The sequence below is a fragment of the Pseudomonas sp. GW821-FHT12A04 genome, assembly GCF_058807755.1.
In genome coordinates this window covers 1-57,671 of record NZ_JBXAQZ010000021.1, presented here as the reverse complement: position 1 = coordinate 57,671, position 57,671 = coordinate 1, and the positions used below count along the sequence as shown (strand labels likewise).

Sequence of the window (57,671 nt, the reverse complement as noted above, 5' to 3'; positions counted from 1 at the left end):
GTCGCTGTGTGCCGATGCTGTCGTCGGGACGCAGGATGTCGTTGGTCGATATCCCGGCCGGTGACCAGGTGCTGGCGATGGTGACTGTGTCGCGACGGGACAGGCTTTCGTGGGCGCGACGCTGGCGATAGCGGCGCGCTTCCATGCTGCCATCCTCGTCATCGGCGGCCACCGGGTTCTGCTCCAGATCGATCACCCGGCGCAGTTCCTTGCGCGCCGAAGCGCTGTCTTCGACCTCGTCATAACGCCAGGCCAGGGTTTCGCCGAGGCGATAGTCTTCCGGGAAATCCTGGGTGGCGCGTTGCAGATACGGGATGGAACCGGCGCGTGCTGCCTTGGTCTCGGCACCGGCCAGGCGCACGCCGTAGTCGGCCCGATAACGGGGATTGTCCGGTTCGCGGCGCGCCGCTTCGGCAAGCCATTCGGTACTTTGTTGCAGGTCGCCGGCCTTTTGCGCCGTGACCGAGGCCGCATAGTAATGCTCGGCATCCGGTACTAGCTGCAGGGCGGAACGCTGGCGTTGCAGCGCGAGGGTGTGATCGCCCCAGGCATCGGCAATCGCCGCGCCCAACGTCCACTCATTGGCACCACGGGTGCGGCTTAGTTGCCAGTAGCGTTCAGCTGTTTGCGTGTCGCCGATATTCAGGGCGCCGCGGCTGGCGGTGAGGCGGGCATTGTCGCTGAGTTCGGCATCTGGAATGCTGCGCCAGATGGCCAGGGCACCGGCCGAGTCTCCGGCCGCCTCCAGGGCGTAGGCGAGTGGCAGGCGAGTGTTCTGGTCACCCATTTTTTCGGCGGTCTGGTAATACACCACTGCTTCGCCGGGGCGCTCGGGCATTGCACAACGGCCGAGGGCGCGGTAGTCGCCCGCAGCTTGCGGGAGATCACTGATGGCCTGTTGAACCGCGCCGCACTGGCCGTTTTCCGCCAGTTGCGCCAGCAGTTGCCCGCGAGTGGCGGGGTCGACGCGCTTGAGCAGCGAAACAATGCGTTGCTGTTGTGCCGCGGTCGGTGTCGACGCGGCATACAACCCCGCCAACCTTTGCAGCAGGGGCGTCGGCAGCTTGCCGCCGTGGCGGTCGAAGGCGCTCTCGAGCAACTGTTGCGCATGTTCACGATGGCCGGCATTCAGCGCCAGGTAGGTAGCCTGGTTGAGCGAATCGAGGTTGCCGGTCTGCTGGTAATGCCGCTCCCAGAATGCCGCCGCTTCGGTATCGTGATCCGATGCCTGGAGCAGTTCAGCGCGGCGTTTGACCACGTCGGCGGTCTGCGGCTGGCTGGCGAGGTAGGCCATGACTTTGTCGCTGCGGCCTTCCTCCTGCCAGACGTCGAGCAGGTGTTCGCGGCGTCGCGTGTCCCAAGGCTCCGGTAGACGGGTCGTTTGCAGCAGGTCGGTGGCTTGCAGGCGCTGGGCGAGGACCAGCCAGGCCTGCGGGTTTTCTTCGGGTTGGCAACTTTTCAATTGGCTCAGCGCAGCTTGCGGATCACGACGCGACAGCCAGTCGGCGGTCTCCAGGCATGGCCGCTGCAACTCACCACTCAAGCGTTGTACCGTGGCGCTGTCGCCGGTTTGCCGCGCCAGTTCCCACAGACGCTGGCGTTGCGCCGGGTCGGCAAGATCGGCAGGCGGCAGCGATTGCATCCAGCGCTGCGCCTGCTGGACCTGGCCCATGGCAATCGCCCGGTCGACCATGGCCAGCCGGGTCTTGCGCGCGGCTTCCGGGCTTGGCGCCGTTTGCAGCAGTTGCTGCAAGGATTGCTCGTCGAGGCGTTGCACGTAGGCGTTGGCCAGGCGTTGCCAGCTTTGGGCATCGAGTTGTTGGTTAGCGGCCAGTGGCGCCAGTTCCTTGATGGTGCCATCCCAATCGCGCAGTTGCTCGGACCAGTTGGCCCGGGCCTGTTGCAGCGCTTGCTCATCACCCTTGGGTGGCAGTTGCGCCAGCCAGTCATGGGCCGAGGCCGCGCCGCCGCGCTTGGCCAGGCTCGCGCTGTAGGCCTGCCACAGGCGCACGCGATGCTCCAGATTGCTGGAGGCTATCCATTGCTCCACCTGTTTTCTGTCCGGCGGATCCTGTTCGATCCAGGCCAGGCGCAAGTTGAGCAGGCTATCGCTGTTGGACGGGGTATCCGGCAGCGCTTGCAGGGCATCTTCGTAGCGTTGCTGCTTGACCAGCGATTGCACCAGTAATGCCCGTGCTTCATCGTTTTGCGGCACTTTGCTCAGCAGGTGGCGCATCAGCCGTTCGACTTCCTTCCAGTTGCCGTTTTTCGCTTCGCGGTAACTGCGGTCCATATAGGGGTAACTGCGGAACTGATCGAAATCGGTCAAGGGTTCGGCTTGCACCCACGCCGTCGTGTTCAGGCAGAGCAACAGGCTACCGGCCATCAAGGTCTGACGATGGACAGGCTTCATGCGGCCTCCCGGGCAATGCAGTACGCTGCGTGCTGCTCGCTCGTCTGATCGACCAGGGCCTGTTCGAGGATTTCCTGTGTGATCATGCCGCGTTCAATCAAGTGTTCACCGAGAGACATTTTTTCCGCATCGAAATCGATCAGCGCCTGATTGAACAGGGTTGGCGGCACCATGCCGCGTACTTGCAACAGATTGCCCAGCAACACTTGGTGATGGCTGACGCGCTCAATCAGGTCTTCGTCGTCCTGATTTTGCTCAAGCACCTCAAGCATCTGATGCACTTCCTCGCTTTGACGAGGGCTGGCGTACCAGTAGCGGATCCCCAGCGTCACCCGGCCTTGTGGTGCAAGGCGGCAACGCACCGGGCGTTTCAGTTGACGGCTGATGGCGCCCAGGGACACTTGGCTCACCGGACCTTCGGAGGCCAGCACCAGGGTTTCGTTCTCCTCGGCGACCGGCAACACGCCGTAGTGTGTAGCGATTTTGCGCGGCACGGCTTCGATCAGGCGTTTGTCGAGCTTGAACGGATTGAGTGGCGCCCATTCCAGGTCCAGTTGTTCGGCCAGGGCCTGCACCAGTTGCGTGGTGTCGATGTGCCCGCGCAGCAGCAGTTCCTGACCCAGGCGTCGGCGTACCGGGTTGGTGATCGCGGCTTCGAGTTGATCTTCAGACAGCAGGCCTTTTTCCACCAGACGATGGCCCAGCGGGGTGCGCTGGGCTTCAGCCAGGGCTGGAAACTCATGGGTGGTCTTGTCCCAGGCGACGCGACGGGAATCGCCCATTTCCATCACCTGGCGCAACGCCCGAACGTTGGCGAAAAAATTCACGAAATTGCTCCACACCATCCGGGGCGCCGACAGCAGTCCTTCGCCGAGTCCGTAAAAACGGGTGACAAACCAACCGCGCTGGAATAGCCGGTTGAGCAGCATGAAGCCATTGAGCCACAGCAGGCCCGCCAACAACGTGCTGTCAGAGAGGATCGACGGGAACCGCCAGGCGTTCGGCGCGATCACGGTGACCAGCCACATCGCCAGCAACACCACCAGCAGTATGTTCACCAGGAAGCTCAACAGGTACGCAATCAGGCCACGGCGGTCGCGCCACAGAAAATAATTGAGCAGGCCTTTGCTGCTCCAGCCCAGATTCTTGGTGCCCTGGAACACGATGCCGACGATCCAGCGCGACTTCTGCCGGATCGCGTACTGCAAGTCACGGGGAAAGTGCTCGCGCACACAGATCACCTGGGAAAAGGCGCGGTCCATGCCGAATACCCATGGTTGTTCCAGTGCCAGTTTCGGGTCGGTCACCGAATAGCGGGCAAAGATGCACTTCATGCCTTTTTGCTTGAGGCGGAAACCGATGTCGTAGTCTTCGGTGAGGCTCTGCACGTCGAAGGCGATACCGTCACCGTCTTCGAGCAGGGCACTGATGGCCTTACGGCTGAAACAGGTGCCGACCCCGGCGCTGGGCACTTGTCCGGTCAGTGCTTCACGCACGATGACGTCCTTGCCATGGTTCTCGGCGAACTCGTCGACGTAGTGCCCGGCAGTGAAGCCATGCCATTCCGGCGCGTAGGGATAGACCGGAATCTGGATCAGGTCCTTGGCCGGCAGCAGGTAGTTGAACAGGCGCAACTCCATGGGTGAAATCACGTCCTCGGCATCGTGCAGGATGAAGCCGGCGAACTGGATCTTTGCATCGTTTTCAAAGCGCAGGATGGCGTCGATCACGTTGTTCAGGCAGTCAGCCTTGCTGGTAGGACCGGGACGGGCGCACACCACTTTGTGCACGTTGGGATAATGCAGGCACACCGCATCGACGTCGGCCTGGGTCTCGGCGTCGTTGGGGTAGGTGCCGACGAAAATCTGATAGTTCTCGTAGTCGATGGTCGAGGCGGCCAGGCGCGCCATTTCACCGACCACGCCGACTTCGTTCCACGCCGGCACCATGATCGCCAGGGGTTTTTCGCCGATGGAATACAGCCGTTGCTCATCGGCTCGGTCGAATTTTTCATAGATCCGCCAGCGCCGGATCAGCTTGCGGGTCCAGTACACCAGGTCGATGAACAGGTCATCGAGGCCGAGTATGAACATCAGCAGGGCCAGGGTAATCGCGAGGTATTTGAGACCGAACAACACATAGGCAAAGAAGTCGACAAACACCAGGCTCATACGGCTTTACCCGCCGTGCGGTGTTTGAGCCAGATGCCGAGGCGATTGGCGATGCGTTCGCTGGCGTGTCCGTCGCCATAGGGGCTATGGACCCGGCTCATTCGCTGGAAGGTGGCTTCATCATCGAACAACAGGCTCGATTCCCTGACGATGCGGTCGGTGTCGGTGCCCACCAGCACCACGGTTCCGCCTTCGAGCGCCGATGGCCGCTCCGTGACATCGCGCAGCACCAGAAGCGGCTTGCCAATGGCCGGTGCTTCCTCCTGGATGCCACCGGAATCGGTGAGAATGAAATAGGCGCGGTCCATCAGCCAGACGAAATGCTGGTAATCCTGCGGTGCCACCAGATAGATATTGGGTTTGTCCGAGAGGACGCTGTAGACCGCCTTTTGCACCTGCGGATTGAGGTGCACCGGGTAGACGAATTGCGCATCGGGATAACGTTCGGCAAGGGTGGCCAGAGCCAGGCAGATGTTGCGAAAACCGCCGCCGAAATTCTCCCGGCGATGCCCGGTGATCAGCACCATGCGCCTGTTGTCGTCGAGCACCGCCAGCGGCGAGTCGGCGGCCGGGTGCCAGTGGATTTCCTGTTGGTGTTTGCGCATCCATACCAGCGCATCGATCACCGTGTTACCGGTGACCTCGATGTTGGCCTTGGACACACCTTCGCGCAGCAGGTTGTCCTGGCTGATGGTGGTCGGCGCGAAATGCAGGTCGGCGATGACACCGGTCAGGTGCCGGTTGGCTTCCTCAGGCCAGGGTGCACGCAAGTTACCGGTACGCAAACCTGCCTCGACGTGGCCGATGGGTATCTGGCGATTGAAGGCGGCGAGGGCGGCAATGAAGCTGGTGGTGGTGTCGCCGTGTACCAGCACGATATCCGGATGCACCCGCTCGTAGGCTTTGTCGAGATGCCCCAGCAATTGTTCGGAGAGACCGTTGAGGGTCTGGCCCTGGGTCATCACCTGCAAGTCTTCATCGACCGTCAGCTCGAACGAGTCGAGGACCTGCTTGAGCATTTCCCGGTGCTGGCCCGTGGAGCAGATGTTCAGGGTTATACCTGGCCAATTGCGCAGGACCCGTGCCAGAGGGGCCATCTTGATGGCCTCCGGACGCGTACCGAAAACCATCATGACTTTAAATGACATCAACCCTCCTGGGACCGCGCACGCCGAACACGTCGCGGCTGCTAAAACCGGTAATTTCCTGGACATAGAATAAAGCAGTCGGGTGGGCGGTTGTCCAATGAAGCTGCTCTGAGTCGCGGGTGTTGCTTCGAGTGGGGTCATGTGCACCCAATTGAGAACCAGATACCCGTCCCTCTGATTCAAAACAAATTTCAATCCCTCTCACATTCCCTCCACATCCTGTGGCACACTTTCTGCCGCTTATTCCGTTATTGCACAATTAATTCCGCTATAGCGGAACAATAACTTCCAGTCAGGAGAAACACCCATGAGCATTACTCGTTACGGCACTGGCAGCACCGCCGGCGGCGGTCAGCCTCGTCCATTCGCCCGCGCTGTCGAAGCCGATGGCTGGCTGCACGTGTCCGGCCAGGTGCCGGCGCTGGATGGCGAGATCATTGTCGGTGGTATCGTCGAGCAGACTCACCAGACCATGAAGAACCTGATCGCTATCCTTGAAGAGGCCGGTTATGGCCTCGAAGACGTGGTGCGCACTGGCGTGTGGCTGGAAGATCCGCGGGATTTCTGGAGCTTCAACAAGGTGTTCTCCGAGTACTTCAAGCCTGAACATGCCCCGGCGCGGGCCTGCGTGCAGGCGAACATGATGGTCGACTGCAAGGTCGAGATCGACTGCATTGCGTACAAGAAAAAGGCTTGAACCGAGTCGCGCCCATCGCGGGCAAGCCACGCTCCCACAGGTTTGTGTGCTGCCACAGATTGCAGACACACCACCATTCCCTGTGGGAGCGGGCTTGCCCGCGAAGGCGGCCTAACGGTCAGCGCGGCACACTGGGTAAACTCCAGGCGACCATGAATGGGAACCACTGAAATGACCGAAGACACCATCAAGCGCCGGGCACGCGGGCTGGACCGGGCGTTCGATATCCTCGATTTCCTCAAGGAGATCGGCCAGCCCCTGCGTCCGAACGACATCGCCAGCGGCATCGGCAGCCCCAAATCCACGGTCTACGAACTGGTGGCCTCGCTGCTGGAACGACGCATCCTGGAGCCGGTGGGCAAGGACGGTCATGTCTACCTCGGTCGCCAGTTGTACTTTCTCGGGCAGGCACACCTGCGACATTTCGACCTGACTCGCGAGGCCGATCACGCCTTGCAGGAAATCGTCAGTCAGACCCGTGAAACGGCGCAGATGTGCCTGCTCAACGGGCGCAAGTACACCGTTGCGCTGATGAAGGAGGGGGAGCGGCATTTCCGCATTTCCTCGGACATCGGTGAAAACGCGCCCATCCCCTGGACCGCATCCGGGCGCTTGCTGCTGGCGCACCTGAGCGACCAGGCAATCGTCGACCTGATCGACCACGACGACTTCATCCTGCCCAACGGCGAACGCTTGGAACTTGCGCAGTTTCTCAAGGAAATCCGTCAGGCCGGTATCGATGGTTTCTTTTCCTTCGATAGCGTCGCCGACACCTTTACCCATTGCTTCGCCGCACCGGTCAAAGACCCCAACGGCGTGGCCATCGCGACCCTGTGCATCGTCGCCCCCCGGGCCGATGCCAAGAACAACTACAACGACTACCGCCGGGTGCTGATCGAAAGCGCCAATAGCCTGGCCCGTCGCATCAACGAATAACAGCGGCTGCCTGCGGCCGCGTGAACGAGGAGTTCGACCATGTCTTCTGCCCCCAATACCGCCGCCGTGGAAAAAGGCACCGCACCCAAGGGCGCCAGCCTGGTGCGTGACGTCAGCCTGCCTGCGCTGGTACTGCACCGCGAGGCGCTGGAACACAACATTCGCTGGATGCAGGCGTTCGTCAGCGACAGCGGAGCGGAACTCGCGCCCCATGGCAAAACCAGCATGACCCCGGCGCTGTTCCGGCGCCAACTGGACGCCGGTGCCTGGGGCATCACCCTGGCCAGCGCCACCCAAACCCGTGCGGCCTACGCTCATGGTGTGCGCCGGGTGCTGATGGCCAACCAATTGGTCGGTACGCCGAACATGGCGCTGATTGCCGACCTGCTGGCCGACCCGACGTTCGACTTCTATTGCATGGTCGATCACCCGGACAACGTCGCCGACCTCGGCGCCTATTTCGCCTCCCGTGGCGTGCGTTTGAACGTCATGATCGAATACGGCGTTGTCGGTGGTCGCTGCGGTTGCCGCAGCGAGCAGCAAGTGCTCGACCTGGCCAAGGCCATCGCCGCGCAACCGGCGCTGGCCCTGACCGGGATCGAAGGCTACGAAGGGGTGATCCATGGCGATCACGCAGTGACCGGTATCCGCGATTTCGCCGCATCACTGGTGCGCCTGGCGGTGCAGTTGCAGGACAGCGGTGCCTTCGCCATTCCCAAACCGATCATCACCGCGTCGGGTTCGGCCTGGTATGACCTGATTGCCGAGTCGTTTGAAGCGCAGAACGCCGCCGGGCGTTTCCTCAGCGTTCTGCGTCCCGGCAGTTACGTGGCCCATGACCATGGCATCTACAAGGAAGCGCAGTGCTGCGTGCTCGACCGTCGCAGTGACCTGCACGAAGGCCTGCGTCCGGCGCTGGAGGTGTGGGCGCACGTGCAGTCGCTGCCGGAGCCGGGGTTTGCGGTGATTGCCCTGGGCAAGCGCGACGTGGCCTACGACGCCGGTTTACCGGTGCCATTGCTGCGTTACAAGGCGGGCGCCGTGCCGGCCAAAGGCGATGATGTGAGCGTCTGCAAGGTGACTGCAGTGATGGACCAGCATGCGTTCATGACCGTGGCACCGGGGGTTGATCTGCGGGTGGGCGACATCATTTCGTTTGGCACTTCGCACCCGTGCCTGACGTTCGACAAGTGGCGTGTCGGTTGCCTGGTGGATGAGCAACTGAACGTCATCGAGACGATGGAAACCTGTTTCTAAGGGTTTGAGATCGGGTTGCGGCCATCGCGAGCAAGCTCGCTCCCACATTGGATCTATGGCGTTTACAAAATCCCTGTGGGAGCGAGCTTGCTCGCGATGGCGGCCGACCAGACAACACCGAAACACCAGAGACCCCACAACAATGAACACCATCAACACCCTGGGCCCCAACACTCCACGCATCGCCCTGATCGGCGAGTGCATGATCGAGTTGCAGCATCGCGCCGACGGCAGCCTGCAACAGAGCTTCGGCGGCGACACATTGAACACGGCCGTGTACCTGTCCCGGGAACTGGGAGAGGACGGCTCCGTGGACTACGTCACCGCCCTGGGCGATGACAGTTTCAGCGACGCGATGTGCCAGAGTTGGACGGCGGAAAATATCGGGCTCGCCATGGTCCAGCGTCTGCCCGGACGCCTGCCGGGTTTGTATTGCATCCAGACTGACACCGCCGGTGAGCGACGCTTTCTGTACTGGCGCAACGAAGCGGCCGTCCGCGATTGCTTCACCACCCCGGCCGCCGCGCCGATTCTCACCGCGCTGCCGGATTATGATGTGCTGTACTTCAGCGGCATCACCCTGGCGGTACTCGGAGCGCAAGGTCGGGAAAAACTGCTGGAAACCCTGATCGAAGCCCGCCAGCGCGATGCGCGGATCGTGTTCGACAACAACTACCGGCCACGGCTGTGGGCATCGGTCGAAGACGCCCGGGCGGCATATCGCAGTGTGCTGGCGTATGTCGACCTGGCGTTGCTGACGGTGGATGACGAACAGGCGTTGTTTGGTTATGCCGATGCTGACGCGGTGTTTGCCGCGTATGAGCAGATCGGTACGCCGGAAGTGGTGCTCAAGCGCGGCGCACAAGCGTGCCTGATTCGTTGTGATGGAGAGTCGTTCGAAGTGCCCGCGCAGAAGGTCGAGCGGGTGGTGGACACCACGGCGGCGGGGGATTCGTTCAGCGCGGCGTATCTGGCTTCGCGGCTCAAGGGCGGCAGCCCTTCGCAAGCCGCCGAGGCCGGGCATCGGTTGGCGAGCCGGGTGATTCAGGTGCCGGGGGCGCTGATTCCCAGAGATTGAAATGCATTAACTGGGGCGAGGGGGGCTTTGTGGCGAGGGGGCTTGCCCCCGTTGGGCTGCGAAGCAGCCCCAAACCCTGTCTACCGGATTTATCTGACATGCCGAGTGCAGCGAACTCACGAGTGCTGCGCACTCGAACGGGGGCAAGCCCCCTCGCCACAGGGGCCTGACCAGCCACTCAATCCCGGTAAAACACCTGCACCAGGTGATACCCGAACTTGCTCTTGATCGGCCCATGCACCACCCGCAGCGGTTTCTTGAAGATCACCGCATCAATCACGCCGACCATCTGTCCCGGCCGCACTTCACCGAGATCGCCGCCGCGCTTGCCCGATGGGCAGGTCGAATACTTCTTGGCCAGCACGTCGAACGCTTCGCCCTTGGCGATGCGTTGTTTGAGCTGCTCGGCTTCTTCCGAGGTTTTCACCAGAATATGGCGGGCTTGAGCTTTCATGTGGCGGTACCTTGCAACGGTGGTGGCTATGTGGGTGGCAGCGGGGGGGGGGCGCGATTATGCCTCAACTCAGTCCGATTGACTGATCATCGTGCGAATCTTGTTCGCCAGCAGATCGATGGAAAACGGCTTGGCCACCATGTCCATGCCCTCTTCGAGAAAACCCTGGCGCTCGGCGGCGATCTCGGCGTAACCGGTCATGAACAGCACTTTCAGTTCGGGACGATGCTGACGGGCGATTTCCGCCAGTTGGCGGCCGTTCATGCCCGGCAACCCGACGTCCGTCACCAGCAGGTCCACCCGCAGGTCCGACTCCAGCAGCGGCAGGGCGCCCTTGGCATCTTCGGCTTCATGGGCGCGGTAACCGAGCTCATTGAGCAGGTCCAATACCAGCATGCGCACCGCCGCATCGTCCTCGACCAGCATCACGGTTTCGCCGGCAATGGCCGCCGGTGCCTCGCCGATGACGGGCGACAAAACTTTTTCCGGCTCGGTCGAATGCAGGCGCGGAAGGTACAAACGCACGCTGGTGCCCCGTCCCGGCAGGCTGAACAGAGTGACGTGGCCCCCCGATTGCTGGGCGAAACCGTAAATCATCGACAAGCCCAAACCGGTGCCCTGGCCGATGGGCTTGGTGGTGAAGAACGGATCGAATGCCTTGGCCAGCACCGAGGGCGTCATGCCGGTGCCGTTGTCGCTGACGGCAATCATCACGTAGTCACCGGCCTTGACCGGTTCCAGGGTCGTCATGTCACTGCCGTCGAGGTACACGTTGGCCGTTTCGATCTGCAGCTCGCCGCCATCGGGCATGGCGTCCCGGGCGTTGATCACCAGGTTGAGCAGGGCGTTTTCCAGTTGGCTGACATCGGTGTTGACCCGCCAGATGTCCTCGGCCAGTTGCAGGTCGAGCTCGATATGATCGCCCTTGGTACGCCTGAACAAGTCTTCCAGAGAGTGGATCAGCTCGTTAGGGTTGAGCGGCTTGCGATTGAGTGATTGGCGCCGGGAGAACGCCAGCAGGCGATGGGTGAGGGCGGCGGCGCGGTTGGCCGAGGACACGGCCGCTTCGGTGAATCGACCGATCTCGCTGGCGCGGCCGTCGGCAATGTAGCGTTGCATCAGGTCGAGGCTGCCGATGATGCCGGTGAGCATGTTGTTGAAGTCATGGGCGATGCCGCCGGTAAGCTGGCCGACCGCTTCCATTTTCTGCGCATGGCGCAAGGCGTCTTCGGCACGTTCGCGCTCGAACATCTCGTTCTGCAGACGCTCGTTGGCTTCGGCCAGTTGGCGGGTGCGGGCGGCAACCCGTTCTTCAAGGGTTTCGTTGAGGTTACGCAGGGCTTCTTCGGTCTTTTTGCGCTCGGTTTCGTCGATCACGAAGATGTAGAAACCGTTCACGGCGCCATCGGCGCCGTGGCGTGGCAGGTAATTCATCAAGGCCTGGCGGATGCTGCCGTCGCGGTGTGGCGTGCTGATGCTGAAACAGCACGGCCGGCCAGACAGCGCTTCCTTGATGTGCGGAGCGCGCAGCGCATAGGCTTCTTCGCCGAGCACTTCAAGAATGGTTCGCCCGTAAAGCTCTTGCGGCGTCAGCCCGTACCAGTCGAGGTACGCCGCATTGTTCAGGCGAAAGCGTTCTTCGCGGTCGACGTAGCTGATCAGGACCGGCATGGCGTTGATGATCAGTTGCAGCTCGGTCTGGCTCTGGCGCAGGGCCTGTTCGGTGTGTTTGCGCTCGGTCAGGTCCAGGGCGGCGCCGAGGAAGCGCACTGGCCGGCCATGGTGATCCTTGTAGCAGCGACCGCGGGCAAATACCCAGCGCATCTGGCCGTCGGTTTGCAGCAGGCGATACTCCTCGGCGTATTCCGTGCCATGGGTGATGCAATGCTTGATGCTGCGGGCGATCAGGGCGCGGTCTTCGGGGTGTACGCCGTGCAGGTATTCACTGATCGGCAATTGGCTGGCCATGGCCGGGTCGATGCCATGCAGTTGGGCAAAATGCGCATCGGCGATGAAGCGGTCCTCGCTGATGTCCCAGTCCCAGGTACCGACCGCATCGGTGGCGGCGAGGGCCAGTTGCAGGCGTTCCTCGGTTTCACGCTGGGCCTTGAGGCTGGCCGCCGAGCGCTGTTCGAGTTCGAGGGCGATGCGCCGGCGTTCGTTGGTTTCGATGGCGGTGACCAGGATCCCGGACACCTGGGCACCTTCGTCGCGGATCGGGCTGTAGGTCAGGTCGAGCCAGAAGTCAGACTCCCGGGCCCCGCGTTGCAGGGTAAAGCGCTGCTCGCTGTAGGTTCGCACCTGACCTTGCAGGACGGCGCTGTAGATCGGGTCGGTGAAGTCTTGCAACTCTGGCCAGATCAGGTGTGTCGGTTGTCCGAAAGCGTGCGGATGTTTGCTCCCGGCGAGCAGGGCGAAGCCGTCGTTGTAGATTTGCGTCAGTTGCGGGCCCCATAACAGCAGCATCGGCATCGGTGAATGAATGACGATGTCCACGGCGGTTCGCAGGCTTTGTGGCCAAGTGCTGGCAGCGCCCAGCGGGCTGCTTGCCCAGTCGATTCGGGCGATCAAGGCCTGGGCATCGCTGGCGGTTGGTATTGCGTTCATCAAGGAGTCCTGCACATGAGTCGCTTTGGCTGGGACTATTCTTGCACAGGTGATAGGTGCAGGTTGATTCGAAGGCTTGAGCGGTTACTGTGGGAGCGAGCTTGCTCGCGATGGCGTCGGGTCACGTTGCATTGATGTCAACTGACACTCCGCTATCGCGAGCAAGCTCGCTCCCACAGGTAATCCCATTTCAATCCATCAGTTCGGGCCGGTCACGAAATTGCTCCAGCGCCTCGGGATTGGCCAAGGCATCAGTGTTCTTCACTTTCTGCCCATGCACCACATTGCGCACCGCCAGCTCAACGACCTTGCCGCTGATGGTCCGGGGAATGTCCGTCACTGCCACAATCTTCGCCGGCACATGACGCGGCGTGGTATTGGCGCGAATCACTTGGCGGATCTGCTGTTGCAGGGCCTCGTCCAGTTCGAGCCCGTCGCGCAAGCGCACGAACAGCACCACCCGCACGTCGTCCTGCCACTGCTGACCGATCGCCACGCAGTCGAGCACCTGGGGAACTTTCTCCACCTGACGGTAGATTTCCGCCGTGCCGATGCGCACGCCGCCGGGGTTGAGCACGGCATCGGAGCGTCCGTGGATCATCATCCCGCCATGGGGCAGTTGTTCGGCGTAATCACCTTGGGCCCAGACGCCGGGGAACAGGCTGAAATAGGATTTGTGCAGTTTTTCGCCATCAGGATCGTTCCACAGGCCAATGGGCATCGCCGGGAAATGCCGGGTGCAGACCAGTTCGCCTTTTTCACCGATCACCGGGTGGCCTTCGTCGTTCCACACTTCAACGGCCATGCCCAGGCTCTTGCCCATGATTTCGCCGCGCCGCACGGGCGACATCGGGTTGCCGTTGACGAAGCACGAGACGATGTCGGTGCCGCCGGACATCGAAGCCAGGCACACGTCAGCCTTGAAATCGCGATAGACGAAGTCGTAACTGTGCGGCGACAGCGCCGAGCCGGTGCAAAGCAACGTCTTGAGGCTGCTCAGGTCATGACTTTCACGGGGCTTGATACCGCTGCTTTCCAGGGTAGCGAGGTATTTGGGACTGGTGCCGAAGACGCTGATGCGTTCGTCGTCGATCAGGTCGATCAAGCGTTGTGGATCGGGCTGGAACGGTGAGCCATCGTACAGCACCACGGAGCTGCCGGTGGCCAGTGCCGACACCAACCAGTTCCACATCATCCAGCCGCAGGTGGTGTAGTAGAACAGCCGTTCACCGGGGCCTAGATCGCCATGCAGGCCGTGTTCCTTGACGTGTTGCAGCAACACGCCGCCGGTGCTGTGGATGATGCATTTAGGCACGCCGGTGGTGCCGCTGGAGTAGAGGATGTACAGCGGATGGGCGAAGGGCACGGGGACGAAATCCGGCTCGCCGCCGGGTTCGTAGAAATCGTCCCACAGCGTCACGTTGGCCTGGGTGTGGAATTCTTCGATGTGCGCCTGTGGCCGGGCGTAAGGCACGACGATCAGCTGTTGCAGCGAAGGCAGACGCTGGAGGATCTCGTTGACCTTGGCGGTCTGGTCGATCTCCTTGCCGGCATAGCGGTAGCCGGCGCAGGTCACCAGTACTATCGGTTCGATCTGACCGAAACGGTCAACCACCCCTTGGGTGCCGAAGTCCGGTGAGGAGCAGGACCAGATAGCGCCAAGGCTGGTGGTGGCGAGCATGGCCACCAGTGTCTGCCAGGTGTTGGGCATGCACGCGGCGACCCGGTCACCCACACCGACGCCGGCGGCGATCAAGCCATTCTGAAAACCGGCGATCTGTTCGGCGAGTTCAGCCCAGGTCAAATGTTCACGCTGACCGTTTTCGCCGACGGCTATCACGGCGATCGCATCGTCGCGACGCTGTAGCAGGTGTTCGGCAAAGTTCAGCGTTGCACCGGGGAACCATTGGGCGCTGGGCATCCGGGGGCCTTCGAGCAGCACGGCGTCGGGCTGCTCGTGGAAGCGGATGTCGAAGAAGTCGACGATGGCCTGCCAGAAGTCCGGGCGCTGATCGATGGACCACTGGTGCAGGGCAGGGTAGTCGTCGATCTTGAGGTGGTGTCGCTGACTGATGAAGCGCCGAAAGGCTTCCATGCGGGTCTTGCCAATGCGTTTGGCGTCGGGTTGCCAGAGGATGTCGGACATGGTTTGCCTCTTCTTTTTTATGCCTTCACACAGGCTGATGTGGAGCCGGCTTTTGTGGCGAGGGAGCTTGTGTGGCGAGGGGGCTTGCCCCCGTTCGGCTGCGAAGCAGTCGTGAATCAGACAACCTGAATCGTCTGTGAGTGTTTGGGGCGGCTTCGCCACCCAACGGGGGCAAGCCCCCTCGCCACAAGGGTCTATCAGCCAGTCACTGCGCCAACCACCCACCATCAACATTCCACGCCGCGCCCCGCACCTGGCTGCCGGCTTCGCTGCACAGGAACAAAACCAGTTCCCCCAGTTGCGGCGGTGTCACGAATTCCAGCGATGGCTGCTTTTCAGCGAGCAAATCGTGCTGCGCCTGCTGCGGGTCAACTCCACTGGCGGCACGATCATCAATCTGCTTTTGCACCAGCGGCGTCAATACCCAGCCTGGGCAGATTGCGTTGCAGGTGACCTGGGTGGTTGCGGTTTCCAGCGCGACCACTTTGGTCAAGCCGATCACCCCATGCTTGGCGGCGACATAGGCTGACTTGCCCACCGAACCGACCAGACCATGCACTGACGCAATGTTGATCACCCGGCCCCAGCCCTTGGCGCGCATGCCCGGCAGGCTCAAGCGGGTGCTGTGGAACACCGACGACAGGTTGATGGCGATGATCGAATCCCAGCGCTCCACCGGAAACTCATCCACTGCTGCCACGTGTTGAATGCCAGCGTTGTTGACCAGGATGTCGACGCCGCCGAACTCGCGCTCGGCGTAGGCAATCATGTCGGCAATTTGTGCCGGATCGCTGACATCGGCCGGGTGATGGCCGACCTTGCCGCCAAACTGTTGCACCTGGGCGATCACTTGGGAGGCATCGCCAAAGCCGTTGAGGATCAGGTTGGCCCCGGCCTTGGCCAGGCTGAGGGCGATCCCCAGGCCGATGCCGCTGGTGGAGCCGGTGACCAGTGCGGTCTTGCCCGAAAGAGTCGTCATGAATACCTCACACAATGCCAGTGGCGTAGAAAGTGCCGATCACCACGAAAACCGCCAGGGTCTTGATCAGCGTAATACAGAAAATATCTTTGTAAGCCTCGCGGTGGGTCAGCCCGGTGACCGCCAGCAGGGTAATCACCGCGCCGTTGTGTGGCAGGGTGTCCATGCCGCCGCTGGCCATCGCGGCGACCCGGTGCAACACTTCCAGCGGAATGTTCGCCGCGTGGGCTGCGCTGATGAACTGCTCGGACATTGCCGCCAGAGCGATGCTCATGCCGCCCGAGGCGGAACCGGTGATGCCGGCCAGCAGAGTCACGGTAATCGCTTCGTTGACCAGTGGGTTGGGAATGCTCTTGAGCCAGTCGGCCAGTACCAGGAAACCCGGCAGGGACGCGATCACCGCGCCGAAACCGTATTCCGAGGCCGTATTCATCGCCGCCAGCAAGGCACCGCTGACCGCACTTTTACTGCCTTCGGCCAGCTTGCGGCTGATCGCCTTGTAGCCGAACACCAGCACCATGAGGATGCCGACCAGCAAGGCTGCCTGTACCGCCCAGATCGCCGTGAGCTTGGCGATTTCCGTGGTCACCGGCGTGGCCATGCCCGGCAGCGCGAGGCTGTGGGTCTTGCCGTACACCTGTGGAATCCAGTGGGTGAACAGCAGGTTCATGATGCCCACCGCCAGCAGTGGCGACAGCGCCAGCCACGGGTTGGGCAGCTTCAGGTCGGGGGCGGTTTCCGGCTCGTTGCGCAGGTCCGAACCATAGCCTTCACCGGTACGCTGGGCCTTGTTGCGCTGGCGCTGGAGAAACAGCATGCCGGCGCAGAACACGAAGATCGTGCCGATCACGCCCAGCCACGGCGCCGCCCAGGCGGTGGTGTTGAAGAAGGTGCTGGGGATGATGTTCTGGATCTGTGGCGTGCCGGGCAGGGCGTCCATGGTGAACGAGAAGGCGCCCAGCGCAATGGTCGCCGGGATCAGTCGCTTGGGGATGTTGCTCTGGCGGAACATTTCAGCGGCAAACGGATAGACCGCGAACACCACCACAAACAACGATACGCCGCCGTAGGTCAGCAAGGCGCAGACCAGCACGATCACCAGCATCGCCTGGCGGGTGCCGAGCAGGCGAATGGCTGCAGCGACGATGGAGCGCGAGAAACCGGACAGTTCGATCAGCTTGCCGAACACCGCGCCGAGCAGGAACACCGGGAAATACAGCTTGATGAAGCCGACCATTTTTTCCATGAACACCCCGGTGAAAGCGGGGGCGACGGCAGACGGGTCAGTCAGCAGGACAGCGCCGAGGGCGGCAATCGGGGCAAAAAGGATAACGCTGTAGCCACGGTAGGCAGCCAGCATCAGCAGCGCGAGGGCTGCCAAGGCAATGATCACACTCATGGTGTGTCTCCTGGGTTGTTATTTTTGTTGGGTGAAGCCTGGTGGGAGAGGCGTAGAGCGAGTTTTGTGCCATCTTGTTAAGTTGTTGAAATATAAGAATATATTTGATTTATGAGGGTTGAGTTCGAATGCTTTGTCTCTAATTAGAGACTTTTGGCGGTGGTGCTGGCCTCATCGCGAGCAAGCTCGCTCCCACAGGGGGACGGAGTAGTTCAGTAGAACGCGGTCTACTGTAGGAGCGAGCTTGCTCGCGATGGTTTGTCTAGCAATTGAGACTAATGTCTCTTTATTGAGACTCTGCAATCCCCAGTGCCGCCATTTTCTTGTACAGCGTCGACCGCCCAAGCCCCAGTCGTGCCGCTGCATCAGGCACCTTGCCCCCGCATTGCGCGAGGGTGGTTTCGATCAATTGCCGATCAAATCGCTCCCGCGCCACACTGAACGTCTCGTGGGCAAGTGGTTCGATGGTCAAGGGCGCCACGCGTTCCACCGGTATGAATGTACCGATCGCCCCGCGGATGTCCGCCACCGTCAGGCGCAAATCATCACTGAGCAGCGCGGCCCGCTCCAGCACATTGCGCAGCTCCCGGATGTTCCCCGGCCAGGCGTGTTGCCCCAGCAGTTCCAGGGCTTCGTGGTGCAATTCATGCTGGCTGCGCAGTTCTTCGAGAATGGCCTCACTGAGCGCCGGCACGTCATCGAGGCGGTCACGCAGGGGCGGAACCTGGATCGGCAGCACGTTGAGCCGGTAGTACAAGTCGGCGCGGAATTCGCCGCGCTTGATCGCGGCTTCCAGGTCCGTAGAGGTCGCGGCGATCACCCGCACATCGCTCTGGATCACTTCGTTGGAGCCCACCGGCTCGAATTCCTTTTCCTGCAGCACACGCAGCAGTTTGCTTTGCAGGGGCAGCGGCATGTCACCGATTTCGTCGAGGAACAACGTGCCGCCCTGAGCGATCTGCAATTTGCCGGCGCGGCCCTTGCGGTCGGCACCGGTAAACGCGCCTGGGGCGGTGCCGAAGAATTCGGCTTCCAGCAGCGATTCGGGAATCGCCGCACTGTTGATGCTCACGAACGCCTTGTGCGCGCGGGGCGAGGCGTTGTGGATGGCCTGGGCCAGCAACTCTTTGCCGGTACCGGTTTCTCCGAGCAGCAATACCGGCGATTCGGTGCTCGCACTGCGCCGGGCGCGGCGTTTGACTTCCAGGCTGGCGGCGCTGGTGCCGATGAAGTGGGCGAAGTTGTATCTGGTCTGCCGCGCCCGCAGTAGCGAGCGGGTGGAGGCCAGTTCTTCCTGCATGCTCATGTAGCGCTTGAGCATCGGCGACAGGCTGCGCAACTCGTCGAACAGGGCGAAACCGATGGCGCCAATGACTACGCCGGCATCGTCGTGAATCGGCAGGCGCATGACCACCAGCGGTTCTTTGGAGGTGTCTTGCATATCCAGCAGAATCGGCCGGCCGGTGCGCACCACCTCACGCAGCAGGCTGCCGGGGATCACGCTTTCGCAGGGCTTGCCGATCGCGACTTCGGCCGATGGCAGGCCGAAGCGCCGGGCATAGCGCTCATTCATCCAGACGATGTTGGCATCGCGGTCGACAATCACCGTGCCCTCGCTTGATTGTTCGATGATTTCGAACAGCGAACGGATCGCCAGCAAGCGAACGCGCTGGTAGTCCTTGAGGCTTTCGGTGGTGTTCATGGGGGGCTGATCCTGATTGTGTATTGCCTGTGGTGGCCTCATCGCGAGCAAGCTCGCTCCGGGCGGCGTTCCGACGATGGCCGCGATGCGGTTTAACGGCCAGATTATGCCTGCCCCAACATCGCCGCCGCCAATAGCTCCTTGGTGTACGGATGCTGCGGTGAGTCAAACACCTCATGGCTGGCGCCGCGTTCCACCACTTTTCCGTCCTTGATCACGATCATGTCGTGGGCCAGGGCGCGCACCACTGCCAGATCATGACTGATGAACAGATAGGTCAATCCGTACTTTTCCTGAAGCTGACGGAGCAGGGCGACCACTTGTTTTTGCACCGTGCGGTCCAGCGCCGAGGTTGGTTCGTCGAGCAGGATCAGTGCCGGTTTCAGCACCAGCGCCCGGGCGATGGCGATACGTTGACGCTGCCCGCCAGAGAACTCGTGGGGATAGCGATGGCGACTTTGGGGGTCAAGGCCGACTTCGTTCAGTGCCCGGATCACTTCGGCATTGCACTCTTCAGTGCTCAACTGGCTGTGCACTTCCAGGCCTTCGCTGATGATCTGCGCGACCGACATTCGCGGGCTGAGGCTGCCGAAAGGGTCCTGGAACACCACCTGCATCTTCTTGCGCCACGGCCGTAGCTGTTTTTGCGTCAGGCCGTCCAGCGCCTGGCCTTGAAAGCGAATACCGCCTTCGGAGTCGAGCAAACGCAGGATCGCCTGGCCAAGGGTGGACTTTCCCGAACCGGACTCGCCGACGATGCCCAGGGTCTTGCCGCGTTGGATATTCAGGCTGATGCCATCCACTGCACGCAGCCAGGTCTTGCGCTGAAACAGGCCACCACCGACGGGAAACCGCACCTGCAGGTTGTCCACCTCCAGTACGTTTTCGCGCTCGTCCCGGGGCAAGGCTTCGCCCTCGGGTTCGGCGTGCAGCAGTATGCAGCTATAGGGGTGCCTGGGTTCGGTGAACAGGGTTTCGCACGGCGCCTGCTCGACGATTTCCCCGGCCTTCATCACGCACACGCGCTGGGCGATGCTGCGCACCAGATTGAGGTCATGGCTGATCAGTAGCAGCGACATGCCCAGCCGCTGTTGCAGGGATTTGAGCAGCAGCAGGATTTTGCGCTGCACCGTCACATCCAGCGCGGTGGTCGGTTCGTCGGCAATCAGCAGTTCCGGTTCACACGCCAGGGCCATGGCGATCATCACCCGCTGGCGCTGTCCGCCAGACAATTGATGGGGATAGGCCTTGAGGCGCTCTTCGGGTTTCTGGATGCCTACCAGATGCAACAATTCGAGGATCCGCGCTTGCGCCGCCTTGCCCGCCAGGCCTTTGTGCACCAGCAAGGTTTCACCGATCTGTTTTTCGATGCTGTGCAGCGGGTTGAGGGAGGTCATCGGCTCCTGGAAGATCATCGCGATGCGATTGCCGCGCAGTTTGCGCAACTTGCCGGCATCGGCGCCCACCAGTTCCTGGCCGCGATAGCGGATGCTGCCTGTCGTCTCGGTATCGGTTTGCGGCAGCAGTTGCAGGATCGAGTGGGCCGTCACCGACTTGCCCGAGCCCGATTCGCCCACCAGCGCCAGGCATTCGCCGGGGCGGATGTCCAGGCACAGATTGCGCACCACGGTCTGGCCACTGAAGGCCACGCTGAGGTCACGGATTTCGATCAGGTTGGTCATATCAACTTCCGCATCAAGATCGAGGGTCAAGACCGAGGATCAAAAGCGTCGCGCAGTGCTTCGCCAATGAACACCAGTAAAGAAAGAATCAGCGCCAAGGTGAAGAACGCCGTCAGGCCCAGCCATGGCGCTTGCAGGTTCTGCTTGCCCTGGCCAATAAGTTCACCCAGGGAAGCGCTGCCCGCAGGCATGCCGAAGCCGAGGAAGTCCAGCGCCGTCAGGGTGGAAATCGCCCCGGTCAGAATGAACGGCAAGTAACTCAAGGTCGCGTTCATGGCGTTGGGCAGAATGTGCCGCACGATGACTTTGCGGTCGGTCAGGCCCAGCGCGCGCGCGGCCTTGACGTATTCCAGGTTGCGCCCGCGCAGGAACTCGGCGCGCACCACGTCCACCAGGGCCAGCCATGAAAACAGCGCCATGATTCCCAGCAGCCACCAGAAATTCGGTTCGACGAAGCCCGACAGGATGATCAGCAGGTACAGCACCGGCAACCCGGACCACACCTCCAGCAGACGCTGGCCGAGCAAATCCACCCAGCCGCCGTAATAGCCTTGCAGGGCTCCGGCCGCGATGCCGATCAGGGCACTGACAAAGGTCAGCATCAAGGCAAACAGGATCGACACCCGGGCACCGAAGATCACCCGGGCCAGAACGTCCCGTGCCTGGTCGTCGGTGCCCAGCCAATTGACGTTGGAGGGGGGGCTGGGGGCGGGCTTGTTCAGGTCGTAGTTGGGTGTGTCGTCACTGAACGGAATCGGTGGAAACAGCAACCAGCCGCCATCCTTCTTGATCAGTTTCTGCACGTAGTCGCTGCGGTAGTCGGCCTGGAACGGCAGTTGCCCGCCGAAGGCCTGTTCGGTGTAGCGCTTGAAGACCGGGAAGTACCACTGGCCTTGATAGCTGACCACTAACGGTTTGTCGTTGGCGATCAGTTCGCCGCCCAGGGTCATCAGGAACAGGCCGACAAACAACCAGAGCGACCACCAGCCCCGACGGTTTTTCTTGAAGCGCTCGAAGCGGCGACGCGCCAGCGGTGAAAGCTTGAGCATCAGGCGTTCCTCGCAGCGAAGTCGATACGCGGGTCGACCAGGGTGTAGCAGAGGTCGCCGACCAGTTTTATCAGAAGGCCAAACAGGGTGAAGATGAACAGCGAGCCGAACACCACCGGATAGTCCCGGGACACTGCCGCTTCGTAGCTCATGCGGCCGAGACCGTCGAGGGAGAAGATCACCTCGATCAGCAGGGAACCGGCAAAAAACACACTGATGAACGCCTGGGGAATGCCCGACACCACCAGTAGCATGGCGTTGCGGAACACGTGCCCGTAGAGCACCCGTCGTTCACTCAAGCCCTTGGCCCGGGCGGTGACTACGTATTGGCGGGTGATTTCATTGAGGAACGAGTTCTTGGTCAGGATGGTCAGCGTGGCGAATCCGCCGATCACCAGGGCGGTCACGGGCAACACCAGATGCCAGAAGTAGTCGGCCACCTTGCCAAGGGTCGACAGCGATTCGAAGTTGTCCGAGACCAGCCCGCGGACCGGAAACCAGTTCAGCGAAGTGCCACCGGCAAAGATCACGATCAGAAACATCGCAAACAGGAACGCCGGCATGGCATAGCCAATGATGATCGCGGTACTGCTCCAGATGTCGAATTGGCTGCCATGGTGCACGGCCTTGCGGATACCCAGGGGAATCGACACCAGGTAGGTGATCAGCGTCGCCCAGAGTCCGAGGGAAATGGTCACGGGCATTTTTTCGAGGATCAGGTCGGTGACGGTGGCACCGCGGAAGAAACTTTTGCCGAAGTCCAGGCGCGCGTAGCTGGTGAGCATTAGCCAGAGGCGTTCGTGGGCCGGTTTGTCGAAGCCGTACTGTTTTTCAATGTCCTTGATCAGCTGCGGGTCGAGCCCGCGACTGGCCCGGGACTTGCCGCTCACGGATTCGCCGGAACCGCCGCCAACCGCGGCGCCGCCAATGCCTTGCAGGTGCGCGATGGCCTGTTCGACCGGCCCGCCCGGCGCGGCCTGGACGATGACAAAGTTGACCAGGAGAATAATCACCAGCGTCGGAATGATCAGCAGCAGACGCCGCAATATGTAAGCCCACATCAGTGCGGCCCTCCGGGTTTGCCTCGGCTGATACGCTCGGCCGTCATCTGTTGGTTGGTCAATGGCGTGGTGCTCATCTCCCACCAACTCTCGATGGCTTCGTCATTACTCGCTTGCACGTTCGGGATGCCGAAGCGGTTCCACCACACCGTTGAGGTGCCCGGCGGGTAATAGTTGGGAATCCAGTAGTAATTCCATTGCAGCACCCGGTCCAGGGCATGGGCGTAATGCAACATGTCAGCCTGGGTATTGGCGCGGATCAGCCCGGTGATCAGGGTGTCCACCGCCGGGTTCTGCAACACCATGTAGTTGTTGGAGCCAGGGTCGGTGGCCGCCTCCGAACCGAAGTAATTGACCAGTTCGCCCCCCGGAGAGGTGGTGACCGGGTAGCCGGTGACGATCATGTCGTAGTCGCGGCTCATCAGGCGATTGACGTACTGGGACGAGTCGATGCGGCGGATGTTCAGGTCGATGCCGATCTGTTTCAGCGTGCGTTTATAGGGCAGCAGGAGGCGGTCCATGCCGTTTTGACTGACCAGGAACGTGAAGCTCAGCGGTTCGCCGTGGGCATTGACCAGTTGGTCGCCATCGGGTTTCCAGCCGGCCTGTTCGAGCAAGTCCAGGGCCTGCAACTGCTTGTCACGAATCACGCCGCTGCCATCGGTCTTCGGCGCCTCGAACACCTGGGTGAAGACCTCGTCGGGAATCTGCCCGCGCAGCGGTTCGAGAATCGCCCGCTCACCGGCATCCGGCAGTTGCCGGGCCGCGAGATCGGTATTGGAAAAAAAGCTCTGCTGGCGGATGTACATGTCGCGCATCATCTGCCGGTTGCTCCACTCGAAGTCCCACAGCATCACCAGCGCCTGGCGCACGCGACGGTCCTGGAACAGGGGCTTTTGCAGATTGAACACAAAACCCTGGGCCGGTTGCGGCGCCTCTGTGGCGAGGTGGGCTTTTTGCAGGCGACCATCGCTCAGGGCCGGGCTTTCGTAGCCGATGGAGTAAGCGGTGGCGGAAAATTCCCGGTTGTAGTCATAGGCGCCCCCGCGCAGGACCTGGCGCGCCACGTCGGTATCGCCGAAGTATTCGATGCTGAAATGATCGAAGTTGTACAGGCCACGGCTGACCGGCAGATCCTTGCCCCACCAGTCGGGATTGCGTTCGAACGTGATGCTGCGCCCCGAATCGATCTTGCCTACTTTGTAGGGGCCGCTGCCCAACGGCGCTTCATAGCCGCCGCCACCGGCGAAATCGCGGCTCTTCCACCAGTGTTCGGGAAACACCGGCAAGGTTGCGATATCGAGGGGCAGGGTGCGATTTTCGTTGTTCTTGAAATCAAAGCGGATGGTCAGTGGCGATTCCACTTCGACGCTTTTGACATCGGCGAATTGGGTTCGGTAGCGCAGGCTGCCCTGGGTCATCAGCAGGTCGAAGGTGTAGCGCACGTCTTGGGCGGTAATCGGTTTTCCATCGGCAAAACGCGCCTTGGGGTTGAGGTAAAAGCGCAGGGACAGTCCGTCCTCTGAACGCTCCATCTTCTCAGCCACCAGACCGTAAACGGTATAAGGCTCGTCCAGCGAGCGTTGGGCCAGTGGCGAGTAGATCAAGCCGTCAATCTGTGTAACGCCGATGCCTTTGTCGATGTAAGGCAAAACATGGTCGAACTGACCGATTTCAATCGCCGATCGCCGCATCGTGCCACCCTTGGGGGCCTGCGGGTTGGTGTAGGCGAAATGACTGAAGCCGGGAGGGTATTTCGCCGGTTCGCCGTACACGGTCATTGCCGGTTGCGGTGCCGCATGCACGCCCCAGGCACCCATCAGCAGGGCCACGGCCGTGAACAGCAAAGTAGGGAAAGCCAGTCGCATTGTCAGCCTTAGAGCCGGAGGTCGTTAACGACAATTTGTACGCTAGCGGCGCGTCCCTCGCCAGCCGTATTGCACGTTGAAAACACAACGGCCCACCAATAGGCGGGCCGTTGTGTGAATAGCTCAGGCGTCGATCAGTCCTGACGGCTGGTCACTTCCAGCAGGTGGAAACCGAACTGGGTCTTGACCGGGCCCTGGACCACGTTGAGCGGTGCGCTGAAGACCACGGTGTCGAATTCCTTGACCATCTGGCCCGGACCGAACGAACCCAGGTCACCGCCCTGGCGGCTGGAAGGGCAGGTGGAGTTTGCCTTGGCAACTTCGGCGAAATCGGCGCCAGCCTCGATTTGGGCCTTGAGTTCGTTGCACTTGGCTTCGGAGGCAACAAGGATGTGACGGGCAGTGGCTTTAGCCATGGGAAAATACTCCTTTCAATACTCGATAAAGTGCTGAGCCTACCGGATTCAGTGAGCTATTTCTCCTCAAAGTTCCGTTCCACGCAGGATCCGCGGCAGTCGCACCTCAAAGGCCGGCGTCCCTCAAGCGCCTGGCGTGCTGGACATACAGTTCAATCGGGTTGACACCTTTACGCAGTTGACCGGCCGGCTGGCCAATGGTGTCCAGATGATCCAGTGAATAGTCGGACCGGATAACCGTTCCCAGATGGGAGCTGAAACGACCGACCAAACCGTCGTTCTGCTCGCTTTCCGTGACGAAATAACCGGAAAGGGCTCGACAGAAGACGTTGAACGGATCGAGCGCATAAAGCCCTTCTTGGAGCGCATTCGGCGGCAGCACGCCGCTCCACGAGTAGTAATGAACACCGTTGACCCGTTCGCACCCCTTGCCACCCCAGGTGGCAGGCAGTCCTTGTGGGTATTTGTCGTTGAATGCGCCTACGCCTTCGGTGGTCAGCGCGTTGAGGGCGGCAATGGCGTTCCGCGGTAGATACTGATTGTCGCTTAATGCCGCGAGGAAGTCGGCGAACAGGGTCACCACTGTCTCAGCCACATGTTCCGGCAGGCAGCCCGGTGTCAATGCCTTGCGCAGGAAGTCGGCCAGTTCCGAACCATGGTTCGGCCCGCTGACAGAGGTGACCGATGCCACGCTGTGTGGCGCAATCGCCGCGGCATAACGTGCGGTCAGTGCGCCCTGGCTATGACCTATGAGGTTGACTTTGTGTGCACCGGTTCCTTCCAGTACCCGCTCGATCTGTGCGAGCAATTGGTCTCCGCGTACCTCGTTGTCATGGATGGCCGACAAGTGGGGAACGAACACCCTGGCTCCGGCGTTCCTCAGCGCCTGCCTGATGTCGTGAAAGAGCTCGAACTTGCCGATTCTTTCGAAGCCGAAAAGGCCGTGGACCAGCAGTATTGGGTAACAAGTGCTTGCATTCCTTTGCATGTTCATACCTTTACGCAGAAGTTCATTGGGGCTGCATGGCGCTTCACTCTAAAACACTCGAGGTTGGCGCGATGTATGAAAAGTCCGGCGAAACTCGCGGAAAACGGAATAGAACAAGTGCGAATACCCACGAGTGGCTGAAGCCTTGGTCGGAATCGTTTGAGGACTTTTCGCGGCAATCAGCTTGCTGCTGATCAAAGACCTACTTTGCGTGTATCGACTTTCCGAGCGGGTCAGCGTTTGAGGCCGACATCGCGGTTGTTTGCCATGGGGTTAAATAGCCGTCCAGAGCCGGCCACCTGTCCGGTGTCTATTCCAGGGAATGGAGCGAATGAATGACTGCTTATGAACCCGATACCTTGAATCTCGTGCAGCAACCATTACCACCTCCCATGCTGGAGCAGGCGCAAAACGGTGTTCTGAATCCTTCTGACAAAAAAGCCGTCATCAGGGTCCAGCCGTATCCAGGCATGACCTGCGGCGACAAATTACTATTGAGTTGGGCGGGGCTGGATGCCGATGGCCTCGCCTGCAAGCATCAGGTGGTGCGTTTTGTCAGTGAGGAAAGGGTCGGCGAGGACATCATCTTTGCCGTAGGTAGTGCACATATCGCGGCGCTTGAGGGTGGCTCACTGGAAATCGGTTACTCACTCACGAGCACTCGATTTTCCGAGCCCGTGCATTCCCATCGTCTGCAGCTGAGTGTCGGTGACGTGCAATGCAACCTGTTGCCCGCGACGGTGAACGATGCGGTGGGTAGAACGCTTGATCCGGATAGGGTGAAAGAAGGGGCGATCGTTACGATCAAACCCTATGCGCGCATGGCGGCGGGCGATTGGGTGTTACTGACCTGGGCGGGCGTTTCGGTCGACTCAAGTTTCAGTGATGCACTCAAGGTCGAGTCCTTCGCTGTGGGGGACGAACTGTCGTTTTGGGTCAGTCCGGAGTGCATTACGCTGAATCTGGGCTCCTCAGTGTCCGTCGATTATTGCGTCAAGCAAGTAGGGCAGGGGCCTCGTTATTCTGAAGTAACGGCACTGATGATTGGCATCCTGGAGCGCCGACCACTGCAAGCACCCACTGTGCTGGAAGCCGACGAAGGTTGGGTGGACCTGCAGGATGCGCAGGATGGCGTGACCGTCGTCATCGAGAGCGCCAGCGCTGAAAAAGGAGAACGGATTTACCTGGAGTGCGACGGGGAGAAACTCAATCACCATGACGACCGCGAAATAACCAGGGATACCGCTGGCGAGCCGTTGGTGTTCATCATTCCCTACCCGTTCTGGAGGGAACATCGAGATTCGGCGATCCGTGTTTCCTATTCAGTCGAGCGCCTTGACGGCACCCGACAGCAATCGGGGGTGACGCTGGTTCAAGTGCAGTCCCTGATGGGACATTGATTGCCATTTGCCCTCCAGTCTTTCCATGAAGACCGGAGGGCAGACGGATGATGTCGATTATCAGGCGTTGTTTGACGCTCGCAGCCGATCTGCCGCATCAAGCAACAGTTGTTCTGTCCCGACCCAACCGAGGCAACCATCGGTCACCGACACACCGTATTTCAATGACGAACTCAATGGCTGGCAGCCTTCGAACAAATGGCTCTCGATCATCATGCCGATCAGCGAACGATCGCCTTGCAGGCGTTGTTCAAGTACATCGTTGAAAACGGCTGGCTGGCGCAACGGGTCTTTGCCGCTGTTGGCATGACTGCAATCGACCATGATTCGAGCCGGAATCCTGAGCCTGGTCAGGTCACTGTTCACCTGGGCGATGCTGGCGCTGTCGTAGTTCGGGCCGCGATGGCCGCCGCGCAGTACCAGGTGCGTGTCTGCATTACCCGGGGTTTGAATGATCGCCGGATGTCCCTGGCTATCGACACCGAAATGGCGATGGGGATGGGCGGCGGAGCGCATGGCATCGCTGGCGACGCCAACACCGCCGTCCGTCCCGTTCTTGAACCCTACAGGCATGCCCAGGCCGCTGGCCATTTCCCGATGGATCTGCGACTCCGTGGTCCGGGCGCCAATTGCGACCCAGCTCAACAGATCATCGAAGTAGCCGGCCGCCATCGGTTGCAGCAGTTCAGTGGCAACGGGCAGGCCCAGGCGGAGCATTTCGCGCATCAACTCGCGGGACAGCGTCAGGCCGGCGGCCATGTCATCGCTGCCATCTAGGTGCGGGTCGTAGGTCAGGCCTTTCCAGCCAACCGTGGTACGGGGTTTTTCGACGTAGGCACGCATCACCAGCAGCATTTCGTCGCTGACTTCGGCGGCGAGGCGGGCAAGGTTGCCAGCGTATTCGAGGGCTGATTCGGGATCGTGTATCGAGCAGGGGCCGACGATGACCAGCAGGCGGGAATCTTCACCGTTGAGGATCGCGCGAACCGCCTGGCGGTGGGCGGTGACTTGCCGGGTCAGGGCGTTGCCGAGGGGCAATTGCTGTTTGAGTTGCATTGAGCTGGGCAGGCGCAGGGTCAGCGCTTCATTGGCAGGGCTCAAGGTGGACAGCGGCAGTGCAGAGACGGACGAGTTCATATTCAAGGCTTCCTGGGCTGGTGGCGGGTTCGTGCCCGCGCGCTCGGCCCTACTGGGGTGTTCGACAATTGGCCGGATTGGCTGCGTGTGTGTGCTTGCCACCTGTGGGTGACCGATCGGAGGCGGCAGGCTGTCCCGAGCGGAGGGTGGTAAATCGCCAGGCGGTAAAACTGTCGTAACGGTAATAAGTGGCGTAGTTCATGTTCTTAATCCTCTGAATGTCTGGTGTGTCGCTAAAAGTGTTGGGGCTGAAAAAACAAAACCCCCGGTCGGGAGGCCGACCGGGGGTTGAGAATTCTCTGGTGGCGACCCGTTTAAAGTGGGCGCCGTGTGGGTATCAGGCGCGCCAGTGGCTAAACCAATACCCAAAATAAAAGCTGACCGGAGCACAACCGTCGTTCACCCGGGCAGCAGCAACCGAGCGAGGGGCGCTGGCGGTACCAAGCTGTAAGAGGGCGTTGAACATGGTCTGTCTCCGATGGATGGGTCGAGCTTACTAGAGGCCGGTACGCAGATTCAATCAGAATATGCTATCGGCCAACGTCGTCCCTTTCTATCGCTTGAGTGCCCCGAAGGTTGTGACACACTCTGTGCTTCAATAAAAAACAAATCGTCACAAGGACGCACCTGTCCCTCGCCGTGGAGCTGGAATGATGGAACGCCAATGGCGTCCGGCAACACCGGATGACCTGGAATTTGCCCGAGAACTGACCTGTAGAGGCATGCTGCGTTACTACATTGAGCATGACCTGTTGTGGCTGGACGAAGCGTTTGACGTGGCCTGGGCCGGGCGGGACAACCGCTTGATTGCATGGGGCGACAAAGTGCTGGGTTATGTCAGCCTGAGCCGTGACGCCAGGGCCTTGTATATCCGCGAATTGCATATCGTCGAAGCGTTTCGTGGGCGGGGCGCTGGATCCTGGGCGATCGATCAGGTGCTGGTTCTGGCGCGCCAGGAACGGCGCCCGGCGTTGCGCCTGACGGTTTTCGAAAACAACCCGGCGCAAGCGTTGTACGAGCGTAAGGGATTGAGGGTGGTGGGCAAGGACGAATGTTTCCTGAGGATGCAGCTGGATATCCCCGGCCTGGATCGCTGCAACACGCTTGCGACAAGCCTTTTAAGATGAATTGAAACTTTTAATCTGACGCTTTCCGCTAGGTCTGCCAGATGCTTTTTGCTAAGGTGTCTGACAACCCAATAAGACCAAATCGCGAGGTGTCTGCTTGATTAGGGTGCTAGTAGTCGATGACCATGATCTCGTTCGTACAGGCATTACACGAATGCTGGCTGACATCGATGGCCTGCAAGTAGTCGGCCAGGCCGAGTCGGGTGAGGAATCCCTGATCAAGGCGCGCGAGCTGAAACCCGATGTGGTGTTGATGGACGTCAAGATGCCGGGTATCGGCGGTCTTGAAGCCACTCGAAAATTATTGCGCAGTCATCCGGATATCAAGGTCGTCGCGGTGACCGTGTGTGAAGAGGACCCGTTTCCTACGCGGCTGTTGCAGGCCGGTGCGGCAGGTTACCTGACCAAGGGGGCAGGTTTGCCGGAAATGGTCCAGGCCATTCGCCTGGTGTTTGCCGGGCAACGCTACATCAGTCCGCAAATTGCCCAGCAATTGGCGATCAAGTCCTTCCAGCCGACCAACGATTCGCCTTTCGATGCCTTGTCGGAGCGGGAAATCCAGATCGCGCTGATGATCGTCGGCTGCCAGAAAGTACAGATCATTTCCGATAAACTGTGCCTGTCCCCGAAAACCGTGAACACCTACCGTTACCGCATCTTCGAAAAGCTTTCGATCAGCAGTGATGTCGAGTTGACGCTGTTGGCGGTTCGTCATGGCATGGTCGACGCCAGCCTCTGAAAATGAACGACACCTTTGATCCGAGCGCCTTTCTGTCGACCGTTAGCGGGCGCCCCGGTGTGTACCGCATGTTCGACAGCGAAGCGCGGTTGCTCTACGTCGGCAAGGCGAAGAACCTCAAGAATCGCCTGTCGAGCTACTTTCGCAAGACCGGGCTTGCCCCCAAGACCGCCGCGCTGGTGGCGCGTATCGCCCAGGTCGAGACGACGATCACCGCCAACGAAACCGAAGCCTTGCTGCTTGAGCAGACGCTGATCAAGGAATGGCGCCCGCCCTATAACATCCTGCTGCGCGACGATAAATCCTACCCCTACGTCTTTCTCTCCGACGGAGAGTTTCCGCGCCTGAGCATTCATCGCGGCGCGAAAAAGGCCAAGGGCAAGTATTTCGGGCCTTATCCGAGTGCCGGCGCGATCCGCGAAAGCCTGAGCCTGCTGCAAAAGACGTTTTTCGTTCGGCAATGCGAAGACAGTTATTACAAGAACCGCACGCGCCCTTGCCTGCAATACCAGATCAAACGCTGCAAGGCGCCCTGTGTCGGGCTGGTGGAGCCGCAGGTGTACGCCGAGGATGTCCGCCATTCGGTGATGTTTCTTGAAGGGCGCAGCAATGCACTGACTGACGAGTTGTCCGCCGGGATGGAAGAGGCGGCGATCAATCTCGAATTCGAACGAGCAGCCGAGTTGCGGGACCAGATTGCGTTACTGCGCCGGGTCCAGGATCAACAGAGCATGGAGGGCGGGACCGGGGACGTCGATGTGATTGCCGCCTTCGTCAACCCGGGCGGCGCCTGTGTTCACTTGATCAGCGTGCGGGGCGGGCGGGTACTGGGAAGCAAGAACTTTTTCCCTCAAGTCGGTATTGAAGAAGACGTTTCCGAAGTCATGGCCGCATTTCTAGGCCAGTACTTCATCAGCAGTCCTGAACGCGACTTGCCAAGCGAACTGATCGTCAATGTGGTCCACGATGACTTTCCCACGTTGATCGCCGCCATCGACGAGTTGCGCGGTCGTGAACTGACCATCAGCCATCGCGTGCGGGGCACGCGGGCGCGCTGGCAGCAATTGGCGGTGACCAATGCCGAGCAGGCACTGAGTGCGCGCCTGGCGAATCGTCAGCACATCACGGCGCGCTTCGATGCACTGGCCGAGGTGCTGAAGCTGGATGAACCTCCACAGCGCCTTGAGTGCTACGACATCAGTCACTCCAGCGGCGAGGCGACGGTGGCGTCCTGCGTGGTCTTCGGTCCCGAAGGTCCGATCAAGGCCGATTACCGCCGGTACAACATTGAGGGCGTTACGGCCGGCGATGATTACGCGGCGATGCATCAGGCGCTGACCCGACGCTTCAGCAAACTGAAGGACGGGGAGGGCAAGCTGCCGGATATCCTGCTGGTGGACGGCGGTAAAGGTCAGTTGTCCATGGCCCGTGACGTGCTCGATGAACTGGCCGTGCCTGACCTGATTCTGCTCGGCGTGGCAAAAGGTGCGACGCGCAAGGCCGGTTTCGAAACCCTGTACCTGAACGACGCTGCACATGAGTTCACCTTGCGCGGGGATTCGCCCGCGCTGCACCTGATCCAGCAGATTCGCGACGAAGCCCACCGGTTTGCCATTACCGGGCACCGCGCCCGACGTGGAAAAACCCGTCGGACGTCTACACTGGAAGGCGTCGCCGGCGTCGGACCCACACGTCGGCGTGATTTGTTGAAACATTTTGGTGGATTGCAGGAGCTGTCTCGTGCAAGCATCGAAGAAATTGCCAAAGCCCCCGGGATCAGTAAAAAGCTCGCAGAGTTGATTTATGCAAATCTGCACAGCGAGTAGAATGCCCCCTCACCTCGCAGCCAGTTGTGCCGATGAATATCCCTAATCTGATTACCGTTCTACGCGTTCTGCTCATACCGATCTTCATTTTGCTGTTCTACCTGCCTTACCAGTGGAGCTACATGGCCTCCGCTTCGGTCTTCGCATTCGCTGCCGCGACCGACTGGCTGGACGGGTACCTGGCCCGCCGGCTGGAACAAAGCACACCGTTCGGGGCTTTCCTCGATCCGGTTGCCGACAAGCTGATGGTTGCGGTTGCATTGGTCTTGTTGGTGCAGGAACACGGAAACCTGTGGCTCACGCTGCCGGCTGCCGTGATCATCGGTCGCGAGATTGTCGTCTCGGCACTGCGCGAGTGGATGGCCGAACTGGGCGCTCGTGCCCACGTCGCCGTATCGAACCTGGGCAAATGGAAAACCGCCGCGCAAATGTTGGCGCTGGTGATCCTGCTGGCCAATTCCAAGGATTTCAGTTTCTGGGTCTTGCTGGGCTACACCTTGCTGATGGTGTCGGCTGGCCTGACTTTGTGGTCGATGGTCCAGTACCTGCGGGCTGCCTGGCCACATCTGAAGACCGACGTTGAAAAGAAATAAAACTTTTTTGAATCAAAGGGTTGACGGGGCTTCTGGATTCTATAGAATGCGCCACACCAAGACGCGGGAATAGCTCAGTTGGTAGAGCACGACCTTGCCAAGGTCGGGGTCGCGAGTTCGAGTCTCGTTTCCCGCTCCAAGTTTGTACGCATTTGATGTCGCGCTACTGACAGCAAATGTTTTGAGGCCGAGTAGCAAAATGGTTATGCAGCGGATTGCAAATCCGCCTACGCCGGTTCGATTCCGACCTCGGCCTCCACTAATAAACAAGCTCCGTAGATCTATGATTTACGGAGCTTTTTTATTTGCAGTAGCCTGCAAGATTTAGTCTTGAAAAGGGTATTTGCGAACTTGCTTCACCGGGGCGGGATGTATATATTTCCACCTCTGCTGCACAAGCGTCAGAACTGCCAGAGCGTTATCTGGCAAAAGCTTGACGCTTCACCGCGCTACCGCCCGAATGGCGAAACTGGTAGACGCATGGGACTTAAAATCCCCCGCTCGTAAGGGCGTGCCGGTTCGATTCCGGCTTCGGGCACCAATAGTATGATTTCAGATGTTCCCGTAAACACCTGAAACCTAGAGAAACCGGCCTTATAGCCGGTTTTTTTGTGTCTGAATATCCCCGTATGTTCCTGTACAGCCCCCAGATTTAGGTATACGTTTAGGTATATATCGGTTCGATATCGAGGCGTATACCTATGGCGCGCACCGTAACCCCCCTTACTGACCCCAAATGCGAGGCCGCCAAACCCCGCGCAAAGGACTACACCCTGTTCGACGGGCAAGGGCTTTTTTTGCTTGTAAAGGCTACCGGCACCAAGGTCTGGCGCTTCAAGTATAAAAAGCCAAGCGGTAAGCCCGGTCTGGCTACGTTCGGCAACTACCCGGCCCTCACTCTGAAAGCCGCCCGCGTACGTCGAGCCGAGGCACTCGAGTTGCTGGCGCATGGCCAAGACCCCATCGAGAGCGCTAAGCAAGCAAAGATCGAGGCGGCCAATGAGGCGGGGAACACCTTTGAGGCGCTGGCCCTGGATTGGCACACCAGCATGGCCGGAAAATGGTCGAAGGATCACGCGGTCAGGGTGCTGAAAGAGATTGAGGTCGATCTTTTCCCCATGCTGGGCAAACGCCCCGTATCCGACCTGAAAACCCGCGACCTGCTGGCCTGTCTGAAGGCGGTAGAGAAGCGCGGCGCGCTTGATTTGGTTGGGCGACTGCGCCAGCGCATCGCCGGAATCATGCGAATCGCCGTTCAGCGCAATTTCATCGAATACAACCCGGCGCTTGATCTGGTGGGGGGGACTGCCACCCGCAAGACCAAACACCGCCCGGCCTTGCCCCTTGAGCGGTTGCCGGAGTTGTTGCGACGCTGCGAGGCTGACACCGGACGACCGCTTACCTGTCTTGCTGTAAGCCTCGCTTTACTGGTGTTCATTCGTTCTAGTGAGCTGCGCTTTGCTCGCTGGTCTGAGTTCGACTTTACCCGGAGCATGTGGACGATTCCCGGTGAACGGGCACCAATCGAGGGTGTCAAGAGGTCGCACCGAGGAGCCAAGATGGGGACTCCGCACCTTGTCCCGTTGTCACACCAGACGCTGGAAGTGCTAGAGCAGATACGCCGGCTTAGCGGGCGTTTTGAGCTGGTGCTGCCAGGAGATCACCACCACTGGCGGCCAATGTCGGAGAACACCGTAAACAAGTCACTGCGCCGCATGGGGTACGACACCAAGATAGAGGTTTGCGGGCACGGTTTCCGCACTATGGCCTGTTCCGCGTTGGTCGAGTCCGGCCTGTGGTCGCGTGACGCGGTTGAACGGCAAATGAGCCACCAAGAGCGCAACGGCGTTCGCGCGGCCTATATCCACAAGGCTGAGCACCTGGAAGAGCGTCGACTGATGATGACGTGGTGGGCTGACTACCTGGACTCCAACCGGGAAAAGCACATCACGCCCTATGATTTTGCACGCCGGAACACCGATATTGTGAGCGTGATACGGGGGATACAAGTATGACGAAACGAGGCAAGCGATCAAAAGCACTTCCAGTATTCGACAATCAACTCGAGTGGGGTATGGGTGATTTGGTCGATGAAAGCCTGTCTGACTCTGCTCAGACAATTATTGCTGACCTGGCCGGACATCACGACGGCGATCTTCAGGAGTGGTTCAAGCAAAGGCTTGGGTCCTACAGAGCGGTCATCCGCGAAACGGAACAAGGACCCGCGCGCCACGAAGAAATTCGACATGTGCGGCAGTTGCGACTTCATCTTCAAGAAATGTCACGAGGGATAAACAATCTCCCTCCTTTCGCCGAGGGTTACATCAACGGCGCTTGTTTTCGGAAATATGGGCACTTTTTCAACGGCAGCTTTCTTTCTGGCTTTACGGCGAGTACCGCTGAGCTTATCGATTTGCTGGACATTGTTGAGCAGGACCTGGAGCAGGCTCCAACTATTCGTGGCGTGAAGCCGAAGTATCCGCGAGATGATTTGTTGGCTGATACCGCGGACAAGCTGCGGCAGTCGTCCTTAGTGAAGATGACCAAACGCAGAGCTGCTGGGCTCGCCCGAGTGCTTCTCGTTGCCGCAGGAGTAGAGGTGCCAGAGGATATTGTCGAAATCGAAAAACTGATCAGACGTGCAAAAAAAGGGGGAAAAAAAGCCTCTAACTAATCTCTTTTGAGCACTGCGACAGCAATCGGGGGTTCAACAAAAATGGCTCCGTACCGATACGGAGGCGCTCAAATGCAACCAGTAACAATTCCCCCGAAAGCTCTCATCCGTCAGCCAGCGCTCTGTCAATGGCTGGACCTGTCCCGCTCCGGCCTAGACAAGCTCCGCAAGAAAGACCCGACCTTCCCGAAGCCGATCAAAGACGGCGACACCCGCCAGGCTGCTGCGTATTACGTCGTGGCTGAGGTGGATGCATGGCTGTGCGCCAAGATCGAAGCGAGGGATGCAGTATGAGCCATTCATCATCGCTTACAGCGTCCTGGAAGTTTCGCGTAATGGCCGCCCTGCACGCGGATTCCTCCCAGTCTTCTTCTCTCTGGTCCTGTCGCAAAGCCAAGCAGCTCGGGGTGTAACCCATGAAAAGTCAAAACGGCGCCAATGCGCCGACGGGATCGGCTTGGCTGAAATCCATGATTGGGCCAGTAGCGCTCTACCTTCTTGGCGAGCCAAATGCCGCAAAAAGCAAGCCGACCGAGCTTCGATTCGGAGCGCACGGCTCCCTCTCTGTTGACCTGGAAAAGGGGGTATGGCATTCGCACGAAGACGAAAGCGGTGGCGGCGTATTGGATTTGATTGCCTGGAAAACCGGCATCACAAGTCGAGCTGAGCAAAAGCGTTGGCTGGAGCAGCACGGCTTCAAAGAACATCATCCGGAACCATGTCCTGAAAGTCCTATTGTCCTACCGGCCAGTCGCCGCATGTCGGCTTGGTATGACTACACCGACGAGGGCGGCAACGTTCTGTATCAGGTTGTCCGCTTCGAGCCAAAGGACTTTCGCCAGCGCCGCCCGGACGGAAAAGGCGGCTGGGTGTGGTCGGTGAAGGGCGTGCGTCAGGTTCCCTACCGTCTGCCGCAGTTGCTGCACGCACCCTTGGGTACGCCAGTGTTTGTCGTGGAAGGCGAGAAGGACGTACTGCGCCTGGAGTCGCTGGGGCTGGTCGCAACCTGCAACGCCGGCGGCGCTGGCAAGTGGCCTGATGCGCTCAACAAACCTTTCGCGCGCCGCCACGTAGTGATTCTGGCGGATAACGATGAGCCGGGACATCAGCACGCCGACAAGGTTTGTCGGGCGCTGAGTTTGGCAGAGGCCGAAGTTCGCGTGCTCCGCCTTCCAGGGCTGCTACCCAAGGGTGACGTGTCCGACTGGCTGGACGCGGGCGGTACCGTAGAGCAACTGCTGAAAATGGTGGACGCTCCCGGCAACCACCAGTTCCAAGACGACGATCAGCAGCCAATCGAGGAACACCTCGAGCCCGGTGATGATGCCGACGAAAAGCTGAGCCAAGCTTCTCTGCTGGTCAAGTTCGTGGAGCAACGCTTCGAGCTGTTCCACGATGAAAACAAGGACGTCTTCGCTCGGGATCGCACGACGGGCGAAGTGCGTAATCTAGCCGCGCGCCAGTTCCGAGATGCACTGGTCGCCGGCTTTTACTCCGACAGCGGAAAGGCGCCCCGAGATCAATCGGTCCGGGAGGCGCTGGGCACCCTGACCGGCCTCGGCCGATTCCATGGAGACTGTCAGGAGGTACACCTGCGCACTGCTGGTGCCGCTGGTGATTACTTTCTCGACTTGGCTGTACAAGGCAGTAGCCGAGCGGTTCGCATCCGGCCGGGTAAGTGGGAGATCGCCGAGTCACCCGAAGCCATGTTCGTTCGACCTGAATCCATGCAGCCGATTCCGGCTCCAGTTCCAGGTGGATCGATCGAGCAACTTTGGCACGTGGCGAACATCCCGCGCGGCTCCCGTCTGCTGGCCCTGGCTTGGCTGATCGAATGCCTGCGTCCTGATACGCCTTATCCAGTGCTGGAGCTGCTGGGCGAGCAGGGTAGTGCGAAGAGCACGACACAAACAGCACTGCGCCAGCTCATTGATCCGAATTCCTGCCCTTTGCGCAGTGCGCCGAAGTCGTCGGAGGACCTATTCGTTTCTGCTGGTGTGTGTGCGGTAGTGAGCCTGGAGAACGTCTCGCACTTGCCCGCAGCAACTCAGGATGCCATGTGCGTATTGGCAACCGGAGGCGGGTTTGCCAAGCGCAAGCTGTACTCGGATGCCGACGAAAGTGTTATCAGCGTGAAGCGCCCAGTCGTGCTGAATGGCATATCTGCGGCAGTCACGGCGCAAGATCTGGTAGACAGAACGATCACCATCGAGACGCCGGTTATCAGCGAGCGGCTTGAAGTGACAGACCTTTGGCGGAAGTACGAAGCCGAGCGTCCATGTTTGCTGGGGGCGCTGCTGGATATTTTCGCCAAGGCGCTGGAGTTATTGCCGCAGATGCACATCCCCGCCGACGAGCGTCCGCGTCTGCTTGAGTTCGCCCGCCTCGGTATGGCTGTCGCAGCCGCAGCAGGACATACGCCCGAAGATTTCCTGCGGGAATTCAACGCCAGTCGGCAGGAAAGTTTGGCACGCACCATTGACTCTAGCCCGGTGGCTGCTGCCGTAGTGGACCTAGTCGAGGCTCGCCCGCACGGAGTGACGGCCCCGACAAAGGAGATTCTGCTCATCCTGGAGCAGTATCGTCCCACCGGCTGCGATTCGTGGCCCCGCTCCGCGAAGGGGCTAGGGGATGCCTTGCGACGTGCCGCTCCAGCTCTTCGGCAGATAGGCATCGAGTGCAAGTCCCTGAAAAAAGTCGGGGGTACAGTGAAGTGGGCCATCGGAGGGAAGTTATCGAAGCAATGTCCTGCAAGTCCTGACGTCCTGCTAGACGATCACCCCGAGCAGGACATCAGGACATTCAGGACTTCGAGTTGGCAACTATCCCCCGGCACCGCCAGTACTTCGTCGGACATGGTCTTCGATGAATCCGACGCGGAGGCCTTCTGATGAGAGCTATCGACTATCTCCATGATCGAGGGCTCACTGCCAAGGTGGTGGGCAACCGCCTAATCGTCTCGCCATCTAGCAAGCTGACACAGGAGGAGCGGCGCTATATAAAATTGCACCGTTTGGAGCTGATGGTCGAAGTTGCGGCCAACGATGGTGAAGCTCACCGCAGTCACTGGATAGTGCTCGTAACAGGGTACAGCCCCTTCACAATGATCGGTGAGCCGATGACTCATACCGAAGCCTTGGTTGAAGCCCGAATGCGATGGCCTGACGCGAAGGTCGAGTGACGCTCAGCCCGGATAACTACCGGGCTTTATGCTTTTACACAGTTGATTAGCGATGATTTCGCCTACATGGGTGTCCAGAATCAGTCGAACACTACAAGGTGCCGATTTGAAGGAAGGTGTTGCTGGGGGGCTGATTCATAGATTTGACAGGCTGATCGACTGAATCAGTTCGGGCGAGTCGTGCTTCACATTAATCAACTGTCTTGGTGACCGGGTACCACGTGAAGGTTGCAGCGGGCGTCCTTGGGTCTGCGCCAGATTTTCGGTCCGGGTGGAGGTCAGCTCCGGGTTTATCCAACGGCAGGTGGCAGCACAGCCGGCTGCCAGTCATGGATGGTCAGCATGTCGCCGTCGCTCGGCTGGGTATTGATCACCAGGCCGTCGCCTTCTCGTTCCTCGCCATCGTCTACCGAGTACTGCCCCAGTGCGGCGCCCAGCCCCACCTGGCTGCGCGTGGATGCCCCGGGTCTCGTCATGGAGCATGTGCACCGTAGTACTCGGCGCCACGTTGTAGCGGGCAATGGGCACGCTGTCGTACCCGCTGATCACGTCCTGCTCTGTGTTCACTCGGCCAGGTAATCTGCGAGACCTGGTACTGGGTGAAGCGTCCACACATGGTTGCCTCCTTGCTGCCACTTGCACGTTGCTTTTGTTTCGGCGTAGATTCGTTCTTGCCGTTCCCCTTAGGGGGCGATGTTGGGCCAGTTTGAGTGACTCGATTGGCACCGTTTCCTGCCTTTAGGCATAGCGGACTTCCTTATTCACATAGGAGGCCGCTATGGCCAATAAATCTGTCATCAAACATCGCTTCTCTGCCTTCGATCGCCAAGGTGGCCGCTGCTATTACTGCGGCTTTCAGATGTGGCGTAATTCCCCTGAAGCCTTCGCCCAACTCCATGGCCTTTCCCTTCGCCATACCAGGCACTTCCAGTGCACAACTGAGCATCTGGTCGCTAGGCAGGATGGCGGTAGAGATAGCCAGTCCAACATTGCTGCCGCCTGCCTGCTGTGCAATCAGCGCCGTCATAAGCGCAAGGACGCGCCTGAGCCGCAGGAGTACAAGGATCTAGTGCAGAAGCGGCTGAGCAAAGGTGGCTGGCACTCGCTCCCAGCAGGTACCCATTTGTCACCCTGATCACCAAGGCGGCCCTGGCTGGCCTGGAACGCGTCTATCGGGAAGGATTCACCTACAGCAAGGCCGAGGTAATACTGCTCGGCCTATGCCAGCGCAACGAATGCACCGGCGATCTCTTCGTCCCAGTGCAACCGACGAGGCCGGTCGGATGATGGGCGTACTCGATCAGATCAAAAACAAGTGGGTGGGGGAACAATCCGTCCAGGCCGGGTACAGCTGGCGCTGGACTGGGGGATGCGGCGGGAATTGATGAGCCAGAGCTATACGACGAGGATGGATCAACTGTGGCGGGTCGGGGCGTGCTAAGTAGTCGGTTCCGACCGGGTGATAAGCAGAGAGCGGCCAGAAGCGGACGACGGGCAAACGGTGGCCAAATATTAGCTATGCTTTGTCTACTGTCAGAAGTTGATGAGCACCATTGGCTTGCCGTCCATATGCTCTTTCTCTTTAGATAGTGTGCATTAGCCTAAGTGCGCTCTTTAGGAATTTAGTACTTAGGATGTGGCAAGAGGTCGTTGCGCTAGGCTATTCCGTATAGAGAGGACGCAACAATTGGAACTACAAAACTACCCCTTAGAGTTTGTCGAGCGCACTGTCTCATTAATTGAATCACTTTCAGCTGATGCTGAATACAGAGGTCTTGATGTTACTTTTCTGCTTAATTGCTTACTCGGGCTAATTGTAGCTACATCTGAAAACATAGCAATACACGAAATAAAGACGCTTGATAAAAAAATATTCGAATTAGACAGCAAATGTTTGCTTCCTCAAAAAATCGCATATATTGACCTAGAAAGTGCGCTCAAGGTTTACAAAAAGCAAATAAATGGTAAATCCTTAATCAATCAAGGTGATAAAAATATTTCATTTGAATCAAAAATTAATGTCAATGGATATAGGCAGGCGCGCAACATGAAGTTGAAGGAGTTGCTTAAAAAAATAAGAAACGGTGTTGCTCATCAAAATTTGGCACCACTGAATGATGGCGGAAAGTGGAGAGGGGTTAAGATATGGAATCACGGCAAAGAGGGCATAAAAGACTTTGAAATTGAGTTTGAGGTTTCCGAATTAAAAGCCTTTTCCATATTTCTAGCAAGAATTTATATTGATGAGCTAAAGGCTAACTTGAAAGGATAGTGAAGTTGGCGAAAATTTGCTTCTAAGTATTTCGCCACTTTAAAGCAAGCTGCTTATACAGGTTAAAAAATAAAATGACCACTCCTTACAACTACAAAAACTGTCAATCCCTGTTCGGCTACGCATTTGACGTGCATGTTCGTTCTAGCGGCACCTGCCAACTATGCGGGTGTGGTGGCTCCGAACTGACTTTCGACTTGTGGCGCCAGATGACTGTTGAGCACATTATCGGCAAAAGTCAGGGAGGGGGTTTCAAAGATATTTGCTTGGCTGTTACTGAGCGATTTCCGGAGTTGTCTCTTGAAGAATGTGAAATTTTGTCCAAGGAAATTGATGCTGTCAATAAGGTTACTGCCTGTAGCTTCTGCAACTCAACTACAAGCAGAAACCATTGTCACATAAGCATGACTAACATTATTCAGACATCATCCTGCGAGCCTTTGGAGGTCGTCACACAGATCACCGCAGTGTTACAACCTATCCTAGAGCAAAAGCGTGCTGACGTTCAGTGGAAGCTTGAATCGGTGCGTCAAGAATATGAATCACGCTTTTTGAGCCTCCGGACTGCGCCACCGAGTGTTGTCAGATGACAGCCGTATGTGGACTCCTCCCAGAAATACCCAATGGCGATAGCTCGTGGGGCGAGGTGCTCCAAAAGCGCTTCGGTGTTTAGCTCCCCCCTTTGGACTGGAGATACTGCGCCACCCGCCGGTTTCCCATCACCATCGCGGCGCGGTATGGCGTGTCCCCATCTTTGTTTTGCAGCTTCAGGCTGGCTCCATGGTCAATCAAGAGTTGGACGATCTCCATGTATCCGTTATAGGCGGCCATGATCAACGCTGTGTCTCCGCCAGCTTCGGTCCTCACATCCACACGGACCTTCTTGGCCAGGAGCGATTTCACGCAAGCGGTGGCCCCGGCTTGGGCCGCGTGGCTGAGTGGAGTGAACCCAAACTTCACACCTTTGGGATCGGGGTTGGCACCTGACTTCAGTAGAAAATCCAGCGCTTCACATTTGCCTGAGGCTGCGGCAGCATAAATTGCCGATGAGCCTTCGAAAACCCCCGGTACACCCTTGTCCTTTGCATTCACGTCGCCACCTTGAGAGAGGTACAACTTGAGCGTGTCTAGGTCGCCCTGGTCCGCCGCCTTTGTGAATTGGTCGACCGTCACCCGCCCGCTCGGATTGGCTTGGGGCGCAGGTGCCTGCGCAGAGACTGGGGAGGCCTTTACCGCTTTGGATGGGTCGCAAATGGCGATCCCCTCCTGCAATAGACTGAGCATCTCAGTAGGTTCGTACCGTTCACTGCCGTCGCGCCAGCCCTGAGATTTAGCCATCGACCTCGCGGTACCATTGACGGCATATGTCGCCCCCTGCGCCTGCGTGGTGATGATCTGCTTGTCACCCTCCATCCGGCAGCTGACCTGGTCAGCTGCCATAACTCCAGCTGGTAGCGTCAAGGCCAGTGCTGCCCAGATGAACAAGTAGCTAAGACTGCAGCGCATATAGATCTCCATCTTGTTGATTCTCCCTATGGCCAGCACTTGACTTGCGTGAGCTTCTGGCAGCGGTTCCGGTATACCTCGCTCAGCATAGGACACAATTTAGTGGCCAATAGCTTTGATCGGAGTCCTCGGGTTCAGGTTATCGTCTGTGACGCTGGAGCGCCAAGGCAGGGGGCAGTCATTGAGCACTTGCGGCTCGCGAACGTTAAATTCGGGTTCGGGTGGGAAGTGGGTTGTTACGACAGGCGGCTATCGGCAGATTCTGTTGAAAAAGTCGGCCATGGTTTGCGCATCAGAAAAGTACGCGCCCGAGATTGAAATCTTTACTTTTGGCAGAGGCTTCCGGACTCGGATTTCACGTAGCAGCGTGCAAAAAAGGCGTTTTCACCGCTCAATGCATGGGTAGCCAGGTCGGGTCGACTTTTTCAACAGAATCGGCCAAAAGCTGCCGTTGAAAAACGGCCGAAATCGGCTAGAAGTAGTCACTCGCTCTCGATAAAACCAGGAGCGACTCACTGCCTCTTTATACTTGATTGATCTTTGACACCGTTCGTATTGGAAGACGACCCTTTTCGGGCAACAACTCAAACGACCACTCGGTGTTGGCCGAAACTGGTTTTGTAACCACCGGAACAAAATTCATCCGATTTTGAAAGAGCCATGAGAAGAACGCTTTGCCAATGATTCGCCCCAAAGCTTTCACAATGGCTGCTATGGGCTTTAGCTAGATAGGCTTTCAAAACTGGCGCGCCGAAAGCACCGCACTCTTCAACGCTAGTGCGAAGCCCACCTAGGAAAATATTAATTTGTGGTCCATATCTATCATTCAGTTGAAGCGTCTCAAATTGAAACTTTAGCCTTTCGTACTCATCGACACTGAGGCTCGCCACATGTTCAACACTGTACACCACACCGATCCCCTTCTGCAAAATCGTAATAGATGCAAACAGAAACTGCTCCGTCGGGTAAGCACCTAAATATACATGGGAGAATTGAGCACTGGCAGACTCACCAGCTTTTGCTCTTTTTAGATTATTGCAAGGATGACAACTAGGGATAAGGTTTTTGGCATATAGTGCATGAGCCCTGTATTTGGAGCGAGGCAGATGATGATCTAAATCCGTGACCGAACCATATCCGCAATACGGGCATAATTCCGCCAATAATTTCAATTGATTCCTATAACTCGCAAGTCGCCCACCGATCTGAACCTGACTGTAAGCATTATGAAGCGCCTGCCGCAACCCCTCGCTCAACTGATCTCCTTCTAAGTTAGCGACAGGTTGCCCCAAGTTATTATCATAGGCCGCATAGAGGTCGAGAATTGCAGAGTGGTCTATCTCGCTCAAGAGATAAACTACCGTACCGTCGACAAAGGTTAATGCAGATAGCAGATTTTCTCTTGCGTTTTCAAAATCAGGAACTGCTAAGCGCCACATTAAATTAGCCCTCTCTTCGCAAGCTCGGCAATGACATATGCACGCGCCTGCATGCTGAGCCCATGAGGCTGAAAGAAGTATTCTATAACATCAAGATTTTGGTGTTTTTCGATGAGATCATTTAATACTCTGTGGTAGTCGGTTTCGCGCGTACTGAGACCGAAAATGTCACCAGTCAACGTCCCGACATTCTCTCCAAATGTCTCCTTTGATGGGCTCTTCGTAACTGTTATATTACCTTCGCGCCTAACAATTAAGGTATGCTTAGCAATCGTTTCCTGTAGTACTACAGGTGAGTGCGTAGCAACGATTGCAAACGCTTTTTTTACATTTAATATATTTCTAATGGCGTGCATTAATGCAGCTAATAGAGGTGGATGCAAATGTGTTTCAGGTTCATCTATTAATATCAGGGACGACTGAGTGGTGTGGGCCGCGAGCTTGCAAATGATATGCATCACGATTTTATGCCCGGTACTCCATTGCAAAAATATCTCGCGCGGCCCATTACGAAGAAGGAAATCACTGGTGAGGGATTTTGAGTCGGTAGAGAAAGATGAATCTGTCGAAAGATAGGCTAATGACTGATCCAGTAAATCTTGCGCTTCTGTTTCTCGGACCAGTTGTAATGTCTCCTCAAACTCCATCGCCAGCTGCTCAATGGGCTTAAGCAATGTTTTTCCTACTTTATCGGACTGAGCAGCGAATGGCCCAAAGAGGCCCTCATCTTCAATATCAGCATCTAACTCTGCCGCAACGTCACGCAGGCCGCAAAATACAAACCGTCCGACACCCATTCGAATATCTTTAACTACTTGCACACGCTCATCCGCTTCACCCTCTGCGGTTGGTCTAAGCGCGGGCAAGCGAAAGCTGTCGAACGCACTATAAGACACCGTAATTATTCGAGGAAAGCTAACCTCCTCGGGCAAGATTTTCCCCAACGATGATAGGCTTTCATCGTGACGATCCTTTAGGCTGCCGTAAGCCACACGAGCAATGCGTGCTAAAAGGGTACTTTTGCCCGAACCATTTCTCCCAATGACCGAAAATATCCGACTTGGAAGCGGAGCTTCTCTCTTGCCGACTATTTCAGCGTATTCCGGAAGAGAGTAATCGAACGTGACTATTTTTTGCCAGCCAGGTACGGCGAAAGAAAACTTTAAATCCTGAGCTAGTAGGCTGTCAAAATTTTTATCGAGCAAAGACCTAGCCGTTTGAAGAAAAGCGTCATTTTCGCCAAAATATCTAAATAACGATGTACTCCAACCCTCTTCAAGTCGAAACGATTCCGCTCGTTCAGGGCTATATATAAAATCTTTAAGCGCTATTAGTAGCTTTTTTCTTAGATTGTCTTCTAAGGCGGATAGGCGCTGATAATAGTCCAGCGACTGACCTACAGAAATAAACTCCTCCCCCAGCACATCAAAATCGGTAACAATCTGCAACCCATCGACAGCAAGCTGCCCTCGCTTTAAGATTTTAACAGTGCCGATCAAGTTATGTGAGCGCTGCTCCTTGGGCCCCAAATAAACCAAACTATATTGGGTTTCGAAGCTGTAGTCATTCCAACTGTGTTGAATCAACGCAAACAGCGCAGTGGAATCGTAATTGGGCGAGGTTCTAGGCGGCAATACCTGAAAATCCATTTTCAACAATCCTTTTCATCGTTGTTTGGCGGAAATAACAAGGTAAATCTATAAGGCAGCATCATAACGCTCACGCCAAAAGAAAAATAGCTATAGGCTACCATCATCCTTAAGCTAGTTACTCGTTGGATTGCGCACTGTCATTTGACTCGAAGTGGCCGATTTCTGACGCTGCTGACCGTCTGCTTTGGGGTCGATTGCGGCCTCTCGCGACAGGCAGCAATCGGCCAATAGCTGCGTGTCGATTTCACCTAGAGCTATGCGAGACAGCACTTCTTGAACTTCTTGCCACTGCCACATGGGCAGCGGTCATTCCGACCGACCTTTGGCCCCTTCATACCGGGCATTTTGATTAAGTCGGTAATCTTGGCCGGTTTGCCCATGCTCTTCGTCAGCTCATCCATTGCATCGCTCTGTTCCCATTCGAAATCTAGATTGATCCCGAATCGCACTGACTGATCTCCGGGCTTTACGCATACGCCGAACCAGGTTTTGGCGTGTTCGGTGTACTTCCGGGCGTGACAGAGTTTCTGCAGACGCGGGCCGGCGACATCAATCGGGTCGTCGTTGCAATGGATAGTGAGCCCGGTTCTTCCTTGAGCGATGCACACCGTGAAGTCGTGACTATTCCCGTCGGCGACGGCCAGCTTGGCGATGTGATCGATGCCGGCGCTGATGGTAACGACAGCATCTTCGCCAAGCGTCAGCAGGGTAAAACCAAGATCGATGGTCGCGGGATCGGGCCTGGTCTCAATGGACTTGACCATCCGTCCCAAGGCTGTGGCCTCAAACCGATTTAAGATGCCGTCCGGTGTGCCCCTACCGGGAATGCCCTCACGCCGGACAAGCATTGCCAAGTCCAGGTCTGTAGATATGTCGTCTTCGAGGACGACCATATCGTGCTCGTCATTCACCCAGAGGTTCTGCTTGAGGTGATATGACAGGATGGTAAGCTCATGCGACGCCATCAGTTTGTCCGAGTAGCCGGTGCGGCGATCGATGTAGCTCAGCAGAAGGAGCGGCGACTTCAGCATTTCGGTCATCGCATCGAGCGCGAAAACGTCCATGACGAAGGGCGAAGAAATCGTCGTCGTCGGCACACATTTCAAGAATTGCCGTGCTTGGAAGCTGAGTGCCGGATAGTGGTCAGAGATCAGGCACAGGACGTAAATCCGCTTCAGCTTGGCTGGGAGCGTCACGACATTGCCGGCCGCATCCTTAAAGGAACACTTGCCCTCTTCTATAAGCGCGGCGCAGCGATAGGCCTGATCGCTCGAGTCCTGAATGCTCTTCTTGAAATCGTCCTTTATCTGCAAGTCATTACCGCGCCGGGCCTCGAGCGTCAAGCGTTTGGACTTTGCCTGCAGCACGAGCGCATGGGTGCCGAACAGCACCAGGACATCGACTTCAGCGAGCTTGTTGCCCTTCGATTCGTAGATGTCGATGTTAGAGAATACGTTGCCCGCCCCAAAGACCTGCGACAACCGCTCGACGGCAAACTGCTCGGTAAACAGGCCTCGGTTTTGCATCGCGGTGCTGACATAGGCCTTATCAGCGCCCATCCAATAAAACGGCGACTCATACAGGGCCTCAACGAGACTGTAGATGTTGAACAGCAGGTAGTTGCCCTCTGGGGTACGGATGAGCGGGCTGGCGTTGGCAATGTTGAAGTCGTGCAGTGCCGTGAACTGTTCATTGCGCGCGTCCGGCGGAACCGAGAAGGCTGCCAAAATCCTCTGCACGAGGGCAGGGTCCATGTGCGCCTGATTCGCGACATCCTGAACCGAGAACGTATTGCCGGGCAGAACCGTCCACGTGTCAGGGGCGACTTTCCGCATTGCCCGTAACGTCGTGACTGCCTTCTCGTCCTGCAACTGCGAAATCGCGTAGACAACGTTACGGGCGTCACGGATAGAGAACCCCTTATTCGCTATCAGCCACGGATCGTCATGCCCATACTTGGTTGGCGAAAAGTCGCGGTATTGGAAGCTGTATGCGGATTCGCCGCCATAAAAGATGGGCTCCCGAAAAGCGGCTCCGCTGTTGAAGGGGTTGAAATCCTTATTCGATATTTTGGCGGGATTAAAACCCTCCCAAATCGACGCTGACATCGCATGGTGAATTCCTTCGAGCAGCGCTTCAGTGGTCTCAACGTATTTTTCCAGGACCTGCGGCGCGGGCAGGTTGTAATCGATGTCGTGCTTGAGCATCAGTCCGATGAGGGTCGATATCTCGGTGCGGATGAGGCGGCTCCTCGAAAAGAGATGCTGCATATCCGCAGCCCTCATCTCACCGGAATACCGAATCATGTTGTCTCGAAAGCAGAAGTAGGCAATTGCGTGCACATAACCCGGCGACGCACAGAGACTTTCCAGCTCAACGAAGATCGTTTGTTCTTTCCGCATCAATCACACCTGGTCCGTTTCAGTCCACACGCAAGTCCCAGACTAGGACATTTTCGGGCTCCAGTGTTCGGAGAGACTAGAGCCGTTTGTGCAGGTCACCTGTTACCGGCCCGCCATACCAGACACAGCTTGTAGTTCGATTCGACGGCCTTCCGCACACTAGGCCGATAGGTAGGATGAGCGCTTTGGGTCGATAGTCTCCCTTCACCACTGGCGGGTACCGGCCGATTCTGTTGAAAAAGTCGCCTATGGTTACGGCGGCCGAAAAATGTCCACCTGAGATTGAAATCCGGACGTTGAGCAGGCGCTAATCTGACCAGACTTTGTGTGGCTGCGTGCAAAGTTGATGTTTTCCATGTTCAATGCGGGTTGAGTTTGCCCGCTCGGACTTTTTCAACAGAATTGGCCAGAAGCAGGCGATCGAGATGACCGGAAGACCGTGCACTTTACGTTGCTACGTTGGGCAATAGTGGGCGCCGACACTATTACGTAGTTCTACAGCGGCACGCTAAACTTCTAGCTCAGCGAAAAAATGCAGTCTAAACTTACGAGCCTTTTGAATAATATGATCACCCCCTCTCACCTCTATAAATACCAAAAGAAAACAGAGTATTCGTTGGCATCTTTAAAGAGCGAGACTGTTTGGCTATCCACACCTGCCTCTTTTAATGATCCGTTCGACTGCGCCATTAATCTTGATCGGAGAAAGCTGAAAGAGTCTGTATCACATGCAGTTGAGCAAATAGCCAAAACTAATAACATTCCAGTAGAGATTGCCCTAAATCTTAAACAAGTGACAGCAGAGGATGAGGCTGCCTATGAACAGCTACGAAAGTCACTGAAAGAAGAAATGCAGACAATTGGCGTTCTTTGCCTCAGTGAAACTCCGAGTGAAATCCTTATGTGGTCTCATTATGCTGATCACCATAGAGGCTTCTGTGTTGAATATGAACTTGAGGAAGGTTCACTTTTAAGGAGCCTTGCTCAACCAGTTAATTACACTGAGTTGTTTCCCTCGCTTTCTCTGGAAGACCTTCCTAAAAAAGCGAAGGGTAGCTTTCTTGATATTTGTATTTATACAAAGGCAATACAATGGAGTTATGAAAAGGAGTGGCGCGTGATAATGTATGAAGGTGAAAAGCTTTTTCGGGCACCTGCTCCCGTTTCCTCCATCATTTTTGGAGCCCGAATGCCACAACAAGATAAGTTAGAAGTATATGAAATTCTTCGACATAAAGTGGGAGTCATATTCAAAGAGGCTTATTTGCTTGAGGGGCTCTTTGGCATTGGGTTTCGACCGTTTTCTGCTTGATGCGATTGTCCGCTGTGGGGCGACTGTTGCCGGTCGTGACGGGCCGGGGTCGACCCAAAGCTGCCATTTCACGGATAAAATTTGCTGAAGTCCTTGCAAGTATTGGGGCTGGGTGAACGGATTCAAACCCTCGTTATCAGCTTGGGAAACTGTGGCCACACCACATTGGCCCACCCGTATTAGATCAGAGGTTTGCTGTGGCAAAACAATGACGCCCCTCTAAACTAAAAATTCGCGCCTAATACACAGACGCGAATTTAGCGATTTTAGATGTTAATTGTTCACTCTTTAATGGAGTATCGCTTGTGAAGAGAATTCCGTTCTTTTAATTTTTCTTCAAACGAATTAAATATTGTTATTCCGATTTCAGTAGGAGCGGTACAGCATAGGGCTGCGAGCGCGGAGCCAGCCCTTGTTGTCATTATTCCGGGAAAGCTGCAGTTTGTTGGAGAGATTGCTGCAAGTACATCGTCGTGGTATCTAAATTGTGCCAAGGAGCCTGCTTTTAAATTGACTCCTAAAGACTCGCCATGTATCAATAGCCCCGTGTGCTGCAATTGGTATAGAATGTTACCTACGTTGTGTTCTGTACCGTGAACGTCAATTGTTAATGTGAAGGTGTTGTTCTCTATTGGCAGGAAGTAAACTTCATAAAATTTTAATGAATTTGAAAGAACTGCATCAAAAAAATAGAATGATCTTTGGTCTAGTCTGGCAATCATGAATAGCGTCTCTAAATCGATTGTTCCAGGTTTGTCCGCCTCCACAGCAAAAGATTTGGCTAAGAGATCTTGACGCCAATCTTCGTTAAGCTTGCTTGCGAGATCGTTGAATCGGTCAAGCCATGTCTCATTAATGCTAATGCTTTCTTCAGTAGAGGTGCTGCTGTCTTGTTCTTTTTCTCCTTCAAGATAGCGTACATGCGTAGGTACTTTTGAATAAACGAGTAGCCTGTTTATTTCTTTTGTTATTAGCGTAACATTTTCTTCGGCTTTTAGTCTCTCTAAGCCGGTTTTGTTAAGTGAGTCCCGTATTTGCTCGGTCTTCAGATCAACAAGAGACCTAGCTTCTGCTAAGAAATACTCGGCATATCCAGCTGTTTGGGCTTGTTTGGTTTTGAAGTCTAAATATTTAAACTTGGTATAGTCGAACTGTGATATGAAAAACGGGCCGACGGCTTTGGCTAGGTTTACGCAGACTTTAACAGCGGTTCCTATTCCCTTAGTAGTAGTTACGGGTTCCATTATCAATTATCCTTTACGGTGTAGTTGGTACAAGTCAGATTGACCCGCACACTTCTTGACCTTGCAATTCGACCCATGGCGTTAGCTATGAGCGCGGCTTCAAGGCGGGTTCTTTCCCAAGAGAGGAAATTCAGAAGGGAATTTGGATTAGGCAAGGCATCGACTCCATTCGAGATGCCAAAATCATAGCAGTCTGGCTGGCGGACGCTACATAGGTAGCACAATTGATGTGCTTAGGCCATAAGTCAGAAACACCGCTGCCACTGAATCTAGCAAGAGCCCGATGACATTGGCCCACTTTGGATCGAGCTTTTCAGCTTATTACCCTAACATCAAGTTAAGCCGCAGACCCGCCTAGGGCAGGGCATCGGCTTGAACCTGTAGTTAAATTTTCAAGACTTGTTATATTGAATTACGTCGAGGTAGAACGTGCCATCTGGCCGACGGCCTACAGTCTCAACTTCAAGAGTTTTTCCATCAGCAGACAGCTTTCTCTTGTAAGGCCCACCAGGCATTCCGTTCTTCTTGAAAAATCCAACCGTTATTCTGCTGTTGATTCTGTATGCCTCTATGGCATCGACATCATCGCGACCATAGACGGGATAGTCTTTGCCATCGTAATTAGCTGTATATCCCCACTCATAAGGTTTTCCTTTGTAAGTGCCTGAGACCTGAAGCTTATAGCCCGTTTTGCCGACACGTTTATAAAGTCGGGTTTCCGTATCAGGTTTCCATTGCTCATTAAACAGTGAATTTCCTGGGTCCATAGTCCAATTGACGTTAAATAATGGATCATGTCTTGCCATGCTTCTCTCCCTAACTGAACTACATGTTCTGCCTTCAACGCTCCTTGTCATCCGGTACGTCCTTGTTTTGCCTTGCGGTGGTCACTGCGGACGCGACACTATTCGAGGAGAAACACGACACGGGTGGCAAGACCCAGCTTCTCGATCAGTTCCGGCAACAGACCAAGCATAGCCCATGATCTGCCATTGCTCTGGCCATAGGCGGCTTCTGGCCGTTCTCTGCCGGCCATGATTACGACGCGTGCTGGTCAAATCCGATGCAACGGCGGATGCACACTCTAGATACCCTGTGGTAGTCGCTGGCTGTCACCGTCTCCCGGTAGGCCTTCGTTATTGGAGTGCCAACTCTAAGTTAGTGTGCTGTGGCTGTGAGTCGAGCAACTCGACCAGGATACCCTGGAGTTCAGGGTGGCGCCGGCAGTACCCGGGCGGCCTGCCACCCAGCCGTACTTCTGGAGATCCACATCTACGGTCAATGCAATCTACCGATTCGTCTTCGGCGTGGCAGCGCTTAAAGCGCTAGTGCTAGCTAGTGTTTGTATATATCTTCTCTTCTCTTCTCTTCTCTAGTCCGCTTTTTGTCCGCATCGGATGCAGACAGATTGCGGACGTTTCGCTTACGGTCTGAGTCCATTGCCCGGTGCTTGGCCGATAGCCCGTTATGGTCCTAAAGCAAGGCAGGGTAAGGGTTCCGGCGGTTTCGATTAGTCATCCAACGTCGATCATGGCGCGCGCGAAACCCAGAAAACCGATCAGGTCGTCGACCATCTCGACGCTGTAGCCTTCTAGATTTCCGTCAACCGAATGCGTATCGAAAAGACACCAAACGGAATGCAGTCAGCCAACCGTCCGAAGTCGGTCCGCATGCAATGCGGACAAAATGCAGACAACCTCCCAGTATCGAACTCTTCGCTATGAAAAGCAGTGAACCGCTACGACCGGATCGAACATTACTTACAGTTCGAGCTCCTGTAGGCATACGTCGTCAGCCCGTGATAGAGATTCGTGTAGTAGATCAGCCGTCCGGTCAGTCACATCAGTTCGAGGCTGCGCCGCTATTCGCGCTCCAGGCGTCAGAAGGACTGGAGGCGGGAGAGGTGCCTGCTGCTCGGTAAAGTCATTAGGGAGGGGGTAGGTCAAAAGTCTGGAGCCCTCGCCTCAAAGACCGGTCCCTGTCCGTTTCAACCATAAATTCGTAGTTTTTTTGGCAAATCGCCGTCTTGGACGAACATGAGGGAGTGCCGGGAGGTGCTGTGTCAAAAGTTCGAGCCTTCACAGTATCCGCCCCAGCGCCCAAACTATTTTTCCATATCTTCAAAATTCGTATTCCTAACCACCATCCTGAAACGGGGAGAGAGCTGATGATCACAAGCACCACCCGGCGACGGCGAAACGGGGGAGGCCGCTGGTACGATAGGCAACCGGCTGGAGGAGGGGGGTACTTCCAGTTTTAGGTATACGTTTAGGTATACGCTACGAGATTTAGAGTGGAGAAAACCAGTAATTAAGCGGTCTTTATGTAGCATGTTCGACCCCGGCTTCGGCACCATATATATCAAGGGTTTGCGAGCGAAAGCTGGGCAAGCCCTTGTTCGTTTCTGGTCCGCAATTATTGGATTGGTCCGCAATTCACTTGGTTGGTGAGACTTTCTTCCCCTTTCTGTTGCGGATGTACTGCTCGGTCATTACAACGGGTTGGGACAGATCTTTCACACCGAGCGCCCCCAACAGTTCTTGCTGATCCATTCTCGGTCGGGCCAAGTGCCTGCGATTACGCGTATCGAGACTACAAAGCATCGATTGATTGTGGAGAGCACGCGAAAAGGGTTAGGGTGTTTCAAGCGCCGTACTCCGTGACCGGATGCGACAGGGGGTAGTGGCAATTTGGTTGTGGGTGAGCGATTAATCTTTCAGGCCGGCATGGGGTCGGTTTAAGGAGATGCAGTGGTTAGTGATCGCGAAATTGCACTGGAACAAGCGCTTGTAGCAATTATTGGAGCGGCCGTCGCCAGCGGGCTTGATGTAAAAAGCCTGATGGACAACGCGACAGCCGGCTTACTTGGAAATGCTGCATACCGCTGGGCTGAACATCCGCATGTGTTAAACGCCATTAAAGTGATGAATGATGCATATGATCAAGTCAAGTAGTGGAGACTGCGCCAGCGCAGTAGCTAGACCGCCAGATTTCGACACCGGTCTTGGCGAACCCTACTAGCTTTCGCGACCACTTTTCAGAAACTACAATTTCAGGTCGCGACATGTTGGCGAAGCGGGCAGACTGATCGGCAGGTGCTTTGACCAGATTGATGAGGAGCGTGGACACCGTCTCCTGCCACTCCTCGAAGTCGTGGCGCTCGCCCGGCACGTGGTTGTTGATAAGCGCTTCCAGAGTTTCTTGTTGGATGGCTTTTTTATGACTCATCCCACCGGAACGCGGCGATCTTTTCCATCCCGCTAAAGACCAAGTTCATCGTCGAATGATAGCCGCAGCTGATGCTTTCCAGCAGCATGACGGTCAGGTAGGCCGCTATGAAATCGACTTCATTCTGCTGATCTCTGGCTTCGTTCATTTGCGAAATGATGGGAATCATGTAATTGACTTTTCCCTCAACCGACAACGCCATAAACCCAGGTAGTCCGCCTATGTCGTTTTCCAGGGCCCGTTGATACTTCCGCAGCCTGTGAGACGTCATCAGCTTGATGGTGGTACTGAGGGGTTTGAGACGGAGCGAGAGTCCCTCGAGGTCTAGTTCAAGCGCTAGTTGTCGCTCGGGTTTGAAAAACAGCATGCCGAACTCCCATCCTGATTAGCGCCTTCACTCTTAAGGCGCAAATGTATGCGCTGCTGCGCCAGAAGTTGGGGTCTTGGGTCGCCATCAGTGGCGCAGTTTTCAACCAGCAGGGCCTTGTCGGTACTGGGCAATTGAACATAGCCCCCGTTACTCGTAACGCGCGGGCTACCTTTTTGTTGCGGCCCGCGCTTCAGCGTTTTGCACCGCTCCTTGAATGTAGTCAAAGCCCATCGATCACCGGCAAGGCTTGCAGCGGATCCCGATCAACCCCTGAACTGTCTCCCATACTCAAGCATGATCCATGCCCGTTCGTTGTTCACGTCGGCCACCCACTGCGTCGCTTCCTCGGCTCTGATCTCCCCGGCCAGGCATTCGTTTCTTGCACCAGATGCCGCGCCTTGGCGTACTTGGGGGCGGAGGAGGGCTTTTTGACCTGGCGCGCGCCGTCGTCCCCCAGCCACGCCTGCGGTCTGAATGTGTCGTTTTTTCTGCATACCTGCACCCGGCTAAAACAGGCCCAGGTTGGGGGTTGTGTACGCGAATGTGGGGCGGAGAAAGCCTGCAGATCGATGGGTCAACATGAAAAGCCTGAAGCACCTAAGGGGAGGGTGCAGGCAGAGGTCCATCTGCTGTTTTTGCGTGCAAACACACAAACGGACCCCAATATGCACGCAGCGGCGTTCTTTAAGCCTTGTGCTGCTCGCCAGTTCACAGCGCATGGGATCAAGGGGATCTCTATCTGAACTGCAAAAAAAATGCGAGGGTGGTTTCCTAGGCCACCCTCGCATCCGTTCACGCGCAAAGCTTCAAGCACTGCCAAAAAAGACGTCGGTATTCAGAACATCAACCCCGACCAAGGTGATGGTCGTTGTTTGTCCGCCCGTCTCGGCAACCGTCACGACGCTGTCGGCGCCGGTGTTGTTGATCGATTGGACAACGGCGTTCGGGTCGCCGTTGAGCACCAGCTTGTCCCGCACGCCCAGGCCCGCATCGAAGCCGGTGACCTGGTACAGGTTCTCATTGACTGACAGATCGATGTTGAACGCATCTTGCTCACCGCCCGTGCCAACCAGCGTGAAGTCGAAGGAAGCGTTGGCCGGGTCGTTGGCGAACAGGTTGGCGTCAAAGGTACTCGTCGCCGAGTCCCCGTCCTTGTCCGTCAGCGTCGCGCTGAACGCCAGCTGGACATCGCTGGCCAGACTCTCGCTCTGCTGAATGAACTGGATCACCGGGATCTTGACATCGCCCCGGCCCATCGTCAGCTGAACCGCGTCGATCAGTGTCGCGCCCGCCTTCTCGACGAGGAAGGACACCTGTCCGCCCGCCTCCGGCGTCAGGGTGTTCACCTCGATGCGGTCCGAAAACGAGCCATCCGCGTAGTAGATCCGGTAGTACAGGTCTTCGGTCGCGGTGTTGTAACCCGCCACGGAGTTGTCGATGAAGACCTTCATTGCCGTCAGCAGGCTCTCTGGGTTGATGACGAAACTTTCATCGGCGGCGCTGATTGCCGCCAGGTTATCGCCCTGGAACACGTTGTTGGCGACGCCGATGCCGGACGTGCTGACGTTCATGGATGCGGGGTCGATGTACGACGGCAGGGGGGTGGTCTGTAGCGCGGCTTCCGTAGGGTCGGGTGCTCCGAGCCCGATGCCGGTCAGGATGTCCGCGGTCGACGCCAGCGCCTTCGCGGAAAAGAACACGATCTCCTCGGATGTCGAAGGAATAGCCGGGTTACTCGTCTGCGGAATCAACAATGTGCGCACCGAGTCCGGGCCGCCGGCAGCGAGCGAGCCGTCGGCACTGCTGAGCACGATCGTCGAACTGAAGCCTTGCACCAGATCCAGTGCATAGCGACCATCGGCATAGGCGGTCAACGTGTAGTCGACGGTGGTATTCGCCGTTGCGGCGTTGTTGTCGAAATCACCGGTCAAGGTTCCCGCGAACCGGTACGCGCCATTGACATCCGGTGATGGCGACAGCTCGCTGAGTGTGCCGGTCCCGGTCGTGGTCGTGTTGTCCGGCCTGACGAGAGTGAACTGGTTATTGACCAACGAGATATCCAGACCGGCCGCCCCCAGCCCGTCGGCTCCCGTCGCCATATTCCAGAACCCGGATTGCGCAAGGACGCTACCGGTCCCGATCAGGTTGCCGAAACTGAGTGCCGGCCCATCGTCCTTGAACACCAGGTTCTGCCCGATGTTCAGCGTTGCCTGGGCGCTGTCGCCGTCCCTGTCGGTCTTGATCGCTGTCAGCGTCACCAGGTTGTCCGAGGTCAACGTCTTCGAATCATCCGGATTGGCGGTGTTGGGATGCACCACGGCGCGGAGCTGGTCGAGCGTGACACTGCCATTGGCGGCGACGCTGACCGTGAACACCAGCAGATTACTCGTGGCCGTGCGGCCTTCCACCACGGTGCCATTGAGCGACAGATTCACCGCCTGGTTCGAGGCCGTGTCCGTCAATCCAGAAGCCCCGGCCACCACGCCCAGCGCATAGGTCAGGGTGCCCGCACCATCGGCGCCAAACGCCGAGGTGAAGTTGGCGGCAAAGCTCTGGGTATCATTGGTCGCCAGCACCGTCTCGTCCACTGTCAGCGTCGGTTCCGCGCCGGTGGTACTGATGCTTGGCCCGTCGTCCTTGAACACCAGGTTCTGCCCGATGTTCAGGGTCGCCTGGGCGCTGTCGCCCTCCTTGTCGGTAATGCTCGCGGTCAGCGTCACCAGGTTGTCCGAGGTCAGGCTCGTCGAGTCATCCGGATTGGTGGTGTTGGAATGCACCACAGCGCGGAGCTGGTCGAGGGTGACATCACCGTTGGCGGCCACGCTGGCCGTGAACACCAGCAGGTTGCCGAGGGCCGTGCGGCCTTCGACCACGGTGCCGTTGAGCGACAGGTTCACCGCCTCACCGGTGGCCGTGTCCGTCAGCCCGGAGGCTCCGGCCACCACGCCCAACGCATAGGTCAGGGTGCCGGCGCCATCGGCACCAAACGCCGAATTGAAGTTGGCGGCAAAGTTCTGGGTGGCGTTGGTCGCCAGTACCGTTTCGTCCACCATCAGTGTCGGTTCCACGCCGGTGGTGGTGATGCTCGGCCCGTCATCCTTGAACACCAGGTTCTGCCCGATGTTCAGCGTCGCCTGGGCGCTGTCGCCGTCCCCGTCGGTCTTGGTCGCGGTCAGCGTCACCAGGTTGTCCGAGGTCAGGCTCGTCGAGTCATCCGGGTTGGTTGGGTCGGGATGCACCACGGCGCGGAGCTGGTCAAGCGTGACGCTGCCATTGGCGGCCACACTGACGGTGAACACCAGCAGGTCGCTCGTGGCCGTGCGGCCTTCGACCACGGTGCCATTGAGTGACAGGTTCACCGCATGGCCCGTGGCCGTATCGGTCAACCCGGAGGCTCCGGCCACCACGCCCAGCGCATAGGTCAGCGTGCCCGGACCATCAGCGCCAAACGCCGAGTTGAAGTTGGCGGCAAAGCTCTGAGTGTCGTTGGTCGCCAGTACCGTCTCGTCCACCGTCAG

45 protein-coding genes, 3 tRNA genes and 1 pseudogene (1 of these 49 running past the window's edge) are annotated in these 57,671 nt (G+C 57.6%); 23 read left to right on the top strand and 26 right to left on the bottom strand.

The annotated features are described in order from the left end of the window. The 3 genes in view from AC1RS8_RS26650 to wecB are tightly spaced (each overlapping or abutting the next) and all read right to left on the bottom strand, a layout consistent with a single transcriptional unit that may run on beyond the window. Nucleotides 1–2,413 carry the 5' portion of an NfrA family protein gene (locus AC1RS8_RS26650; protein ID WP_489338619.1) on the bottom strand. Its footprint begins 752 nt before the window's first position, so the window shows 2,413 of its 3,165 coding nt (coding positions 1–2,413); its start codon is at nucleotides 2,411–2,413; the stop codon falls past the left edge of the window. Continuing rightward, nucleotides 2,410–4,584 (bottom strand): cyclic di-3',5'-guanylate-activated glycosyltransferase NfrB, encoded by a 2,175-nt coding sequence (gene nfrB / locus AC1RS8_RS26645; protein WP_489338618.1) that lies wholly within the window; start codon nucleotides 4,582–4,584, stop codon nucleotides 2,410–2,412. Before nfrB ends, AC1RS8_RS26650 begins: the two co-directional genes overlap by 4 nt. Beyond that, nucleotides 4,581–5,732: a non-hydrolyzing UDP-N-acetylglucosamine 2-epimerase gene (gene wecB / locus AC1RS8_RS26640; protein ID WP_057714588.1), complete on the bottom strand. Its 1,152-nt coding sequence runs from the start codon at nucleotides 5,730–5,732 to the stop codon at nucleotides 4,581–4,583. The genes nfrB and wecB overlap by 4 nt, the downstream gene beginning before the upstream one ends. A 307-nt stretch (nucleotides 5,733–6,039) precedes the next feature. On the opposite strand from wecB, the gene AC1RS8_RS26635 reads away from it, so the two are divergent. The 4 genes from AC1RS8_RS26635 to AC1RS8_RS26620 all read left to right on the top strand — a co-directional run bounded on the left by AC1RS8_RS26635 (nucleotide 6,040) and on the right by AC1RS8_RS26620 (nucleotide 9,700). Beyond that, nucleotides 6,040–6,429, top strand: a complete 390-nt coding sequence (locus AC1RS8_RS26635) for a RidA family protein (RefSeq protein WP_057714589.1) — start codon at nucleotides 6,040–6,042, stop codon at nucleotides 6,427–6,429. A 171-nt stretch (nucleotides 6,430–6,600) separates the two neighbouring features. After that, nucleotides 6,601–7,365, top strand: coding sequence for an IclR family transcriptional regulator (locus tag AC1RS8_RS26630; protein ID WP_057714591.1), 765 nt, complete (start codon nucleotides 6,601–6,603; stop codon nucleotides 7,363–7,365). Nucleotides 7,366–7,404: 39 nt separating this feature from the next. Further along, on the top strand, nucleotides 7,405–8,622 hold the full coding sequence (locus AC1RS8_RS26625; RefSeq protein ID WP_090455628.1) for an amino acid deaminase: 1,218 nt from the start codon (nucleotides 7,405–7,407) through the stop codon (nucleotides 8,620–8,622). Between the two features lie 142 nt (nucleotides 8,623–8,764). Further along, nucleotides 8,765–9,700, top strand: coding sequence for a sugar kinase (locus AC1RS8_RS26620; protein WP_489338617.1), 936 nt, complete (start codon nucleotides 8,765–8,767; stop codon nucleotides 9,698–9,700). A 178-nt stretch (nucleotides 9,701–9,878) separates the two neighbouring features. Here the strand turns inward: AC1RS8_RS26620 and AC1RS8_RS26615 are convergent, their stop codons facing one another. The 12 genes from AC1RS8_RS26615 to AC1RS8_RS26560 all read right to left on the bottom strand — a co-directional run bounded on the left by AC1RS8_RS26615 (nucleotide 9,879) and on the right by AC1RS8_RS26560 (nucleotide 26,051). Beyond that, nucleotides 9,879–10,154, bottom strand: coding sequence for a peptidylprolyl isomerase (locus tag AC1RS8_RS26615; RefSeq protein ID WP_007898282.1), 276 nt, complete (start codon nucleotides 10,152–10,154; stop codon nucleotides 9,879–9,881). Nucleotides 10,155–10,223: 69 nt separating this feature from the next. Further along, a complete protein-coding gene (locus AC1RS8_RS26610) occupies nucleotides 10,224–12,761 on the bottom strand; it encodes a PAS domain-containing hybrid sensor histidine kinase/response regulator (RefSeq protein ID WP_489338616.1) in 2,538 nt (845 codons plus the stop codon). Nucleotides 12,762–12,951: 190 nt separating this feature from the next. Then, nucleotides 12,952–14,907 carry an acetoacetate--CoA ligase gene (locus tag AC1RS8_RS26605; RefSeq protein ID WP_489338615.1) on the bottom strand — a complete coding sequence of 652 codons (1,956 nt, stop codon included), beginning with the start codon at nucleotides 14,905–14,907 and terminating at the stop codon, nucleotides 12,952–12,954. A 205-nt stretch (nucleotides 14,908–15,112) separates the two neighbouring features. Beyond that, nucleotides 15,113–15,886, bottom strand: coding sequence for a 3-hydroxybutyrate dehydrogenase (locus AC1RS8_RS26600; protein ID WP_090455621.1), 774 nt, complete (start codon nucleotides 15,884–15,886; stop codon nucleotides 15,113–15,115). A 7-nt stretch (nucleotides 15,887–15,893) separates the two neighbouring features. Then, a complete protein-coding gene (locus AC1RS8_RS26595) occupies nucleotides 15,894–17,285 on the bottom strand; it encodes a GntP family permease (RefSeq protein WP_090455620.1) in 1,392 nt (463 codons plus the stop codon). Between the two features lie 286 nt (nucleotides 17,286–17,571). After that, entirely contained in the window at nucleotides 17,572–18,987 is a 1,416-nt protein-coding gene (locus tag AC1RS8_RS26590; protein ID WP_218498184.1) for a sigma-54 interaction domain-containing protein, read from the bottom strand. A 104-nt stretch (nucleotides 18,988–19,091) separates the two neighbouring features. Continuing rightward, nucleotides 19,092–20,669 carry an ABC transporter ATP-binding protein gene (locus AC1RS8_RS26585; RefSeq protein ID WP_057714606.1) on the bottom strand — a complete coding sequence of 526 codons (1,578 nt, stop codon included), beginning with the start codon at nucleotides 20,667–20,669 and terminating at the stop codon, nucleotides 19,092–19,094. 26 nt (nucleotides 20,670–20,695) lie between these two features. Next, a complete protein-coding gene (locus AC1RS8_RS26580) occupies nucleotides 20,696–21,718 on the bottom strand; it encodes an ABC transporter permease (RefSeq protein ID WP_489338614.1) in 1,023 nt (340 codons plus the stop codon). Then, nucleotides 21,718–22,779 (bottom strand): microcin C ABC transporter permease YejB, encoded by a 1,062-nt coding sequence (locus tag AC1RS8_RS26575; RefSeq protein WP_057714611.1) that lies wholly within the window; start codon nucleotides 22,777–22,779, stop codon nucleotides 21,718–21,720. The genes AC1RS8_RS26580 and AC1RS8_RS26575 overlap by 1 nt, the downstream gene beginning before the upstream one ends. After that, a complete protein-coding gene (locus AC1RS8_RS26570; protein ID WP_489338613.1) occupies nucleotides 22,779–24,647 on the bottom strand; it encodes an extracellular solute-binding protein in 1,869 nt (622 codons plus the stop codon). The genes AC1RS8_RS26575 and AC1RS8_RS26570 overlap by 1 nt, the downstream gene beginning before the upstream one ends. A 134-nt stretch (nucleotides 24,648–24,781) precedes the next feature. After that, nucleotides 24,782–25,063 carry a peptidylprolyl isomerase gene (locus AC1RS8_RS26565; protein WP_008051985.1) on the bottom strand — a complete coding sequence of 94 codons (282 nt, stop codon included), beginning with the start codon at nucleotides 25,061–25,063 and terminating at the stop codon, nucleotides 24,782–24,784. A 106-nt stretch (nucleotides 25,064–25,169) separates the two neighbouring features. Then, the gene (locus AC1RS8_RS26560; protein WP_057716595.1) at nucleotides 25,170–26,051 is read right to left on the bottom strand and encodes an esterase/lipase family protein; all 882 of its coding nucleotides are present in this window, start codon (nucleotides 26,049–26,051) and stop codon (nucleotides 25,170–25,172) included. Nucleotides 26,052–26,386: 335 nt separating this feature from the next. On the opposite strand from AC1RS8_RS26560, the gene AC1RS8_RS26555 reads away from it, so the two are divergent. Then, complete coding sequence (locus AC1RS8_RS26555) at nucleotides 26,387–27,451, top strand: hypothetical protein (RefSeq protein ID WP_489338612.1); 1,065 nt, start codon at nucleotides 26,387–26,389, stop codon at nucleotides 27,449–27,451. A gap of 60 nt (nucleotides 27,452–27,511) precedes the next feature. Here the strand turns inward: AC1RS8_RS26555 and AC1RS8_RS26550 are convergent, their stop codons facing one another. Beyond that, entirely contained in the window at nucleotides 27,512–28,588 is a 1,077-nt protein-coding gene (locus tag AC1RS8_RS26550) for a 3-deoxy-7-phosphoheptulonate synthase (protein ID WP_489338611.1), read from the bottom strand. Between the two features lie 653 nt (nucleotides 28,589–29,241). On the opposite strand from AC1RS8_RS26550, the gene AC1RS8_RS26545 reads away from it, so the two are divergent. The 12 genes from AC1RS8_RS26545 (at nucleotide 29,242) to AC1RS8_RS26490 (ending at nucleotide 38,728) form a co-directional block, all read left to right on the top strand. Beyond that, nucleotides 29,242–29,715 carry a GNAT family N-acetyltransferase gene (locus AC1RS8_RS26545; RefSeq protein ID WP_489340628.1) on the top strand — a complete coding sequence of 158 codons (474 nt, stop codon included), beginning with the start codon at nucleotides 29,242–29,244 and terminating at the stop codon, nucleotides 29,713–29,715. A 97-nt stretch (nucleotides 29,716–29,812) separates the two neighbouring features. Further along, nucleotides 29,813–30,454 (top strand): response regulator transcription factor GacA, encoded by a 642-nt coding sequence (gene gacA, locus AC1RS8_RS26540; RefSeq protein ID WP_032829778.1) that lies wholly within the window; start codon nucleotides 29,813–29,815, stop codon nucleotides 30,452–30,454. Between the two features lie 2 nt (nucleotides 30,455–30,456). Then, complete coding sequence (gene uvrC / locus AC1RS8_RS26535; protein ID WP_057714618.1) at nucleotides 30,457–32,280, top strand: excinuclease ABC subunit UvrC; 1,824 nt, start codon at nucleotides 30,457–30,459, stop codon at nucleotides 32,278–32,280. 32 nt (nucleotides 32,281–32,312) lie between these two features. Continuing rightward, nucleotides 32,313–32,873: a CDP-diacylglycerol--glycerol-3-phosphate 3-phosphatidyltransferase gene (gene pgsA, locus AC1RS8_RS26530; protein ID WP_057714620.1), complete on the top strand. Its 561-nt coding sequence runs from the start codon at nucleotides 32,313–32,315 to the stop codon at nucleotides 32,871–32,873. Between the two features lie 63 nt (nucleotides 32,874–32,936). Next, a tRNA-Gly gene (locus AC1RS8_RS26525) sits at nucleotides 32,937–33,012 on the top strand. 46 nt (nucleotides 33,013–33,058) lie between these two features. Continuing rightward, nucleotides 33,059–33,132: transfer RNA gene (locus AC1RS8_RS26520), tRNA-Cys, on the top strand. Between the two features lie 195 nt (nucleotides 33,133–33,327). Continuing rightward, nucleotides 33,328–33,414 (top strand) — tRNA-Leu (locus AC1RS8_RS26515). Between the two features lie 160 nt (nucleotides 33,415–33,574). After that, a complete protein-coding gene (locus tag AC1RS8_RS26510; RefSeq protein ID WP_493164050.1) occupies nucleotides 33,575–34,888 on the top strand; it encodes a tyrosine-type recombinase/integrase in 1,314 nt (437 codons plus the stop codon). 59 nt (nucleotides 34,889–34,947) lie between these two features. Further along, a complete protein-coding gene (locus AC1RS8_RS26505) occupies nucleotides 34,948–35,547 on the top strand; it encodes a hypothetical protein (protein ID WP_493164048.1) in 600 nt (199 codons plus the stop codon). 72 nt (nucleotides 35,548–35,619) lie between these two features. After that, a complete protein-coding gene (locus AC1RS8_RS26500; RefSeq protein ID WP_493164046.1) occupies nucleotides 35,620–35,841 on the top strand; it encodes a helix-turn-helix transcriptional regulator in 222 nt (73 codons plus the stop codon). Nucleotides 35,842–35,963: 122 nt separating this feature from the next. Further along, on the top strand, nucleotides 35,964–38,438 hold the full coding sequence (locus tag AC1RS8_RS26495) for an AICE element replication initiation protein (RefSeq protein ID WP_493164044.1): 2,475 nt from the start codon (nucleotides 35,964–35,966) through the stop codon (nucleotides 38,436–38,438). Then, nucleotides 38,438–38,728, top strand: coding sequence for a hypothetical protein (locus tag AC1RS8_RS26490; protein WP_493164042.1), 291 nt, complete (start codon nucleotides 38,438–38,440; stop codon nucleotides 38,726–38,728). The genes AC1RS8_RS26495 and AC1RS8_RS26490 overlap by 1 nt, the downstream gene beginning before the upstream one ends. Nucleotides 38,729–39,018: 290 nt before the next feature. Here the strand turns inward: AC1RS8_RS26490 and AC1RS8_RS26485 are convergent, their stop codons facing one another. Beyond that, entirely contained in the window at nucleotides 39,019–39,204 is a 186-nt protein-coding gene (locus tag AC1RS8_RS26485) for a hypothetical protein (protein WP_493164040.1), read from the bottom strand. A 302-nt stretch (nucleotides 39,205–39,506) separates the two neighbouring features. On the opposite strand from AC1RS8_RS26485, the gene AC1RS8_RS26480 reads away from it, so the two are divergent. From AC1RS8_RS26480 to AC1RS8_RS26465, 4 genes and pseudogenes are all read left to right on the top strand, one after another. Beyond that, the gene (locus AC1RS8_RS26480; protein WP_493164038.1) at nucleotides 39,507–39,863 is read left to right on the top strand and encodes an HNH endonuclease; all 357 of its coding nucleotides are present in this window, start codon (nucleotides 39,507–39,509) and stop codon (nucleotides 39,861–39,863) included. Next, a pseudogene (locus AC1RS8_RS26475) lies at nucleotides 39,863–40,169 on the top strand (DUF4113 domain-containing protein); the annotation flags it as partial. The gene AC1RS8_RS26480 and the pseudogene AC1RS8_RS26475, both read left to right, overlap by 1 nt. A 246-nt stretch (nucleotides 40,170–40,415) precedes the next feature. Continuing rightward, complete coding sequence (locus AC1RS8_RS26470; protein ID WP_493164036.1) at nucleotides 40,416–41,000, top strand: HEPN family nuclease; 585 nt, start codon at nucleotides 40,416–40,418, stop codon at nucleotides 40,998–41,000. A 74-nt stretch (nucleotides 41,001–41,074) separates the two neighbouring features. After that, entirely contained in the window at nucleotides 41,075–41,590 is a 516-nt protein-coding gene (locus AC1RS8_RS26465) for a hypothetical protein (protein ID WP_493164034.1), read from the top strand. A 79-nt stretch (nucleotides 41,591–41,669) separates the two neighbouring features. Here the strand turns inward: AC1RS8_RS26465 and AC1RS8_RS26460 are convergent, their stop codons facing one another. The 4 genes from AC1RS8_RS26460 to AC1RS8_RS26445 all read right to left on the bottom strand — a co-directional run bounded on the left by AC1RS8_RS26460 (nucleotide 41,670) and on the right by AC1RS8_RS26445 (nucleotide 47,999). Next, nucleotides 41,670–42,518, bottom strand: coding sequence for an ankyrin repeat domain-containing protein (locus tag AC1RS8_RS26460; protein WP_493164032.1), 849 nt, complete (start codon nucleotides 42,516–42,518; stop codon nucleotides 41,670–41,672). Nucleotides 42,519–43,090: 572 nt separating this feature from the next. Then, entirely contained in the window at nucleotides 43,091–43,945 is an 855-nt protein-coding gene (locus AC1RS8_RS26455; protein WP_493164030.1) for an HNH endonuclease, read from the bottom strand. Next, nucleotides 43,945–45,594 (bottom strand): AAA family ATPase, encoded by a 1,650-nt coding sequence (locus AC1RS8_RS26450; RefSeq protein WP_493164028.1) that lies wholly within the window; start codon nucleotides 45,592–45,594, stop codon nucleotides 43,945–43,947. Before AC1RS8_RS26450 ends, AC1RS8_RS26455 begins: the two co-directional genes overlap by 1 nt. Before the next feature lie 257 nt (nucleotides 45,595–45,851). After that, nucleotides 45,852–47,999, bottom strand: a complete 2,148-nt coding sequence (locus AC1RS8_RS26445) for an SEC-C metal-binding domain-containing protein (RefSeq protein ID WP_493164026.1) — start codon at nucleotides 47,997–47,999, stop codon at nucleotides 45,852–45,854. Between the two features lie 565 nt (nucleotides 48,000–48,564). On the opposite strand from AC1RS8_RS26445, the gene AC1RS8_RS26440 reads away from it, so the two are divergent. Then, nucleotides 48,565–49,311 (top strand): DUF2971 domain-containing protein, encoded by a 747-nt coding sequence (locus AC1RS8_RS26440; protein WP_493164067.1) that lies wholly within the window; start codon nucleotides 48,565–48,567, stop codon nucleotides 49,309–49,311. Nucleotides 49,312–49,592: 281 nt separating this feature from the next. Here AC1RS8_RS26440 and AC1RS8_RS26435 read toward each other — a convergent pair whose 3' ends face one another. Continuing rightward, the gene (locus AC1RS8_RS26435) at nucleotides 49,593–50,555 is read right to left on the bottom strand and encodes a DUF2806 domain-containing protein (RefSeq protein ID WP_493164024.1); all 963 of its coding nucleotides are present in this window, start codon (nucleotides 50,553–50,555) and stop codon (nucleotides 49,593–49,595) included. A gap of 392 nt (nucleotides 50,556–50,947) precedes the next feature. Beyond that, nucleotides 50,948–51,361, bottom strand: a complete 414-nt coding sequence (locus AC1RS8_RS26430) for a hypothetical protein (RefSeq protein WP_493164022.1) — start codon at nucleotides 51,359–51,361, stop codon at nucleotides 50,948–50,950. Between the two features lie 1,944 nt (nucleotides 51,362–53,305). Between AC1RS8_RS26430 and AC1RS8_RS26425 the strand changes: the two genes are divergently transcribed. Then, a complete protein-coding gene (locus AC1RS8_RS26425; protein WP_057714624.1) occupies nucleotides 53,306–53,509 on the top strand; it encodes a hypothetical protein in 204 nt (67 codons plus the stop codon). Here the strand turns inward: AC1RS8_RS26425 and AC1RS8_RS26420 are convergent. From AC1RS8_RS26420 to AC1RS8_RS26410, 3 genes are all read right to left on the bottom strand, one after another. Further along, nucleotides 53,502–53,783: a hypothetical protein gene (locus tag AC1RS8_RS26420; protein ID WP_489338610.1), complete on the bottom strand. Its 282-nt coding sequence runs from the start codon at nucleotides 53,781–53,783 to the stop codon at nucleotides 53,502–53,504. The genes AC1RS8_RS26425 and AC1RS8_RS26420 overlap by 8 nt on opposite strands. Next, entirely contained in the window at nucleotides 53,773–54,150 is a 378-nt protein-coding gene (locus AC1RS8_RS26415) for a hypothetical protein (protein WP_090455531.1), read from the bottom strand. Before AC1RS8_RS26415 ends, AC1RS8_RS26420 begins: the two co-directional genes overlap by 11 nt. Nucleotides 54,151–54,959: 809 nt before the next feature. Then, the coding region (locus AC1RS8_RS26410; RefSeq protein ID WP_493164019.1) for a DUF5801 repeats-in-toxin domain-containing protein at nucleotides 54,960–57,671 on the bottom strand (2,712 nt) is incomplete at its 5' end.

Excerpts from the sequence above, each read along its gene's own strand:
- nfrB (WP_489338618.1), bottom strand. The coding sequence starts at position 4,584 with ATGAGCCTGGTGTTTGTCGACTTCTTTGCCTATGTGTTGTTCGGTCTC.
- wecB (WP_057714588.1), bottom strand. The coding sequence starts at position 5,732 with ATGTCATTTAAAGTCATGATGGTTTTCGGTACGCGTCCGGAGGCCATC.
- AC1RS8_RS26635 (WP_057714589.1), top strand. The coding sequence starts at position 6,040 with ATGAGCATTACTCGTTACGGCACTGGCAGCACCGCCGGCGGCGGTCAG.
- AC1RS8_RS26630 (WP_057714591.1), top strand. The coding sequence starts at position 6,601 with ATGACCGAAGACACCATCAAGCGCCGGGCACGCGGGCTGGACCGGGCG.
- AC1RS8_RS26625 (WP_090455628.1), top strand. The coding sequence starts at position 7,405 with ATGTCTTCTGCCCCCAATACCGCCGCCGTGGAAAAAGGCACCGCACCC.
- AC1RS8_RS26620 (WP_489338617.1), top strand. The coding sequence starts at position 8,765 with ATGAACACCATCAACACCCTGGGCCCCAACACTCCACGCATCGCCCTG.
- AC1RS8_RS26615 (WP_007898282.1), bottom strand. The coding sequence starts at position 10,154 with ATGAAAGCTCAAGCCCGCCATATTCTGGTGAAAACCTCGGAAGAAGCC.
- AC1RS8_RS26610 (WP_489338616.1), bottom strand. The coding sequence starts at position 12,761 with ATGAACGCAATACCAACCGCCAGCGATGCCCAGGCCTTGATCGCCCGA.
- AC1RS8_RS26605 (WP_489338615.1), bottom strand. The coding sequence starts at position 14,907 with ATGTCCGACATCCTCTGGCAACCCGACGCCAAACGCATTGGCAAGACC.
- AC1RS8_RS26600 (WP_090455621.1), bottom strand. The coding sequence starts at position 15,886 with ATGACGACTCTTTCGGGCAAGACCGCACTGGTCACCGGCTCCACCAGC.
- AC1RS8_RS26595 (WP_090455620.1), bottom strand. The coding sequence starts at position 17,285 with ATGAGTGTGATCATTGCCTTGGCAGCCCTCGCGCTGCTGATGCTGGCT.
- AC1RS8_RS26590 (WP_218498184.1), bottom strand. The coding sequence starts at position 18,987 with ATGAACACCACCGAAAGCCTCAAGGACTACCAGCGCGTTCGCTTGCTG.
- AC1RS8_RS26585 (WP_057714606.1), bottom strand. The coding sequence starts at position 20,669 with ATGACCAACCTGATCGAAATCCGTGACCTCAGCGTGGCCTTCAGTGGC.
- AC1RS8_RS26580 (WP_489338614.1), bottom strand. The coding sequence starts at position 21,718 with ATGCTCAAGCTTTCACCGCTGGCGCGTCGCCGCTTCGAGCGCTTCAAG.
- AC1RS8_RS26575 (WP_057714611.1), bottom strand. The coding sequence starts at position 22,779 with ATGTGGGCTTACATATTGCGGCGTCTGCTGCTGATCATTCCGACGCTG.
- AC1RS8_RS26570 (WP_489338613.1), bottom strand. The coding sequence starts at position 24,647 with ATGCGACTGGCTTTCCCTACTTTGCTGTTCACGGCCGTGGCCCTGCTG.
- AC1RS8_RS26565 (WP_008051985.1), bottom strand. The coding sequence starts at position 25,063 with ATGGCTAAAGCCACTGCCCGTCACATCCTTGTTGCCTCCGAAGCCAAG.
- AC1RS8_RS26560 (WP_057716595.1), bottom strand. The coding sequence starts at position 26,051 with ATGCAAAGGAATGCAAGCACTTGTTACCCAATACTGCTGGTCCACGGC.
- AC1RS8_RS26555 (WP_489338612.1), top strand. The coding sequence starts at position 26,387 with ATGACTGCTTATGAACCCGATACCTTGAATCTCGTGCAGCAACCATTA.
- AC1RS8_RS26550 (WP_489338611.1), bottom strand. The coding sequence starts at position 28,588 with ATGAACTCGTCCGTCTCTGCACTGCCGCTGTCCACCTTGAGCCCTGCC.
- AC1RS8_RS26545 (WP_489340628.1), top strand. The coding sequence starts at position 29,242 with ATGGAACGCCAATGGCGTCCGGCAACACCGGATGACCTGGAATTTGCC.
- uvrC (WP_057714618.1), top strand. The coding sequence starts at position 30,457 with ATGAACGACACCTTTGATCCGAGCGCCTTTCTGTCGACCGTTAGCGGG.
- pgsA (WP_057714620.1), top strand. The coding sequence starts at position 32,313 with ATGAATATCCCTAATCTGATTACCGTTCTACGCGTTCTGCTCATACCG.
- AC1RS8_RS26510 (WP_493164050.1), top strand. The coding sequence starts at position 33,575 with ATGGCGCGCACCGTAACCCCCCTTACTGACCCCAAATGCGAGGCCGCC.
- AC1RS8_RS26505 (WP_493164048.1), top strand. The coding sequence starts at position 34,948 with ATGGGTGATTTGGTCGATGAAAGCCTGTCTGACTCTGCTCAGACAATT.
- AC1RS8_RS26500 (WP_493164046.1), top strand. The coding sequence starts at position 35,620 with ATGCAACCAGTAACAATTCCCCCGAAAGCTCTCATCCGTCAGCCAGCG.
- AC1RS8_RS26495 (WP_493164044.1), top strand. The coding sequence starts at position 35,964 with ATGAAAAGTCAAAACGGCGCCAATGCGCCGACGGGATCGGCTTGGCTG.
- AC1RS8_RS26490 (WP_493164042.1), top strand. The coding sequence starts at position 38,438 with ATGAGAGCTATCGACTATCTCCATGATCGAGGGCTCACTGCCAAGGTG.
- AC1RS8_RS26485 (WP_493164040.1), bottom strand. The coding sequence starts at position 39,204 with ATGACGAGACCCGGGGCATCCACGCGCAGCCAGGTGGGGCTGGGCGCC.
- AC1RS8_RS26480 (WP_493164038.1), top strand. The coding sequence starts at position 39,507 with ATGGCCAATAAATCTGTCATCAAACATCGCTTCTCTGCCTTCGATCGC.
- AC1RS8_RS26465 (WP_493164034.1), top strand. The coding sequence starts at position 41,075 with ATGACCACTCCTTACAACTACAAAAACTGTCAATCCCTGTTCGGCTAC.
- AC1RS8_RS26460 (WP_493164032.1), bottom strand. The coding sequence starts at position 42,518 with ATGGAGATCTATATGCGCTGCAGTCTTAGCTACTTGTTCATCTGGGCA.
- AC1RS8_RS26455 (WP_493164030.1), bottom strand. The coding sequence starts at position 43,945 with ATGTGGCGCTTAGCAGTTCCTGATTTTGAAAACGCAAGAGAAAATCTG.
- AC1RS8_RS26450 (WP_493164028.1), bottom strand. The coding sequence starts at position 45,594 with ATGGATTTTCAGGTATTGCCGCCTAGAACCTCGCCCAATTACGATTCC.
- AC1RS8_RS26445 (WP_493164026.1), bottom strand. The coding sequence starts at position 47,999 with ATGCGGAAAGAACAAACGATCTTCGTTGAGCTGGAAAGTCTCTGTGCG.
- AC1RS8_RS26440 (WP_493164067.1), top strand. The coding sequence starts at position 48,565 with ATGATCACCCCCTCTCACCTCTATAAATACCAAAAGAAAACAGAGTAT.
- AC1RS8_RS26435 (WP_493164024.1), bottom strand. The coding sequence starts at position 50,555 with ATGGAACCCGTAACTACTACTAAGGGAATAGGAACCGCTGTTAAAGTC.
- AC1RS8_RS26430 (WP_493164022.1), bottom strand. The coding sequence starts at position 51,361 with ATGGCAAGACATGATCCATTATTTAACGTCAATTGGACTATGGACCCA.
- AC1RS8_RS26420 (WP_489338610.1), bottom strand. The coding sequence starts at position 53,783 with ATGAGTCATAAAAAAGCCATCCAACAAGAAACTCTGGAAGCGCTTATC.
- AC1RS8_RS26415 (WP_090455531.1), bottom strand. The coding sequence starts at position 54,150 with ATGCTGTTTTTCAAACCCGAGCGACAACTAGCGCTTGAACTAGACCTC.